This window comes from Paenibacillus sp. DS2015 (genome assembly GCF_050433705.1).
In the GTDB taxonomy this organism is placed as follows: domain Bacteria; phylum Bacillota; class Bacilli; order Paenibacillales; family Paenibacillaceae; genus Paenibacillus_AQ.
This window is the reverse complement of record NZ_JBNPWS010000014.1, coordinates 57672-115342: the sequence shown is the minus strand read 5'-3', so window position 1 is coordinate 115342 and position 57671 is coordinate 57672. Positions and strand designations below refer to the sequence as shown.

Here is a 57671-nt window from a genome sequence, read left to right as displayed (position 1 = left end):
CCCAATCCTATAAGCCAGAATGGCAAAATTACTATATAACCCCCACTTCATGAGTTCAACGGTAGTCCCCTGTAGTGATAATGGGCTCATGAACACGTGCAATAGGTATAAACCCATCATGAAGAATGGACATATTAGAATCAACTTTATAAGCCGGTCAGGAACAGGCCACTGTACCCTACGGCTCTTGTTCAATATCGGATAGACAACAATAAGACACACTACACTGAGGATGAGTAGAATCGGGTATAAATCTATCGCAAAGAAAATACCTGTATAAAGACAACTCGCAACGCCAATGGTTATAACAGCTATATATGATAGGATTAATCCCCGGCTATTCATACCATCATCCCCCTTTCACCTACTCCTCCCATCATTATGACCCTAAATAACTCCCATTTAACCTAGAATGCCTGCTACTACTCATGCAAAAAAAAGAACTAAAGTTAAGTAGGCTGAGTTTATCTTCACGCAACCGCGCAAGTAAACGAACCCTTTTACTTTAGTTTAATCTTTAATCATATTCATTCATGTGAAGATATATTATTGATCGGAAGGTAATAAATCTGCACAAACTCGCTCAAGATACGGTGAAATTTTCAGAAAATCACGAAACTCTGTGTATTCTTTCCACAGCTGTTCACGTTCTCCACTTTCACCTTTGACAGCGCGAATCAATATATTCTTAGGCGTATGCTCCATATCAATAAATTCTAAAAGCTGAGTGCGATACCCCATCAGATCGAGCAATTTAGCACGGACACCATCCGTAGCAAGTGAAGCAAAACGTTCTTTCAATATACCGTGCGATAAAAGCGGGTTCAGAGCAGGATTCTGAACTTGATTGAACAATTCATGCTGACAGCAAGGTACAGACAAAATGACAGACGCATCCCAGCGTACAGCTTTCTCCAATGCCGCATCTGTAGCTGTATCACACGCATGAAGCGTGATGACCATATCCACTTGTTCCAATTCATCATAATCTGCGATATCTCCAACAAGGAATTTCAAGTTATTGTAGGCTAACTTTTGTGCAAGATTGTTACAATGCTCAATGACATCTGCCTTAAGATCCAATCCAACGATGTTCAATTCTCTTCGTTCCTGTATTGCTAGATAGTGGTATACCGCAAATGTTAAATACGATTTGCCACATCCAAAGTCAACAATAGTAAGGGGCCGTCCCTCGGGTAGACTAGGAAGTACATCCTCCACCATCTCTAAGAATCGATTGATCTGTTTGAACTTATCATATTTACGGGCAAGCACTTTACCCTGTTCATTCATTATCCCTAGCTCCACTAAGAAAGGAATAGGCTGCCCTTCTTCAAGTACATACTGTTTCTTGCGGTTATGGGCCAAATCGACTTCACTTTTCGACGCAGACTTTGTAAGAATAGACACTTTAAATTTCTTACTAATTAGGATTTGGTAATCAGCTTCGGGTGTACAAATCATACCTTGACGAAACGTTTGTTCGAAGAGCTCTATCATGGTCCCTTCCGCTTCTTCTGCAGATAGATTCTTATGAACGACCTTATTGCTGTAATAGTAAGCAAATTGGTAATAAAGAGTCTTTTTCAATTCGACGGGCTTGATTAGCACTTTATGGTAAGAGTCATCATCTCGCTTACGAAGCTGGCTCAAAGTTGCTGTAATTAATGAAGATTCCTGAACGATCTGCTGTAACAACCTACGTAATGATTCCAAGAGAGTACATCTCACTTTCTATTCTTTAAATTAACTACTTCGGTACCTTATCATACTCATTCCATATATCCAAACGATAGCCTAATTCAGCTTTAATTGTATTGCCTTCATGCCTTCTACTACCTCTGCTCGTGGTAATCTGCCCAGCTCCAACCGCTGGTCCTCTTCTTGCATCAAACGTTCATAGAAGGAGATCCCCTTAGCCGGATCTATTTCGCCTTGGTCTAGTAGACGATAAAGGACATTCTCAGCCTCTGCATACTTTCCTTGCTTATCTAAATACACAAATAACAGTTGATCCGTGGCCGCGGGTAAACGATATTCCTTTATCCGTTCAAGTAATCGCTCGATCTGTTGGGGTAGATCAAATAATTCTCTATTTGCACCATAATCATCCGCATATAAAAACAAATGTAATGACTTCATGAACCGAGTCATTCCTTCATCACTTTCGCCCATATCCGTATATATTTTTCCTTCTTCCTCTAAGAGTAGAGCTACACCTTGCATTTTATCCGACTCCAGAGTATCTCTAAACCGAAACATGTCTATGAGGTCTTCTTTAGAAAGTGAATTTAGTAGGCGAGAGTTGAACCTGAAATCTTTACCCATCAATTCATCTATTTCCCAAAGGGCTTCTGTAAATTTACGTTCTTGTCTAAGTGCAAATACCTTAGCGACCATTTGAGTCATATCCTCTACTATCCGAAGAATGTAATCTTTACGAAACATATTCTTCCTCCTATGGCTTACTAATTCACATATACCACCTTATATTCTTCTAGATTGTACGCCATACACGTGGGCAAAGCCAGTCATCAACTAAAATTGCCCCATCCTCTTCTATAGCTTCTAAAGAGAATCAGGAAGTATGAGAATGAGTCTAAGTCAATTCCATCTATGTCATTACTCATCCAAAAAACCGAAAGCCTCAGGGCTTCCGGTCTACTTTATAAACTTATGGAACTATAAGTATCCTAAAATTAATAAGTAACACTATACTTTATTCATATCTAAGAGAAACGGTTATCATCCTTCTAAGAAAGTATCCATTTCTTATTGTGAGTATCATTATCCTGCTTACACAGACTTTACTTTCTCTAAGTAGGTCATGATGATTTCAGATAACTCTTCAGGTGTTTCTAACATACTCATGTGTCCAGCGTCAGCAATTATAGCTTGTGTTATATTCGGCTGATCAACTGTGAATACCTTATCTGGAGTGATCACACCATCCTGCTTCCCTGCGACTAAGAGGACTGGAAGCACACTAGCAGATAGAACATCTCTGCGATCTGGACGTTCTCGCATAGCTAAGGCTACTCCTACTGCTCCTTGCGGAGGTGTCTTATATCCAATCTCTTTTGTTCGTTCCAGAAGCTCTGGACTGGATAGATCAGCGAAAAGATTAGGGACTAATCCATCTACATAAGCTGTAATACCGTCATTTTGAATCGTGCTCACCGCAGTCATACGCTTCTCTTTCCCCTCATCACTATCTGGATATGTTGTGGAGTGGATTAACGCGAAACCATCGAGTCGTGAAGCATATCTTTGAGTAAAAGATAACGTGATGTATCCACCTAATGAATGACCCAAAAGTGTGACCTTTGGAATATTCAATTCATCCAATAAGTTCAGGATATCATCAGCCATTTGTTCGATAGTATAAGCACCCATTGGAGCATCTGAACGTCCATGCCCCCGTAAATCGGGTACGATACATCGGTATTTAGCCGATAGTATCGGCACTACTTTTTCCCAGTATTCAGAACTTCCGCAATATCCATGCAAAAGCACAATAGGTTCTCCCTGTCCTTGATCCACATAACAAATGGTATTCCCATCGCAATTTACTTTTTCCATATATATCCTTCTTTCTTTATGAAGAATGAACGACTAAGTTCTGTTCAATCTTTCTAATGATGTACATCGACGGAACTTGTTGTGTAAGACGAAGACCTATACAAAGAGATGCTGATTACTATTATTAATCCAAATGCAACCTTTTGAACCATGCCTCGGACAGTTCATTAGAATGAACCTAGAGCAACCCTCATATTTCTAAATTTTTATTGAATCAATAGAAGCGCTGAGCGAAGAGTAAGACTTCCTTCAATCTATCTATTTAATAAGTTTAAAAGCTTTAGCAATCGATGAAGAGATCTGTTCCGCCATCTTCATCACGAGATAGAGCGATGTCATTTGCAATGTCCAGTAAGGCTTAGGTCCATTTATATTTACCACTGCAGCCACACTATAATGTCCTACGGGTGGCAATGAGAGCCCCACAGATTCTGCTGGAATAAGGGGCTGTTGTGAAACGAGATAAGATCCCACAGTCGTCACTTGCCCCAGACAGGCATCAATAGCAATAATAATATGATCTGAAGGTATTTCCTCGAAACGTGCCTTCAAGTTATCCGCATCACAAGGGAATGGTAGTGTACCCACAACATTGGGAACTCCGTATTCAACCAATTGATTTCCCACAAGTGGACCTAAGGCATCCCCTGTGGACCGATCTGTACCGATACATAAAAAAGTAATTGTCTGTAGCGTATACTGCTCATAAATATGTTCAAAAAAACCAACAAGTTGCTGCTCGTTTATTTTTTGACGCTGGCTTATATCAATTCCTGGGATGAAATGAGTATCTTGCATCGTGATCCCAATCGTCCTCCTTATTGTACGAGTTCAAAAAGTCGACTATTCTTTCTATCATTATTTTTATCATTGATTGTACTCTGAAACCCCTAATTTATGAAAGTACTCAGGAGAGTTTCAAGCGAACATGGTGGATTGTATACTAAAGCATGTTACAATACAGTAAGCAATTTGATGTAGAAAGGATGGATTATATAATGGATTTAAGTCTTAAGACTCCAGAGAATATTGAATACATGATTGAAGAAATAAAAACAAAGCTACGTATGGCTAGTGGAGCAGCCATGCAGTCAAGTGCATTTTCTGTTGAGCAATATGAAGATATTCAGGATATTTATAACCTTGTAAGAACCAGTAACAATTTGAGCATTTCACAAGTTGAAGCACTTGTGACTGAACTTGGTCGCCTACGTCGCCAAGCGTAAGGACATTATAAAGCCTCCTACTCGCCCTGCTCGCTTGCAATAAGCGAAGGGTAAGTAGGAGGCTTTTTTTGTGGTTATAGGAACTATGGGTTTAGGAGCTATACCTAGGGCAGATCTACAAGAATAAATTCTGATATTCCTTCACTACTGCTGCCCTTGATACGCAGATCACACGAACGATGGATTCGCGCTGCATCTCCAGGCTCTAAATGAAACGTGCCATCATCACATCCGATTTCCAAGTGACCTGAAATAAGGTAAAGATGCGTTCTTCGATCTTCCCTCTGCGGAAAGATTATTTCCTTACCTGTCTCAAGATAAGGTAAATAAATCGCAATATCCTGATGGATGTGTAGGGGATCCGTGCTTCCGTTTAAAGCAGAACTACCACGTCCCACTACAACCGGTTGACATTGGTTCATTCTCATTTCTTTGGAAAATGTTCGATACTCCCAAGCTGACTCTAGCTGAGGACTTGTAGGTAGAAACCACATTTGCAGAAAACGTACAGGTTCTGTCGTCGATGGGTTAGTCTCAGAATGATTTACACCGGTTCCGGCACTCAGCACCTGTACAGTACCCGCTTCTAATAAATGCTTATTTCCTAAGTCATCTTCATGTTGTAGTGTCCCTGAAATCACATAGCTTACAATTTCCAAATCATGATGCGGATGTTTCTTGAAGCCTTCTTCAGCGTTCAGTTGATTATCGTTATGTGCCAGCAAACATCCGAAATGTGCATTGCTTGGATCGTCGTAATCTGCAAAGGAAAAGCTGAATTCACTGTGGATCCATCCTCGCTCCGAAGTGTGACGCTCTGCTGATGTTACGACTTTAATCATGTTCATCCACCTCCATGTTTTTCATGAAGCAAACTTACGTCTGCCTACATGAACTAAAGAAATCAACTTGAGTTTAATAGTTAAGGTAAGTTAATCAAATTTGATACTTATTAATTACCCTTCATTTCAAACTTCAATCATTTCCAAACATGAATGTCCATGGATGCCGAATAGTTAAGCATTCAGTTGGAATACCGTGTCTGCATATCCGACTTTCTTTCCTCCATCATTATAAATATCTTTCATATAATGTTGCTTCAGTAGTTCAAGGGTCTTCGCACCTGAATACCCGATCTGTTCAAGAATGCTTTGTATGATAAATGCCCATTCCTCTTCTGATCCATCTAACACTTTGAATGAAATCCCTATCTTTTCTTTCTTGAGTCCGAAACAGTAGACCCCTTTGAATCCTCCCTTAGCGACAATGTTATCATCTTGTAATATTAAGGAATCCACACGTCCTGTTCCACCAACCATCGCTGGATATCGATTCATCGCACGCGTAATGTTACGAACAGCTTCCTGGGTGGACTCATCTTCAATTCGTTCCGGACATGCTAGTTTCATATACGCGGTAGCTAAAGCAGACAACGGGAGCGCAAATACAGGCAATCCACAACCATCTACTCCCAGTGAAATCTGATCTCGTCCTATTCCAGCCAAGTCAGCAAAGGTAGTGATAATTTCCTGCTGTAAAGGATGTTCAACCTCCGCATAGGTTTCTAATGGATAACCCTTCATGGCACTATAAGCAAGTAAGCCTAAATGTTTACCTGCACAATTATGAAATAATTTGCGTTTATCTCCATGAAGACGTAGTACATCTTCCTTACTCTGTTCATCCAAGGGGTAACTGGATGCACAGATCATTTGTGAATCCTGAATCCCAATTTTCCCAAGAAAGCTTTCTAAAATTTCTATATGATAAGGTTCCCCAATGTGCGAAGCTGTCATAATAGCAATTTCCTTGTCACTTAACTTATAGTAATCAACCACGCCACCCCGAATCGCGGGGATGGCTTGAAATGGCTTAGCTGATGATCGCGTAAAGGTTACGAAGTGAGGATCACCAACCGAAGCAATGACCTTACCTTGTTCATCAACGATGCTTATATGTCCACTATGGGCGCACTCCATAACGCCTTCACGGTATTCTTTCACGAGTATGCTTGCCATGATGTGTATTCTCTCCTTCAATTCTTAAGTGAGTATCTGTCCTATATCTCTACAATAACTTATTCAGTATAGTACAAAGATGCTTTCATTTATAGACAGTTAGAGCCAAAAATACAACCATCCAGGTCCACTCTAGAGAGACTCGACTGTTTCATATCCTGCATATGAGTTTAAATACCAAGTAAGCGAGAGAAACAACAACTTTCAAGCAAGCTTAAAAGGAGGTATCATTATATGTGGGGTATCATTATTAGTATAGTAATGGCAATCATTATTGGATTCATTGGTGATGCAATAGTAGGTAAGAATATGCCAGGCGGCATTATCGGTTCCATGATCGCAGGTTTCGTTGGTGCATGGATAGGAGCTTCCCTATTCGGAAACTTCGGACCTCAAATCGCTGGATTCGCAGTCGTTCCAGCAATATTAGGTACAGCCATCTTCATCTTTCTTCTTGGTTTACTTAGCGGAATATTTAGACGTACTACCTAAATATGGATTACATATATCCAAATAAAATTAGAGGAGTGTTGACGTTATGAATGAAACAGAAAAGGATCAATCGGTGCAATGCAGTAGTAATACTTTCCTTAAAGGAGCTCTTATTGGTGGTTTAGTAGGTGCCGTAGCAGCCCTCCTGTTTGCTCCTAAACCTGGGAATGAATTACGCGAAGACTTATGTGATAAATTAGCACTCGCAACGGATAAAACGAAAGAAGTTGCAGGTACCGTCTCTGACAAAACGAAAGAAGTAGCTAGCGTCGTTACTGACAAAGCTACAGAAATTGCGAGAAATATATCTACTAGAACTTCTGATGTAGCTAAGACTGTCGCTGAAAGTACCGGCAATATCGTAGATAGCGTTAGAAGTGCTTCCACTGATGTCGCTCACGACATAAAGGATGAATCTGATAATATCTCTAAGGAGATTAATAAAGATCTGAATCCAAAAGTTTAAAAAAGATGGATTCACGTAAATAGCCAGCTCTCATAGCTGGCTATTTTTGCGCCAATTTCATGACTATTCAATCGGTTTAACCGAAGAAAGAGAGGACATTCTATGACTAAAGTAAACATTTATGAAATCGATGAACACCCCTTCGAACTTAGGCACGAAGTAAAAAAACTTAATTTACGTCTTGATCAAATTGCGGACTCACTTGATAAAGCGGAGTTCAAAGATATTATTGAGAACTACTCCAATCCCAAGAAAAGAATGATTACTAATTTTACTGCTGGACTCTCTCGTGGGTTAGGATTATCTCTCGGAACCTTCGTCGTATTAGGGCTTCTAGGATACATCCTCAGTATATTCGTAGATATGCCTCTCATTGGTAAATATATTAGTGATTTACAAAGTTATATCGATGCTTACAAATAAAATCAGATGTTATACTCTCATTTATGAAGAGGTGTACGAGTAAGTTTCTCTACTCGCACACCTCTTCTAACTTGTAGAACGCGTACACTTACAGATGATTATCCTTATTGGATTTGCCATGAAGCAAATCACCAGTCCAGCCCTTCTTGATCATCCATAGATACATTCCAACTGTGCTGAGTGAAATGAAGAGGCACATTCCAATAAACCCCCAGGACATTTTCATGAATGGGATCCAATCGAAATTCATCCCCCATATGGCCCCAAGCACGGTTGCTGGCATAAAAACTGCCGTAATAATCGTCAAGGTCTTCATGATCTCATTTCCTCTATATGAAGAGACTGCATCGTCGATAGATATTAATGTATCAATCTCATCACTATAATGTTTGAATAATCGGTCTATCCTCTCCAATCTATAGTACAGCTGTTGATAGAACCTATTCACTTCCAACTTATCATGAAATGCTTCATTAGCAGCCACACCTAACTCCTGAAAAGAGATGAACAGATTGTTCCAATACAATAATTCAAATCGAGCGGTTAAAATCTGATCCATTAAATTGCGTCGATTACTCTTTTCCATTAAACGCTCTAATTCGCGCAAGTTAATTTCGAATTGGTCCATCCCTTGATGCAAATAATGAAGAATGGTCCTTGTTAAGACGAACAAACCATCTTTAGCATCCTCACATTGTTGAAACATAGTCATTCGATTGGCTTGATTCATAATTGCCCAGGTATCATCATCTATATTCATCGTAATTAACGTATCCTGATTCACAAAATAATGATATTGTTGATAGCTCCGATCACTGCCGATAGTTGAATTTACGGAATACATCATCGTACCAAAAATCACCGGGTCTACGCCATTAGGAAAACGAACACTTATATAGCTGCCCTTTACTTTAGAAACAGTATCAAGCCATTCCTCCATTCCAGGAATATTCAAACGTAGCTGATCAATCTCCGCTGATGGCGTCCCCCCATCCTCTACCACGAGATCATGCCAATCCCATTTGTTTGCAAAAGAAATCTCGGTAGGATGCCTTCCGCGCTTTCCCCCTTGTTCCATTCATTCCAAACTCCTCTCCATATCAATGATCTTATTCGGATTGAAAAAGGACACGCTGTTTTTCTCTCTAGAGAAATACGAAGCGTGTCCTAAATCGTGTACTTGCATTCATAATCATGTAACTGCTCATAAATCCGTTCCTTTATAAAGATAAATTAGTCATAATTTCTTTCAACTTCTCTGTTGCCCTCTTCTGGATACGCGATACACTCATTTGTGAAACTCCTAGTTTCTGTGCAATAGAGCGTTGGGACTCACCATCTTGGAATGCAAGCAGTAATACCTTTTGTTCCTGTTCTTTAAGCTGGCTAAGCGCCTGTTGTATATCCATACGCTTCTCTACAGAATCATAATCATTCACATCAGAACTAATTAATTCACCTAAAGTGGCACCTGATTCTTCTTGTGAAAGTGGAGAATCTAATGAGACATAATGATAACATTCACGTCCAGCCAATATTTCTACGGTTTCTTCCGCTGTCAGATCTAGAAACTCCGCAATTTCCTGAACGTTAGGAGAGCGTTCCAATTTAACATTTAATTCATCAATAGCACGCTGGACTAAAGCGCCTTTTTCTTTGATTCTTCTAGGAACTTGAATATACCAAGATTTATCCCTAAGATAATTCTTCATATGTCCAATCATACTCTTCATGGCGTATGGCTCAAAGGGAATCCCCAAGCTGATATCGTACTGCTGAAGCAGTCGAATTAATGCCATTTGTCCCACTTGAAATAAATCTTCATATAAATCCGGACGGTTACGAGCAATTTTGCCTGCCGCCATCTTTACCATAGGTTCATATTTTCGGATCAGCACAGTCGCAAGTTCATTATCTTTTGTCTGCTGATATTCCCAGATGAGACCTACTGCCTCGCTCATGGACTCGGGGGGAGTCACATTCTCACTCATGCCGTTTCCTCACTTCTCATGATGCGTTTTGTAAGTACAACTGCTGTACCTTCACCCGCAAGACTTTCTACGCTGACATCGTCCATAAGTGCCTGCATTAGATAAAAACCAAGACCACCCACTTCAACTTCACTGAGTTCTTTATCATGTAAAGTCACACGACTACTCTGTGAATCTACATTGTCAAAGCTCTCCCCCTCATCTTTGACAGTGATCGATAACACATCGGCATTTATTTCAAAGGTTACCTCTACCATCCCATCTGCTTGACCATATGCGTAAAGTACAGAGTTATTACACGCTTCTGAAACGGCTACTTTCATATCTTCAATTTCTTCATATGAAAATCCCATTTTGGAAGCAATTCCATATAAATTTAATCTTACAACATCGACAAAATCAGCACTTGCGGGTAATGTAAGTACAACTTTCTGAGATTGAGCATTCATTTATCTTCCGTTCCTTTCCTATTAGGAATTCTCTCGGGATGCAAAAAACTTAGCTATTCCCGTCATATCAAACAGTTTCTGAATTCGGGCTGGCACATCCTGTACGAGAAATTGAGCATTCATCCCATGTCTAGCTTTAAGAATAGACAATAGAATACCAATACCTGTGCTATCAATATACTTTAAATTCTTCATGTTAATAATTAAATCCTGATCTGGAACTCCAATGAGAGGCTCCATCACTAAACGAAAATCAGGAGCAACAGATAAGTCTAATTCCCCTTCTATAAAAACAGTACACGATCCTTCATTCGTTTCCGTTGTAACATTAAACTTTTCATTTTTGTTTGTATTCATAGACACTCTCTCCTGATAACAATGTTTTTACTACCAATATTCAATAACCCGATCGCTCACGATTGAAACAGTAACTTCGTAATTTCTTAATTATACTATATATTAATCAAGCATGATTCATTCGCGGTTCCGATAAATGATCATCACTAGGATTCGTATACAAAGATAATATCTGCTGTATGCTGCTCATTTTAATAGGTTTACTTATATAATGATTCATACCTGATGCGATGCATTTCTCTTCAATTCCATCCATTACGTTTGCTGTCATGGCAATAATAATGGCTTTCTCTTCTGTTATCGTAGACTCTCGAATCTTAGCCGTCGCCTCTAATCCATCCATGACTGGCATTTGTAAATCCATAAATATGAAATCGTAGCCTTTATGCTTAACAAACATATCCATTGCTTGTTCACCATCTTCTGCCAAGTCAGCGGATAGCCCCATCTTATTTAGCATACTCACCATAAGCTTCTGATTAATTGGATGATCTTCTACTACCAGAACACTGGCTTCTAACTTTTCGGGTCGCGTTGCATGAAGACATGCATTATGATCTAAACAAGCTGCTTGTTCTTCTTCATTCGGTGGACGAACCACGACATTAAATACAAAAGTAGCTCCTTTTTCCTCCATCGATTCAGCTCTGATTTCTCCACCCATGATTTCGACCATAGATCTACATATAGCGAGACCCAACCCTGTTCCACCGTATTTACGTGTCATGGAAGAATCAAGTTGGGAGAACGGTTGAAATAAGCGATCTACCTTGTCAGGAGAAATACCAATACCTGTATCCTTAATTGTAAACTCCAGCGAATACTCGTCCTCAGAGTTTCTCTCAGATACGACTAAATAAACTCCACCCTGGTTCGTAAACTTAATCGCGTTGGCAATTAAATTTATCAATACTTGTCGAAGCCTTGTCATATCACCATAGAGGATCTGGGGTATTTGTTCATCAATGAAATATACCAGTTCGAGATTTTTTCTTCCAGCTTCCACTGTGAACAAACTGAATACTTCCTGTATACAAGCCTGTACATCAAATGGATACTCTTCGAGTTCCATTTTTCCAGACTCTAATTTCGTGAAATCCAGTATATCGTTAATGACAGTCACAAGTGCGTCCGCACTTTTACGAATAATTTCACTGTACTCCTTTTGATCCTCTTGTAAATCTGTTTCCATCAAGAGATCAACCATGCCAATAACCCCATTCATAGGTGTCCGTATCTCATGACTCATCATCGCTAGAAACTCTGTCTTGGCATTGACCGCAATCTCTGCCGTTTCTTTGGCTTTCATAAGTTCTTGATTCATTTTTTCTAATTCTTGTGTTTTTTGTTGAAGTAACATCGATTGATTCTTGTGTTTCTTGTTTGATATATACATCTCCACAAATCCTTCAATTTTAGACTTTAGGATTTGTGGGATGAATGGTTTAACCATATAGTCAATCGCTCCAGCAGAATAGCCGGCAAAGAGATGTTCGGCTTCTTTACTATTTGCAGAAATAAATATAATGGGAATCTCTTTAGTCTTGTCTCTTGCCTTAATTAGTTTTGCCGTTTCAATTCCGTCCATCCCAGGCATCTGTACATCTAATATAATCACAGCGAACTCATCCTTCAAAAGGCATCTCAAGGCTTCTTCTCCTGATGTAGCTTTGATAAGATTATACTGTTCACTCTCGAGTACAGCTTCCAGTGCTAATAAATTCTCCGGTCGATCATCGACTAGTAAAATATTAATCGGTTCTTGAACCCCCATTAGGACCCTCCCCCCTTGTTACTTTATCTTCCGATATATTTTTTCTGACTTATCTAATAGTTCGTAACCATCGCCATATTTCGTAAATTGTATGGATTCCTTCGAACCTAGCACTAGAATACCGAAACGACTCAAACTCTCATGAAATAGACCATGGACGTGATCGCGGAGGATATCGTTGAAGTAAATCATGACATTTCGACAAAGAATAACGTTAAATTCATTAAACGAACGATCCGTCGCCAGATTGTGCTCTGCAAAAATAATATTTTTCTGTAAAAAGGGTTGGAATTTAACAGAGTTATATTTCGCTGTATAGTATTCTGAAAATGAACGAGTTCCGCCCGCTTCGATGTAATTCTTGGTGTATAACTTCATCTTCTCGATCCCAAAGATCCCCTCTTTAGCTTGCTTTAGAGATTGACTATTCATATCTGTTGCATAGATCCGAGCCTTATCGTATAGCCCTTCCTCATGAAGTAGGATCGCCATAGAGTAAACTTCCTCGCCAGTAGAACATCCTGCATGCCAGATACGAATATAAGGGTATGTCCGTAGTATAGGAACCACATGTGTCCGAAAAGCTAAGAATAGTTCCGGGTCTCTAAACATTTCGGTGACGGGAATAGATAAACTATGAATCAAGCGTTCAAAAGTAGTACGATCATGCATGACCCTTTCTTGCAATGAAGATATATTATGAAGTTGGTTGGCATGTATGAAATGCCAGATCCTACGCGTAAGTGAAGGAGTGGCATAATTCTGAAAATCGTGACCATATAATCGATGCATCCCTTGTAGTAAAAGTTCAAGTTCAATAGTCTCGCGTTCAGCATCTACTCTCTGCGATACCTCATCATACTCCGCATCATCCATCGAAGTCATTAACTGTCCCTGCTTCCTCTTGTACCGCCATTGTGAAATAACTAACATTACTATATCATTAACCAAAAAATGCAGTTACGAATACAACCATACTCGCATTAGTGAAAGAAGTTGTTCTGTTCGTATCGGTTTTTTCACATAATCAGAAGCCCCAGCCTCAATACACTTCGATCGATCCTCTTTCATAGCCTTCGCTGTTAATGCAATAATGGGAAGTCTATAGTATTCAGGATTCTGTCTAATCAAAGTCATAGCCTCGTATCCATCCATTTCAGGCATCATCATATCCATGAGCACGAGATCGAAATCTTTACGTTCCTCTAAGATATCTAATGCTTCTCTTCCGTTCTCAGCAAATACCACTTCCATACCATAACTTTCCAACACACTAGACAGTGCAAAGACATTCCGTATATCATCATCAACGAGCAATATCTTTTTATTTTCAAAAAGTTCTTCCTTGTTATGGAGCCTTTGTAGTATCTTTCTTTTCTCTTCTGGTAAGTTAGCCTCTACCCTGTGAAGAAATAATGTCGTCTCATCTAGTAGGCGTTCTGGAGACTTCACATCCTTAATGATAATAGACTCCGCATACTTACGAAGCGTCATTTCTTCCTTAGAATCAAGATCTTTACCCGTATATATAATGATCGGGAGATCAGATAAATCTTCATCATCTCGAATCTGGTCAAGCAGTTCAAATCCAGTCATATCCGTTAACATTAAATCGAGCACCATACAATCATATTTCTGAGTGCGAAGTAACATTAATGCTTCTTTTCCAGACGATGCTGCCCCAATAGATACATCGTCATGATTGATGAACTCTATGATGGCATTACGCTGAATTTCATCATCTTCTACAATAAGTAAGTGCTTCAACGAATTATCTGTATATGATTCAATATGCGAGAATGCTTTATCAAGTGCGCCTTTGGATGAAGGCTTCTTCAAATAGGCAATGGCGCCCATCATCAGCCCTTGCTTCACTTCATCAATGACCGATACGATATGAACAGGAATATGACGTGTTAATGCTGAATTTTTCAAGTCATTTAGAATGGCCCATCCATCGATAACAGGTAATTGAATATCCAGAATAATAGCACTCGGCAAATAAGTCTGAGCCATGGACAGCCCTATATCACCCTTTGTTGCTACCAATGCCTTAAAGCCTCGATCTCTCGCCATATCAAGAAGTATAGATGCAAATTTCACATCATCTTCAATAATAAGCAATGTTTTATCGTTCTCTTGAAGCGAGTGGCGGTCATCTTCGAGCAACTCGTCTAGTTGATCATGGGTAATATGATTAGTATTTCCTGAATAATTTATATCCCTATAACTTGCTCTACTTAAGATGGATTCCGAACTTGATGCAGCGGCCACTTCTGTTCCTGTTAATTCTTCACTTGGAAAATCAACAGGTAAATACAATGTGAAGCAGCTACCTTCTCCCTCAGTGGATTGCAAGTCAATATACCCACCAAGCAGATGAGATAACTCTCTACTGATGGAAAGACCTAACCCCGTACCTCCATATTTACGGCTTGTCGTTCCATCCGCCTGTTGGAATGCTTCGAATATAAGATCTTTTTTATCGAAAGGTATGCCAATCCCCGTATCTGTAACAGACAAAGCAATATATTCTTGGCCTTTCTTCAGATACTCAGGTAGTTGATTAGCATCAGTCATATGAACACTAAAGCTAATGGAGCCTGTATTCGTAAATTTAAAAGCATTGCTAAGTAAGTTCTTAAGAATCTGCTTCAATCTATGTCCATCCGTCAGTACTTCATCAGGTAAATGGTCACCGTACTTCATGTTAAGTGATAACTGTTTCTGATCTGCTAACGGCTTGAAAGTCTGCTTCACGAATTGATCGAGATCTTTCAATCGAATGGTCTCTTTATTAATATCCATTTTCCCTGCATCAATTTTGGACAAATCAAGAATTTCATCAATCATCTTAAGCAAATCTGCGCCTGACATATAAATCGTATGAGCATATTCCACTTGCTTAGCATTTAAATTTCCGCCCTTATTCTCAGACAATAACTGTGAGAGAATAAGGAGACTATTAAGCGGTGTACGCAATTCATGCGACATATTGGCCATAAATTCAGATTTGTACTTCGATGTACCCGCTAACTGAATGGCTTGCTGTTCTAATTGTGAACTTGTTTTCTCAATTTCATAATTTTTCTCTTCTAATTGCTGAACTTGGTCTTCCATCGCTCGTGTCTTCGCAATTAACTCTGTGTTGAATTGTTCTAACTCCTCTTGTTGTCTTTGCAGAAGCACTTCAGATCTTCTAAGCGCATTTGTCTGCTCCTCCAAGTTATCATTAGATTTACGTAGTTCTTCTTGTTGTGTCTGTAACTCTTCAGATTGACATTGTAGTTCCTCTGTCAAGGCTTGTGACTCACGTAACAATTCTTCTACACGTAAGCGACGACTTATATTATTGATGACAATACCTAGACTAGAGGTTAATTGCGAAATTAGTTCACGTTGCAAGGGTGAGAACGACTCAAATGAAGCAAGCTCAACTACACCTAATAGCTCATGCTCGAACAAGATAGGATAGACGACTAAGCTTACAGGAGAGGAACTTCCAAGTCCTGATTCAATAGACATATAATCCACAGGCACTTCATTAATATAAATAGGTTTCTTATCCATGGCACTTTGTCCGATTAAGCCTTCACCTATCTCAACATCCTCCTTGGCAAGCAAGCCCCCTGAGCTCGCATATGTTCCATAAGCCGATAGCCGATTTGGATGATTCGGATCACCCTGGATATAGACGGCACCGTAATGAGCTCCTAACACGGGTGTGAATTCACTAATAAACGTTTGAGATAAATGTTCTAATGAATGAACACCACGCAATAGTTCTGTCACTTGACTCGTATGAGAACCTAGCCAATTCTGATCCTTCTGACGCTGTAAATATTTCATTTCTAATTGTTGTTTTTCCTCAATATCCTCTGCCATTTCTTTAAATACGTGAGCAACCTCACCAATCTCATCCTTCGAGGTGATTTGAATACGGCGAATGGTCTTGATCTTACCTTTACCGAAACTACTAATCATCATGTTAATGACATTAAGTCCTTTAGTAATACTTGGTATAATCCACATGATGATCCCTAATCCAAGTAGAAGTCCGACAACCATAATCGCTGTCGTTATTTGAATGGAACGTGCATAGGCCGCTTTGATATCCGTCATTTCTTGATCTATCATCATATCCTGATATGTAGCTAGCTCATTCAAGCTATCGAGTGCTTCTATCTGAATGGCTAACCCTGATTCATTCCGATACTTTAGCGCTTCTTCTAATTTTCCTGCTTTTAATAATTTAACTTCTTGCTGTTCAAAATCTTCAAATTTACTCCAAGCTGCCTCAACACGTTGTAGCATCTGTTTTTCCTCTATCGTGTCTCCGCTCGCCATAAGCTCGGTCAAATAATTATTCGCATTCGTGATCCTGGTCTCTAATTGTTGTCTATCATTGCTATTATCGATCGATGAATTCGTATTGGTAAGAAGCATATCCACTAACATACGTGAAGCCGTATTGACTTCCCCCCGCATTCCGCTCGAATTACGTACTTTGATATATCTTTCTTGATAGACTTGATCTAACTGTTTGTTCATATAACTTAAACGATCGTAACCAATCATCGTCAGTACCATCATAATGAGCATGAGTGTACCGAACCCGATCAGCAACTTTGTTTTTATTTTCATTCCGGCGTTTCTCCTTCTTTCAACGTTATCCACACCAAGCATTTATCATCATCTCTTTCCTGTTGCAGCTCACTATTGAAAAATGCCTGCCTCATTGATTCTTCGTTCCACTCGTGGTGGCCTTCTAAATGTCCGATCAGGAAGTCCATTTGTGCATCATGCTCTCCTTCAACGATCTCCATCAATCCATCTGTATATAGTGCAATGTGCCCCTCATCTTCATAATATAAGGACTGCGGTTTCATCTCAATCTTATCAAACAACCCTACAGGACAACACACTTCATCCAACATAATAATCCGCCCATTCCCCTGAAAAAAGAGTGCTGGAGGATGCCCTGCATTGACATAATCAATTCGCTTCATTCGTGTATCAACTACTATATATATCGCTGTAAAGTAATATTGCACCAGTTCATTCTCGATATATAACTGATTAAACCTTCTGTTTAATTCTTGAATAACTTTCTCAGGTTCCACATGTGTCGTCACGGTATCCTTCAATACAGATGCAATAAACATACAAAATAGTGACGAGGAAATACCATGTCCCATCATATCAAGTAGAATAATACCATATCGACCATCCCCTAAAGGATACCAAGCATATAAATCTCCCGCTAGTTCGGAAGCAGGCTGATAGAGGGCATGAACTTCAAAGAGTTCCTCTTCCAAAGGAGGGGTTAGAACAGCGTTCTGAACTAGAGCTGCCAATCTAAGCTCTTCCTGTATTCGCTGATCTCTCTCTTTATGCCAATCCTTCTCCTTCTTCAATCGAAGCGCAAGCCGAATTCTAGCCATAATCTCCACTTTATTAATAGGTTTAGTTACATAATCTGTAGCTCCACTGTCCAAAGCTTCAGCTAACTTCTTGGAATCCCCTACTGCCGTTACCATAATAATAGGGATATCCTTAAGATGATCATATTCCTGAATAATCCTACATGCTTCAATACCGTCCATTTCAGGCATCATCATATCCAAAAGAATTAAATCGATATCTACTTTAGTAGTCACAATGTCACCTGGATGAAGACCGATTCCTAATATTTCAAACATCGCTCTTGCAGAGGGAGCCGTATTTGTATTTCGATAATTTTCTTTCTTAAGAATTTCCCGTATTATAATAACATTCGTAGGATTGTCATCCACAATTAAAATTTTCATAAGCCGCTCCTTAGTTTTCATAATCAATAATATTCAAAAACATAGATAAGGAATGGGAACAGATTCCCACTCCTTATCTATGTTTTTAAATAGTAATCACTTTACATGCTATAAGTAACAAATCGAACTGAAATAGATTATGATCTTGTAGCAATAACAAGCACTTTACCGAGATCCAATTCTTTCTCATAGAAATCAGCTTCCGCATTCGTAAATCCTAATGAAGTAATTTTAGCACGAAGCTCGTCTCCGCGCGAACGGAATAAATTGGCTAGGGAATTGAACACTCCTTCTTCTTTAATCCCAATCTCATCAGCATTGGCAGTATCAGCAATACGCTCTGTACGATCATCAGCGTGGGCAAGAACATAAATATGCTCATAAATATATCCTGCACTTTGTAATTGCTTAACCTCTTCAACAGCTTGAACACCATTCTGTACGACTTTTGCATATGATTGTAAGTTTTTTGAATCCATGAGTTTCACTCTCCTTCAATTTGTTATTGTTCTTTTAACCTCTACCCTTCCAATTGAAACTTAAGATGTAGTCAAAAGGAAGATCCATCTTGTCAAAAGAACTCCTCCACGCTTCGAAGCTCATAACATCTTACCGTCGGAATTTCTTCCATACTTCAGCAGCCACATCAACATATTTCACCCAGCTCGGAGCCTGTTTCGTTGCCCCTGTACTCTCATTGATCGTAGCATAGGATTGAACCGTACGTTGTTCCGCTGAACTTGCCGTTGACACTTGTGAACGTTGCGGAGCAGGTGTATGGCGCTTACTGCTCTTCATTCTATCTATAAGTGTCGTAGATACTTGTTTAGCAGCTTGCGTTACCTCGCTTAGTACTTCACCCAGATTCTGTACAGAATCCATTACAGGATCAATTTGTTTCATCTTGGCTTGAACATCTACTGTAATATCATTAGCATGCCGAATCGTTTGTTTAACCTCATAGCTCAATTCATCAATTGTTTTCTGAACCTCTTGTAACGTTTGGGTTGTCTTGTCTAGCGATTGAGTAGCCGCTCGTAATGTCTTAATTAGAAAAATAACGAGTATCGCAAATGCAACGGCTATAAGCGCAACACTAACTTCGATCATTCTTATCTCTCCTTCAAATTTCATAATGTCTGTTGTTAATGATTACCCCTTCATTAAAGGGACGAAACACGCCTACTCTAAGGTCAATTGTCTGTAGTTGAATAACATTACGACATGTTTCATCTCTTCGGTACTCGGTTAATTAGCAACTACAAGGGAGCGACGAACACATCATCGTCAACAGCACTTCTCCCATATGAATATGTAAGTATCGGATAACCTTTACACTTCATTACAAATTTAAGAAAGTAAGGTGAACAATTATGTTAAGATGGTCTGTTATTCTTTTAATCATTGCTGTCATTGCAGGGATCTTTGGTTTCTTCAACATTGTTGCAGCAGCTGCATCATTAGCAAAAATACTTTTCTTCATATTCATCGTCCTATTTATTATTACGCTCTTTACAGGTCGATCTAGGACCCCTTAACGTAGTGAAATCGCATCATTATGTACAGTACATCAGATATAACAAACAGGTTAGAAGTAGACGAAACCCCAGTTGCCTAAGTAGGTTTGAGGCCATTGGGGTTTCGTCTTTTTTGTGTCTTATTATTTACCTAATTTATCTAACAATAATGAGGGAATTAACGAGCTATCTATTTTGAAAGAAAGAATTATGCCGTCCGTGCTGAACTTGAGCTTATCAACCTCCACTACATTAGGTAAATGATCTTTAAGAGAGATACGAATAGTTGATAATGACTCTGGTATGAATGAATTTGGGATATTCACTTTTCTAATGGTCGTTGAACGATGATTTAGAATTAAATTATCCCCTTCAGATTCCATATGAAAGGTTACTGTGGCACCAAAAGGGATTAATCCCCATTTACCATTCAATGCGACATCTACTTCCTGTCCATTAAACTCAAAGTTAACCCCAGTTATATCAACAGATTGTTTATGTTCGTCTAGATATTCAATCATCTTTTTCTTGGCAAGACTATTGAGTTCGTCCCCACTTAGTTCAATCTCCGGGGTACGATTAGCGAGCATCTTGACGACCTTACCTTGCAGGTTAATATTGTCATAACTCATGTCTAAATTTCTATCTGGTGAAATGTACCATATCACTCCAGCTATTAGTATAACTATGAAGATGAACACCATGAGTATCATACGTCTAACTATACGCAAATCATCGTTCTCCTTCCGATACCAATCGTTAATATATTTTAACTGCCTGTCCTCAAATTATAAGGTAAAAACAAGATAATGTCGTGTCTTTATAAATAAAGTATTTATATGTTGGTTCAATTTACCAAACTGTGGTTAAGTCTATATTGTAAAGCAAGCAGCATTACATAGATTATTAGGAGGAATTATTAATGAAAAAGATAGTAGCAGTAACAGCAGCACTAGGGATCATGGCTTCGATGGCGACAGGCGCATTTGCAGCAGAAACAACAACGACTACGGGTAATACATCTCCAGCCATAACTACAACGACTACAGCTGATGGTGTAACTTCAACGGTATACGGTGATAATGATCAGATCGTTAGTACGCCGCTCATCACAGATGATGCTATTACGTTAATAAAAGAGCCAATTCTGTTGCTAAAGAAAACTTACTTCTATAGCACTCCTAATGGTAAAAAAGTGGGTGCACTTTCATCTCAACTAGTAAGTACAACGGGTAATAAAGTAACGGATAAATTTACAGGTACTTGGGTTGAAGTTTATACATGGGTCGGTACATCTTGGATTCTTGTAGACTAATTAATTTAATTAAATGTTAATACTTTGAAAAGGATTGGAATATTCCAATCCTTTTTTCTGTACAACTATATTCAACCCTATATTTTGCGATAAGCAGAGCCTTAAAACCTCACACAGATATTACTCGCACGGGTCATATCTATCTTACAAAGGTAATAAAATCAAGGTTAATAGGTTCTATTCCATCGATTCGAAGCCGCGAGTTAATCTGTCCTCGATGATACTGCCCATGAAGTACGACATGAGTTAAAATATCTCTTATAGAACTCTTAAACTCTAACCCTTTACTATTTGTATATGACTTTAAGTGATCTAGGTCAGTATTTGTTATTTCACTGAGAAGGGTTTTGAATTTTTCTTCATTTTGTTTAATAAGTCTTGCACAGACTGCGATATCACCCTCCAACCAAATAGGTAATTGTGAACTATCCGCTCCCTCTAGTCTAGTAATCCAAACCTGTTCTGCATAAAGAATATGAGCAAATAAGTTTTTCGTTTGCTGGTTCTCATCCTCAACATTTTGCAATGTTTCTAGAATTCGTTGATTAGCCCAATTTAAATGTTCATACATCTTGTGGATTGTTTTCAAAGGTGCGCCTCCTATATGATCTTTTTCATCTCAGAACGGAACCCGTTACTCTTCTTCTCGCTGACTTTCGTCATCTTATAATTACTCACTCTTCGGTTCAATGTGCACCTGAACTTGCATAATATTGTGAACTTTCTTCATTCGTTCCTCAATATCATCGCAAATGTGATGTCCTTCTACAATGGTTAACTTGGCATCTACAACAATGACGACATCAACTAACACATAATTACCATGAACTCTTGCTTTAACATCCTTTATTTCTTCAACGCCAGCTATTCGAGCAATTGTACTCCGCAAGTCCATTAATTGATTCTGATCAAATCCGTCCGTTAGGCTGTATGTAGAATCCTTAAAAATATCCCAAGCCGTCTTACAAATAATGAGACCGACGGCAAATGCAGCTACCCTATCCAGCCACGGCAATCCGAATTGAGCCCCAATAATTCCTATAGCCGCTCCAATGCTTACTAATGAATCTGATAAATTATCTTTAGCTGCAGCCATAAGTGCTTTATTATTAATTTGATTAGCTAGTCTACGATTAAATGCATATACCCCTAACATTCCTGCAGCACTTATAATGGCTACCCCTGCAGACCATAGATTCGGGGGTTCTGATTTAATTCCATTAAATAGTGCCCGGGCTGTCTCGACTATAATCTGTATTCCAACCATTGCCATAATAAATGAAGCAATCAATGCTGCAATAGTCTCCGCACGAAAGTGCCCATATGCATGATCTGAATCGGGTGGTTTCTGGGAAATTCGCAAGCCGATCAAGACGGCAACAGAAGCTACGATATCCGTTAAGTTGTTAAATCCATCTGCCAATAGCGCACTTGAGGCAAATAGGTAGCCACTCACCAATTTAAACACGGACAATAATAAGTAGGACATAATGCTAACCCAGGCTCCACGCTCTCCTTTGCGTATCTCTTCATATACATCCGTCAATGTTTATGCCACCCTTCTATTCAGGAGAATCATAATTACATCATTACCCTATCCTAACAAACGTATCCTAGTATGGGTCTATAGAAACAGTGTTGCGGAAAGTAAAGATTGATTTACCGTACTGCCCCCTTGTAGGGTTATTTAAAAACGTTTAGAATGAGGACAGAACCCCGAAGGGAGAGTCTTACTTATGACCGAAAATAATGAAATAAAAAAAGTGAATTTGGCTGATGCTATTCGGCAAAAATTAGAACAAAAGAAGCAGCAGTCTTTTACAGGTAGAAATGGTGGGTTTCAACCTGATGCTGCCAAAACTTTAAAAACACAAAATAACAAGAAACCAAATAACCAACGTCGCCGTACAGGCGTGTAACTCAATCTGTTCATATCACATAAGAAGAAACGGATGCCGTCCTTTCAAGGGATGGCATCCGTTTCTCGTAAAAATATAAGGATCATTTATTATGTACAGCATATAAATTCTTATATTTCCAAAAAAGCTGCTATCCCATATAACGGGATTAGCAGCTTTTGTATGTGTAGCCTAGTTAGGGGTACACACTTATATCCATTATTATTCAGCTGGATACATTTTCTCACGAAGCGCTTTGACCTCTTCGTTATCCAAGTATTCATCATAACTCATCGAGCGATCAATGATACCATTCGGCGTAATTTCGATAATCCGATTGGCAATCGTTTGAATGAACTGATGGTCATGGGATGTGAATAGAATCGTTCCATCGAAGTCCGTAAGACCATTATTAAGTGCAGTAATCGATTCCAAATCTAAATGGTTCGTGGGTTCATCGAATATAAGAACATTGGCACCATTTAGCATCATCTTAGCTAGCATACAACGTACCTTTTCTCCACCAGAAAGCACACTTGCTTTCTTCAGAGCCTCTTCACCAGCAAACAACATCCGTCCTAAGAATCCACGTAGGAACGTCTCATCTTGATCTTGGGAATACTGACGTAACCAATCCACTAAATTCATCTCTACGCCATCGAAATACTTAGAGTTGTCTATAGGGAAGTAAGCTTGAGTTGTCGTAATGCCCCACGTATATTCACCTGAGTCTGCGGTTTTCTCACCCATCAGAATATCAAACAGTGTGGACTTAGGTAAAGTATTTGGACCTACCAATGCGATCTTATCACCCTTATTGACTACAAAGTTCACGTTATCGAGTACAACTTCGCTATCAAAGGATTTATTAAGTCCGTCAATGGTAAGCAGTTGTTTACCTGCTTCACGTTCTGGCTTAAAGTGTAAGAACGGATATTTACGACTAGATGGACGAATATCATCTAACGTAATTTTATCCAATTGCTTCTTACGAGATGTTGCCTGCTTGGACTTGGATGCATTAGCCGAGAAACGTTGGATAAAGGCTTGAAGTTCTTTGATCTTCTCATCCTTCTTCTTGTTCGAATCACGTGACAAACGCAAAGCAAGCTGACTAGACTCGTACCAGAAATCATAGTTACCTACATATAACTGGATCTTGCCGAAATCAATGTCCGCAATATGCGTACATACTTTGTTCAGGAAGTGACGGTCATGAGATACGACAATAACAGTACCTTCATAATCCATCAAGAAATTCTCTAACCAGCCAATCGATTCAAGATCCAAGTGGTTGGTAGGTTCATCCAGTAGCAAGTTATTAGGACGTCCGAACAATGCTTGTGCTAGCAATACGCGTACCTTCTCGTTACCACTAAGCTCTTCCATCTTCTTATCATGTAGATCACGATAAATACCTAGACCAATCAAGAGTGATGCTGCATCAGGTTCTGCATCCCAACCATTCAGTTCAGCAAATTCACCCTCCAATTCGCCCGCACGAAGTCCATCTTGTTCTGTGAAGTCAGTTTTCGCATATAACGAATCCTTCTCCTTCATAATCTCATATAGACGAATATGTCCCATAATAACAACTTCTAGAACTGGAAATTCATCATACTCGAAGTGGTTCTGCTTTAGAACGGCCATACGTTCTCCCGGTGTCATGTGAACATCGCCTGAGTTAGCCTCAATTTCACCCGAAAGAATTTTAAGGAAAGTTGACTTACCGGCACCGTTGGCTCCAATGAGACCATAACAATTGCCCGGATTAAATTTTATGTTTACATCTTCAAAAAGTGCGCGCTTTCCATAACGGAGTGTCACGCCGCTTGTACTGATCATGAAGTATTACCAGTCCTTTCAAATTATACTTCTCCCATCATACCATAAACGACGCGCCTTTTCGAAGCCAAATCCTTGAATTACAGTTAATTCTCCTTTCTATCCATGAACCCCTCTGGATCATACGATCTATTATGCATTTAGGAAGCCCCTAGTAATGAAGGATTTCTCTTCGTTCAGCGTAGCAGTCTTCCTGCACGACCGTCTTTCATCCCTAATCTACAGGGTCCTTATATTTCCCCATGTATATGACGAGAAATACGATTGTTGCAATAATTACGAGTGGTGGAGCAACAAAAATCGAGAAATCCTCCATAAGTTAATCATCCTTTCTTAGGGGAATTCCCCCGTACATAGTTAGCGTTGAATAAGAATAAGCGCATGATGAGAATCAGCGATGGAATCAGCACAACAAGTCCTAATGCAAAAGCTGTAATTAACGCAATTGCCATGGTCTTATTCGTGAAATTGTTATAGATATTCACATATTTATAGAGCACATATGGAAGATGCGATCGTCCATATCCGAACCAAGCAAACGCAAATTGCAGAATAACCATAATGAAGGATAATCCAAGCTTACGTCTCTTCCATACATGGTAGATAGCAATCAAGAAACATAGTAAGGAAGCGATGAACATCCACGACAGGTTCAACATATTCTGGAAATGCTCTGGGTTCTGCTTATTGATCTGAAAAAAAGCTAACACAGATGCTAAAATAGTAGGCCCACTCCATACTAAGGCATATCCACGCACGACTTCGAAAGCTTCCTGATCTCCACTACGTTGGGCATAGAAAGTTAAGAACATCGCTGAAATATAGAGTACACTAACCAACGCCAGTACAATGACGGACCAAGTGTAAGGATTCGTGAAGAACTCCCTCCAACCAATAACTACTTTTCCATTAACTTCTTGAATAATACCCCCTTCAGATATGGCCAAAATGGTAGATAAAGCAGCGGGAATTAACACGCCCGTTGCCCCATAGAGTCCGACGTAAATTTTATTATTCTCCTTACTACTACCGTATGTATTGAAAGCATAGTAAGCCCCACGAATCGCTAACAGGGTAATCACAAGGCTCCCAGGCACAAGTAGTGCTGTGCCATAATAATAGGCAGAATCAGGGAAGAACCCGATAAGCCCAATATAGAAGAACACTAGAAATACATTTGTTACTTCCCATACTGGAGAAAGGTATCTCTGAATAATGCTGTGAACTCTATTCTCATGCCCCAGAGCAATACTATAGAAGCTGAAGAATCCCGCACCGAAATCAATAGAAGCAACGATCAGATAACCGAACAGAAAGATCCATAGGGCAGTGATCCCCACAATTTCATAACTCATGACTTCTCACCTCCTTCTTCAAGACCAAGTAATCTTAACTCCTCCACAGCATCTTTATTTCGAAAAAGCTTACTAAGTACTTTAATGGCCGAAAGACAAAGGACAAGGTATAACACACTAAACAGAACTAACATCCATCCAACACTCGTCGAGGTTGTTGCTGCCTCTGCTACTTTCATGTACCCCCTCATAATCCAAGGTTGGCGACCCATCTCTGCATACAACCAGCCCATTTCGAGAGCCATTAAAGATAGCGGTCCAAGCGCCATAATGCTTATAAGCATCCAAATGGGATACTTCTTCTTCCCTGGCAAACGTTTGCGAAACATATAAAGAAGCGGAATCACAACAAGTAAGCCACCAATCGTCACCATGATATCGAAATAATAATGAATCGATAACGGCGGCCGCTCATCTTCGGGAAACTCATTGAGGCCAATCACTTCCGTATTCGGTGAATTGCCTGCTAGAATACTTAGAGCATAGGGTATTTTGAGCCCATATCTCACTTCGTTATTCTCATCAAGAACACCACCATAGACCAATGTCGCTTCAGTCTGAGTCGCGAAATGCCACTCCCCTGCAGCAAGCTTCTCAGGCTGATTTTTAGCTAAATATTTACCTGAGAAGTCCCCAATAATGGCTGTACTCATTGCAAATATGAAGGTCGATACAACCGTTAGTTTCAACGCTTTTTTGAAATATACGTGATTTCGCCCTTTCAAAATGCTATAAGCGGCTAATCCGGCAAGCACACCTGCACTCAGCGTGTAGGATGAGGCAAGAACATGTGTTACTTTTGTCGATGAAGCAGGATTGAACATAGCCACGAACGGTTTAATATCCGTCAATATACCCTCTTTATATGTAAACCCTTGAGGTGAGTTCATGAAAGAATTAACAGTCGTAATAAAAACCGCCGAGGCCGAAGAACCTATAGCAACCGGAATGAGCAACAACATGTGAGTGTATTTATTCTTAAATCGATCCCATGTGTATAAATAGATCCCCAGAAAGATCGCCTCAATAAAGAACGCAAAGGTCTCCATAAACAAAGGGAGCGCAATAGCTTGTCCTGCGACACGCATAAAGGTGGGCCAGAGTAGACTAAGCTGTAGCCCAATTGAAGTGCCTGTAACGACTCCAACGGCCACTGTAATCACAAAACCACGTGCCCATCGCCTTGCTAATAACGTGTAGTGTGGATCTTGTGTACGGACTCCTCTCCACTCAGCTAAGGCAATCATTAAAGGCACACCTACACCTAGTGAAGCAAAGATAATATGGACAATTAGGGTCAGACCCGTTAAAATCCGGCTTAACAATACTGGATCTAAGGATGACATCTCTCTCACAACTCCCTTTTCAATGATTGTGTTCTTTCTCTATCCGAAATAATTCATATAGCGTATAAAAGCCTTCACCGTTCCATACAGCATAATAATCGCTATAATAATACAAGCGATAATCAGTCTTTGTTCTTGTTTTTTGAACATTTAGATCAAGAACCTCCTACCTTAAATTCCTACATTTAATCGTTCATAGACAGTTTGGCTTAAATCATCCTAGAATAACCACTTTTTTGAATTTATAAGTCATTAAGAGACGGTTATTTTTGATTTTCTTATAAATGAGGTAAACTAACGAAGACGAGGAGGTTGATCAACCTTATGAAGATCACGTTTATAGAACCAACACCAAGCCCTAATTCCATGAAACTCCATTTGGATGAAACGACAGAGGCGGGTATACGAAAAACCTACACTTTAGATAATGAACGTTCAGCTCCGTCTTGGATTAGAGAGATGCTTCATATCCCAGGCATAAAGAGTGTGTTTCACACTGCCGATTTCATAGCTTTAGAACGTAAGGGAAGCGCGGACTGGTCTACCATTCTTGGTGAAGTACAAGAGCGTTTCGGACAGGAGGGTCTGACCGATGCTTGGTCTGAATCATCTGAGGATTTGGGACAACACTATGGTGAGGCTGAAGTATTCGTACAGTATTTCCGTGGGATTCCCATGCAGATTCGCGTAAAAGCAGGTGCCCGTGAAGAACGGATTGCCCTCTCCCAGCGGTTCACTGAAGCCATTACTGAGGTCGCAATCGCAACAATGATCAAAGAACGCAAATTGTCTGAATATGGCGTTCGTTACGGAGAACTAGAGGAAATTGCACGTGAGGTAGAACAAGAACTAGAAGCTGCATATCCTCCAGAACGTCTACAACAAGTCATTCAACAAGCGATCGCTCACGGAGTAAGCAATGAGGAATTCACAGAGAAACGGGGCGAGCTTTCTGATGAGGAGCTAAGTGTCGCTCTCGAGAATAGCGATTGGCGCATTCGTTATGCCGCGATGGATAGAATGACTCCGACTGAAGATCGAATTCCGTATATCCACACAGCCCTTAGAGATGCCAAAATGCAAATGCGTCGTCTAGCTGTTGTCTATTTAGGTGATTTGAAAACACCTGAAGCTATGGAGCTTTTATACGTTGCACTTAAGGATAGTTCAGCCGGTGTACGCCGTACAGCGGGAGATACATTATCCGATATTGGTGATCCAGCAGCTACTCTTTACATGACCGAGACACTCAAGGATAGCAGTAAGCTCGTTCGCTGGCGAGCTGCCCGTTTTCTTTATGACTTAGGTACGGAGGATGCACGTGAAGCTCTTGAGGTTGCCGTAGGAGATCCAGAATTTGAAGTGAGTCTACAGGCAAGAATGGCTCTTGAACGTATTGAATCAGGTGAGCAGGCTGCCGGAACAATATGGCAGCAAATGGCTAAACGCACGAATACTTAAATTAATATAACAATAAGAAGGGCGGTGCCACTTGGTTTGTGGACACCGCCCTTCTTATGTTTTCCGAAAAAGCTTATCTATTGAACAGCTTACTTCCAAGTCACAGTCACTTTTAAATCACCAGTATTCTCAAAATCGCTATAATTATATGATATCCCATCGATATTTAGCTTGTATAATCCCTGCAATACTTCCATCAATTTATCTTTGTTACCTCGGAAGCGGAATACAATGGAATGATCTCCCTCACTAATGGCTTTCTTCACTTTCTTGTTCAGTGCAGCCGAAGTGCTGACAATCTCTCCTGATTCATATAAATTATAATTTAGTTCCTTCACCAACTTCGTATAAAAGGCTTTCTTACTTCCACCCTGTTTAACGAGCGCCGATAGCGTATCTCTATACAACGTTGTTGCGGCTGGATAAGGTTTAGTCCATGTATGGTCTTTACGCATCTGGTCATCATTCCGTAAGTAATAACCAATGGCTACCTTGTTCTTCTGGTCAGGAACGGGGTCATCCCAAGTTGTATCGAGATGATACCATTTACCAGACACCAACACTAAATTCCAAGCATGCAGCTGCCTGCTACTTCCCGATTTAACCGTACCTTCTACGATCATATTTTTGATCCCAGCTTCTTTCAACATTTTATAGGTTAAAAGGGAATAGCCCTGACATACCGTACTTCCTGTACTAAGTCCATCATATGCAGTGTATTTGCGTAAGGTTATATCATATTTCAGGTTTAGTACGACCCAGTCATGAATGGCTTTTACTTTCTCATGATCATTCATTCCAGGAACGATCATCTTCTTCAGTACACTCTGCACCTTCTTCGTGACAAATGCGGTCTCCTGAGCGGTTTCTCGGTAACTAAGTTGAACCTTCACATCCGCTGAGTTCTTACCCCCTTGATAAGAATAGCCGTAGCTTTCAATCGTATAGTTTATGTAAGGATCACTCTGCATCGCCTGATCCAATGCTTGCTTTAATTGCGTCTTTAGCGATTGCGTCTTACCTTTATACACAAATTCTAACACGTCTTTACGTTCATTCATCGCTGCTAATAGGATTACCTGAATATCGTCCACGGTACGTACCACCTCAAATTTGGAAGTAGCATAAACCCTTTCCCAATCCGTGGCAGGCGGAACGACTCCGACCATCAAGGTTCCAATCAACATTATTTTCAAGAATCTGTAGGAACTTCTACTCATCGAATACCTGCCCTTCTGTATACCAGGAATTTATAATCATTATGGATTCAAATAACGGTAACACCTAAATATATGCTTATTCTATCATTTATACACCATTTCTTTTCATTTGTGTGTGGCCATAACAAAACCGCGCTTCCTCATCATACCAATAGAGGGAGCGCGGCTTCAAGGTTTCTATGAAATTATTGACGGAATGAGGCCAATTTCTCATTTATTTCACGAGTCTGTCCGTATATTTCTTGATAAAGGTTGAACAATTGTTCATACGTAGCTACAGCTTCTGGGTTTGGTATATAGGATTTCGCAGTCGACAAGAAGGCCGTTGCACAAGCTTGTAGTGATGGGAACCATCCACAACCATAAGCCGCTAACATCGCCGCTCCCATTGCTGGTCCTTGTTCACTCTCAAGCTTCAAGATTGTAGCATTAAACACATCTGCTTGCATTTGCAACCAGACTTCATTCTTAGAGCCTCCACCGATCGAGATGACCTCGGATACCTGCTTACCCGATGCACGTAAAATATCAATGGATTCCTTCAATGAGAACGTAATCCCTTCCATAACAGAACGGCAGAAATGTGAACGTGTATGACTGGCATCCATTCCAATAAAGCTACCTCGAATGGTTGCATCAGGATGTGGTGTACGTTCTCCCACGATGTACGGAGTGAATAACAGTCCACCGCTACCGGCAGATATCTTTTCAACTCCCGCGAGCATTTGATCGAACGACAGGTCTGCAGCAAAGGTTTCCTTGAACCACTGCAAGCTATACCCCGCGGCTAGCGTAACGCCCATAATATAGAATGCATCTTTTTCCCCATGGTTAAAGAAATGCACCTTACCTTCGAAGTCCAAGTCCTTACGTTCCTCATAAGACAGAATGACGCCTGATGTTCCGATACTACACATCGTCTGGCCTTCGGACAGAATGCCTGTACCAATAGCCCCACATGCGTTGTCTGCTCCACCTGCAAATATTCGTGTAGAAGGAAGTAGACCTGACTTCTCAGCTATTTCTGGTAGTAGTGTACCTACTTGATCAAATGATTCGACTAGCTTAGGACAGAGTGATATAGGCAATTGGAATGCCGTTGCAATCTCTTCACTCCACTGCTTCTTAGCCACATCGAGTAGCAATGTACCTGCAGCATCAGAATAATCCATGGCATAATCACCTGTTAAGCGATATCTAACATAATCCTTTGGCAATAGGAAGAGTGCTGCTTGCTTCAGAATTTCAGGTTCATGTTCCTGTACCCAAAGGATTTTGGGAAGTGTAAAGCCTTCCAAAGCCCGATTTCGCGCAATATCAAGCAATCGACTACCCAGCGTTTTCTCAATTTTACGACACTGTGCCGTAGTACGTGTGTCATTCCATAGAATCGCATTACGTAGAGCCTTACCGGATTCATCCACTAATACTAATCCATGCATTTGTCCAGAGAAGCTGATGCCTTCAACTTCTGAAGCTTCCACGTTAGATTTATTCATTAATTTATGAAGTGAGATAATCGTCTTCTCTACCCATTCTTCTGGATTCTGCTCACTATAACCCGGCTTCGGCTGAAGCAGTGGATAAGCTTCCGATACTTCATAGACCACTTGGCCTTCTTGGTTTACAAGTACGGACTTTACTGCACTGGTACCCAGATCAATTCCTATAACGTAACTCATAATAACCCTCCCTTGTTCGTGTATAAGGTATAATATATAGAAAAGCCGCCGCCTTCCCGTGGGAAAGGAGCAGCGGCCTTAAGGTAACCATTATGAAAGACTACTCAATAGCGTAAATGTATTGGTTAAGTGTCGCTCTTAGGTGCTCTTGGCGACCTGATTGATTCTTACGAGGGTTCTCATTGTTCAACGCATATTCAGCCAATGATGACAATGTAGCTTTGCCTGATACAACATCAGCGCCGATCCCTTCACTAAAGCTGATATAACGTTTCTCAATGAAATCTTCAAAGACACGATCTTCGATTAACTTAGCTGCAACTTTAAGTCCTTTTGCATAAGTATCCATACCTGCAATGTGACCCAAGAACAAGTCTTCAGCTTCGAAAGAAGCACGACGTACTTTAGCATCAAAGTTCACGCCACCACGACCGATACCACCGTTTTTAAGAACTTCGTACATTGTAAGTGTTGCATCATAGACATCTGTAGGGAATTCATCTGTATCCCAACCAAGCAACATATCGCCTTGGTTAGCATCCAAAGATCCTAACATATTGTTGATACGGGCCACACGAATCTCATGATCGAATGTATGTCCTGCAAGTGTCGCATGGTTAGCTTCAAGGTTCAATTTGAAGTGTTTATCTAATTTGTATTTTTGCAAGAAAGCAATTGTTGTTGCTGCATCATAATCATATTGATGTTTCGTTGGTTCTTTCGGTTTAGGCTCGATCAAGAATTGAGCTTCAAAACCAATTTCTTTCGCATAATCTACAGCAAGTTGGAACATACGAGCTAGGTTATCTTGCTCAAGTTGTAGATCTGTATTAAGTAGTGTTTCGTAACCTTCACGACCACCCCAGAATACATAGTTCTCAGCGCCAAGGCGTTTACCAACTTCGATACCTTTTTTAATCTGAGCAGCCGCATGAGCGTACACATCAGCATTACAAGTAGAAGCTGCACCATGAACATAACGAGGGTTCGTGAACATGTTCGCCGTATTCCAAAGCAATTTCTTGCCTGTTTCTTTCATTTTTTCTTCAATAAGTCCAACGATAACATCTAGGTTGCTATGAAATTCTTTTAAGCTGTTACCTTCTGGAGCGATATCTACATCGTGGAAACAGAAGAATGGCAGACTCATTTTTTCCATGAATTCAAAAGCTGCCTCAACACGAATCTTTGCAAGATCCATGTCACTATATTTATCCCAAGAACGAACTGCAGTGTTAGCACCGAACTGATCAGAGCCTCCAGCAGTTAACGTATGCCAGTAAGCCATACCGAAACGGAAATGCTCTTCCATTGTTTTGCCAGCTACTACTTCTTCCGGGTTGTAAAATTTGAATGAATAAGGATTAGTTGATTTGCTACCTTCATAAGCAATTTTTCCTACATTTTCAAAATGGGCCATGTAATCATGTCCTCCTTTTAATTTATAAAGTAATCGTTTACACCGTTATCCTATCATATCTGTTATACTTTGTCTATTGGTTAAACTAAGTTGTTTGTTCTATATCGTAGCTACTAAAGGATGTGTGAATTTTATATGAAAATCACGGGTGATCAAGCTCTAGTCAAAAAAATTAATAAGTCGATTGTGCTCGATACGATTCGTCAACATAACCCTCTATCTAGAGTGCGAGTATCCGAAATAACGGGTCTTAATAAGGCTACGGTGTCCAATCTCGTGCTTGAATTAATCGATAACCACTTAGTACAAGAGATTGGTCCAGGCCAGTCTAGCGGCGGACGCAAACCGACAATGCTACTCTTTAACCGTGGTGCTGGACATGCCATAGGTATAGAACTCAGCGTCACTCATCTGAATGGTATCTTAACGGACCTAGAAGACCACATTATTGCAGAACAGAGCTTCGCCCTAAGTCATCATGATCTTCCCTATGTGCTAGAGAGAATGAAAGAACTCATTCTTTCTTTAATACGATTAGCACCTGAATCCCCACACGGCATTGTAGGCATTGGCGTCGGTGTCCCAGGTATGGTCGCGGAAGATGGAACGGTGTTGTTTGCACCAAACTTGGAATGGGAGAATGTCCCTCTCAAGTCACTACTTGAAGAAACCTTCGGTATCCATGTGACCATTGACAATGAAGCTAACGCTGGTGCCCAAGGGGAACTACATTACGGCGCAGGCGTGGATGTACAACATTTAATTTATATCAGTGCAGGTATGGGGATTGGCTCAGGTATTATTTTCACTGGCGAGCTATATAAAGGCTCCTCTGGGTATGCGGGTGAAACAGGTCATATGACGATTGAAGCTGATGGTCGCATCTGTTCCTGTGGAAATCGTGGTTGCTGGGAGTTATATGCTTCAGAGCTAACTTATCTAGATCCATCCAGGAAATTACCAGCTCAATCTACTAGAGAACTGATCCAATATGCACAAGAACACGAGAAAAGCACACTTGCGCTGTATGAAGAAATTGGACGCTATTTAGGCATTGGAATAACGAATATTGTAAATAGTTTCAATCCTGAACGGGTCATCATTGGGGGGCCCCTATCAGCAGCTAAGCAGTGGCTTGAGCCCTCCATTCAAGCCATTGTCGCAGAACGAACCTTACCTTATCACAGGCAGCAGCTACAGATTCAATTCTCATCTCTTGGTAGTCGCTCAGCTATGATTGGAGCTTCATATGCTGCCGTATCTCAGTTTTTGGGGCGTATTCGGGTTTCTCAATAGAATTAGAATGAATCAAACATTTGGAAATCGACGTAAATTCGTCGCATTTTGCCCTCTTTATTCCTGTCATTTGAGGTTGATTTCGCTATAATAGTATTATCGAATATGACATTAATCATTGCATGCACATGATATCTATTCCAGAAATCGGTATTAATGAATCCGCAATAAAGAAATGGAGAGAAGATCCGTGACTTACGTTGATACATCCAATATTTCGGCGCAAATGTTCGTGACCGTGTTATTATTCTTAGTCGTAATTGCTCCTTTATTCAGCCTCGGGGTATTGCGTTTGTTTCAAGCTAAGCGTAAATCCGGGTTAATGCTTATTGGTTCAGGTATAGGAGCTTACGTAGTATTCCAGATCATCATGTTAATATTCTATTGATATCACATAAGGCTATCATCACATCAGCGAAACAACTCAAGTCGCATATTTATTAATGAGGCTTCGTAACACGAAGAGGCCGTAACTTCTTGTAGATAGAAGTTACGGCCTCTTCGTGTTTATATTTTCTGGGTATAAGCTATTAGGCCTCTTATAAAGGTTGTTCAAAAAAGTCATCTTTTGATCACGCATTTATATTATGTTTCTTATGCTTCTGGATCCAAGGCTTTCTTGAATTGTGTCATATTCATTCCCACAATACGGTGCTCCCCGATAACAGTTACCGGAACTGCTCTAAGCCCCATATCCCATACTTGCTGAGCAAATTCATCATTTTCTTCAATGTTGCGCTCTTCGAACTGAATTCCTTTGTCTCCTAGATACCCTTTCACTTGTTTGCAGTGAGGGCAATTTGAGCTTGTATATACAATAACGTTATCCATGTTAAAAGTCTCCTCTTCAAAGATATTATTTAATTCATTGCATTAATTATAATCTAAATTAAATACAATAAACAAAGGTCGAAATCGTTAAACTTCGTTTATTGTAAAGCATAAAATCGGCCCTGTTACAACGCAACCTTATTATGCTCTAAGCTCTCTAAATACTTCTCACAATCCATGGCAGCCATACATCCACTACCTGCGGCAGTGATCGCTTGTTTATAGCGCGTATCTTGAACGTCACCACAAGCAAATACACCAGGGATATTCGTCTCTGTAGTACCCGGTTGTACAACAATATACCCATTCTCATCCGTTGTAATGCGCCCACCTAGAAATCCTGTATTCGGGTGGTGACCAATGGCTACAAACACGCCACTTGCCTCAATATATTCCTCTTCACCAGACTCATTATTAAACACTTTGAGTCCTTTTACGCCACTTGCACCAGCCACGACTTCTTGCGGGGCGCGGTTCAATGCCCACTCAATCTTACTATTGGCACGAGCGCGATCCTGCATAATCTTGGATGCACGTAATTCATCACGACGATGAACTAACGTAACTTTTGTAGCGAACCGTGTTAGGAAGTTGGCTTCTTCTAGTGCCGAGTCTCCCCCACCTATGACCACAATCTCTTTCCCACGGAAGAAGAATCCGTCACATGTGGCACATGTACTTACGCCACGTCCAATGTTTTCCTGCTCACCAGCAATCCCTAAATACTTCGCTGTTGCCCCTGTTGAAAGAATCAGCGTATCCGTCACTAGCTCACCCAAACCTTCTACATTCAGCTTGAATGGGCGATTCTCCATATCTACACTATTTACCCAACCAGTACGGAATTCTGCACCAAAGCGCTCCGCTTGTTTACGCATTTGATCCATAAGTTCAGGGCCCATGATACCATCAGGGAAACCCGGGAAGTTCTCAATTTCAGTCGTTGTAGTCAATTGCCCACCTGGTTGCGGACCTTCAATGACGAGTGGATTCATATTTGCACGCGCTAAGTAAATAGCTGCTGTAAGACCTGCTGGACCTGTTCCAACAATAATAGATTTGTACATGTTAGTTCCTCCTATTTTCCATGGATCTCTAAAGTATGATAGAACCTTAATTAAAATGATTATTATATAAAAGCTATTATGATCCATAACAGGGAAGCTGTCAATAACATAGTATACATTCATGCAACTAAATTGTGAACAATTTAATAAAAATCATCTAAGGAGTCGCAGTCCATTCAGAATAACCAGGATTGTACTTCCTTCATGACCAATGACACCAAAGGGTAGTGGGATATTCGTAACAAAGTTACTTGTTATCAGCAGCAGGATCACACTGATCGCGAACACTATATTCTGCTTAATGATTCTCTGTGCTCGTCTAGCAAGTGTTATTGTACTCGCAATCTCTTCAATATTATCGTTCATAAGAACGACATCCGCCACCTCTAATGCTGTACCACTTCCGTTCATACCCATCCCTATACCAACCGTTGCTGTAGCTAGTGCTGGTGCATCATTGATCCCATCTCCTACCATGACCACATGACCGTATTTCTCCCGCATTTGTTTGACATGATTCACCTTATCCTCTGGTAATAAATCGGCATAGATATCATCTACACCCATCTGCTCTCCGATTACTCGAGCTGTATCTATATGGTCTCCAGTCAGCATCGCTACACGAATGCCTAAAGCTTGCAAAGATTTCACTGCTCTTACCGCCTGCGGCCTAATCAAATCCTTCAGAGCTACCATGCCTACTATCCGGTCCTCATCCATGATAACTGAGACAGTCTTCCCTTCTGACATAAGGCGATTCCGATGGTCGACCCATTCTGATTGCATCGATGATCCGTCCATGATATTACTCTTGCCTATTCTCCACTTCTTACCTTCTACCTCAGCTTCAATCCCCCATCCCGTCAACGCCTGAGCCGAATCAGCGAGCTTCAATGTCACTCCCTCTTCCTCTGCTCTTCGCAGAATGGCCTTAGCCAGCGGATGTTCAGACAATTGCTCCACAGAAGCACAAATCGATAGTAATTCATGTCGGTCATACCCATCGCAAGCGATAAAATCCGTCACCTGTGGTGTCCCCATCGTAAGTGTTCCTGTCTTGTCAAAAGCCACTACGGAAGTTAGCGCCATATTCTCCACATGGGCTCCACCTTTAAAAAGAATCCCTCTACGTGCCCGATTGGATATTGCAGACAACATAGCTGGCATTATGGAAGAGACTAATGCACAGGGAGATGCCACAACGAGGAACACCATTGCCTTATAGAAGGAATTCCCCCAAGTCCAGCCTAACACCAACGGAGCGAGCCCAATCACTACTACGGTTACAAGAACTACAATACGTGCATAGATCGATTCAAATCGTTTGATAAAACGCTGTGAATCGGGGACTTCACTCTCTGCTTCCTCCACTAACCTAATAATTTTGGCAAAAACAGTATCTTCGGCAGTCTTTGTTACTTCAACATATAACACACCTTCGCCATTCAGCGTACCTGCGAACACTTCATCACCCGTTGTTTTGTCTACTGGATGTGCTTCACCTGTAATGGACGCCTGATTTATAGCTGAATACCCTCGCTGAATTTGACCATCTGCTGAGATTAACTCACCTGGCTTCACAAGAAATAAATCTCCAACTTGAAGCTGACCAATAGGTACCTCTGTCATTGTGCCATTCTCAATCAGAATGGCCGTCTCTGGTTTCAGTGCCATTAGCGAAGAAATATCCTTCTTACTCCGTTCCATGGTATAACTCTCCAAAGCACCACTTAAGGCAAATATAAAGATTAATAACGCACCTTCATTCCAATATCCTATCGTTGCTGCCCCCATGGCTGCTGCAATCATCAGTAAATTCACATCCAGATCATGCTCTTGTATGAGAGTCTGAACACCTTCCTTAGCCTTAACCCATCCTCCCAACGTATAGGCGATCACATAGATGAGAACCGACAGGATATCAGACCACGGTCCTACTGACCATGCGATCAGCGTAAGCGCCCCACTACTCAAAGCAGCGAGCATTTCTGTATTGCGAAGCATACCCCGTAAATCGAATTTTCTCTGATTCCGAGGATTAGGTTGTTTGATCATTTTGCGACTGGCAGTACTCACCATCGTTGAAGCCTTGTATTCATTTTGCATGATTAGACACCCTCCTTATTGATAATGAGATCCATTATTACTCCCCTAAAAATGGCACAAGCTGCTCCGAGTGACCCGGAGCAGCTTGTTTAAATGAGAATGATACTCATTTCTTGCATCTATGCAATTATCTTTCCTTGAAGCAACTTATGCTTTCATTATATGCTGACCTTGCCTCAAAGTAAATGATCTATGTACTAATTAATACAAAATAAACCGTACAATGATGTACATCATTAAGCTCCTCGCAGAATAATTAGTTAATTATTGACAATTTAGGTAACATTAAATAATATATATATATATCTATCAGATGTATTGGAGGACATAAATTGAAAAGAAATAACAATACTTTATATGCCATTTTAGGTATTTTAACAAAAGGTTCACAGTCGGGTTATGACATACGGAAGCAATTCAACGAGTCTCTCCGATATTTCTGGAGCGAAAGTTATGGGCAAATTTATCCTATGTTGAAGGAGATTGTTCGGCATGGCTATGCAGAACCACTTGACGCAAATGATCCGAGGAAAAAGATAATCTATCAGCTTACAGCAAAAGGACAAGCCGCTTTCTTAAGTTGGCTTACTGAACCAGTCAGTCCAATGAACTATCGGGATGAACTACTATTAAGGATATCCTTCGCAACACCCCATGAAGATCAAATCATCCTTTCTTTGTTAGAAAGAGAAATTTCCGAATTAGAGTTTTCATTGACTTCTCTTCAATCACAAGAACACAATCTGAGGGAAAAATATCAGCAAGAGCATTATCCAACTTGGTTTCTCACATTAAGGTACGGCGTGGTCTCAACAGAAGCCCGAATAGAATGGTGTAAGGAAGCTCTACACTCGCTAGAAGCAAGAAAGGGGAATCTTCATGACCCTTTCTAATATTTGTGAAATCAATGGTGCGAAACTTCATGTATCCAATCAAGGACAAGGAGATACTGTGCTTCTGCTTCATGGGGGATATTCTAATCTAACCATATGGGACGAACACGTAGAAGATATATCACAGCAATATCACGTTATACGTTATGATCAGAGGGGATACGGGCATAGTTCAGAACCTACTTCTCCATTTTCCTATTATGAGGATATTAAAGGTGTCTTGGACTATTATGGGGTTTCCAACACCCATATTGTAGCCTCTTCTTTTGGTGGGGCTGCTGCTATAGATTTCACTCTAGCCTATCCCCAATATGTAAATAAGTTGATCCTTGTTGCGCCGTCTATCCACGGTATGAAGTATCCTTTTCGGATGAGATGGGAAGGAATCGGGGATTATTTAAGAGTGCAGAGAATCGGCATCGAAAAGGCTGTCGATATTCTCCTCAATAGAAAGTTTTGGAGTTACATGATTCCAAAAGCAGCGGATCGCCAACAGCTATTTAGAGAAATGTATATCAACAATTCAGGTTTTTACAATAGCAAGCCGTCTTTGCAACAGCCACTTAGCCCATATGCTATTCATCGTCTTAAAGAAATTATCAAACCAATGTTAATTATAGATGCTGAGAATGATCATCCATTTAACAAAAAAGCGTGCAAGATTTTACAAGAGGAAGTACAATCAGCTTCTCAGGTTACTATACAAAATAGTGGTCATTATCCGCATTTGGAACACCCTTTCGAATTTACTTCCATCTTGTTAAAGTACTTGAAATAGTGGCAGTCTAAGCCTTTATTGTCGTCAAACAATCATCAACATGGGTAATATACAAAGAGCAAATAAAATAAGCCAAGAAGTCTCAAAGAAGACTCCTTCGCTCATCTCCGGTAAATCTATTGTCTAAATCAAGTCCCTACAGTCCATGATGACTTTGCAATTCAGCAACACTCTCTGTTAACTCCCACTGTGCCGCGCTTAAACGAACACTTGGTAGTTCCTTCACATTACAGCTGACTTCATCCATTCCAAGCTGATACATAGCCGGTAAATCAGTAGCGTTTAAATTACCTACCATGCGAATCTTAATGAATGGCTTTATTCTGCGTACATTGCGCAGTGTTTCCATCTCTAACAAACTGCCGGATATGCTTATCTGAACAGTGGAATCTACATTAGGATCAATTATTCGTTCCTTCCACTCCAATACTAATAGATTCGTATAACGTGCCAGAGTAACCACTGTTTCTGGACATATATTCTCAGTCACAAATACACCCACTCGGTATTTCACTTGACGATGCATATGACATAAAGTTTGTTCTGCCACTTGATCGATGAAATCAATACTTGCTGCAAATTGTTCCCCGCTTATTGGATTCGGTACTACAAGATCTAACGTATAGTCTTCTCCCTGTTGTTCACAGCGTAATATAGCCCTAAAAAGTGCCTCTAACTGAATATCCTGGAGGCTATTCAAAGAATAAGGCTCTATTTCACTGTCTGAAGGCGAACGTAAACTGACCGTCATCGGGGCACCGTCTAATTCATACAATAGGGAACTCCACTGCTCTTGGAATAGACCTAACAACCGCTGATGCATTGACTTAGAGATCTGCTCATCTCTCGATACAAGACAAGTTGGTAATAACTCTCTCACATCATCTGTGAGAAGTAAGTCCGTGCAGCGTACTATTCCCAGTCCAACAGCCCCTAGCATCTTACCTAGCTGAGCAGCCTGTGGTGTTACTCCATTAGCAAATACTCGCAAATGTCTCACTTCATCACTCCATTGGAGCAAGCGTTCCGGTGCTGTAGGTACAGTAGGATCACCTGGTACAATGGATACCTTAGACTGCTGTAGATGTACTGCTTGTCGTAAAACTTCGCCAATATAGACGGCATCTGTACACAACAGCGCCTCTTCGCGTGATAATGCGCCTAACTCGACCCATTCTACAAGCGAGACTACTTCAGGAAGGGTACACGCTCGATCTTCTCGTTCATCATGTGTCCGATATAAACTGCCCTTCCTATAGGGGGATGATTGATTCTGTCCTAGATAGCGTTCATCTGCTTCCGCAGCAGCTTGCTCTGAATATACCTCAGTTAAGAACGCTTTCATCTCAATAGACTTGAACAAATCCTCCGAATTGCAGCAGTCGTGGTTACACCGTTCACGCTTCATTTCAGCTGTCCACCCTCTTTTCCCATCAAACTTTTGTTCGCTCTACTTAAGATTATTAAGCCCGATAGCAAAATATACAGAGCGTTCCATTGAATTTAACAAAAAATACACCTTTTCTCTCCACTCGGAGCAAAAAGGTGTAAATATGAACGGAGTAAACGTATTGAAGGATAGAATAAACTTATTGCTGGCTATTCTGAATGGCTTGCTCAAGATCATCCAAGATATCGGTAATGGATTCCGTTCCAATCGACAAGCGTATCATTTCTGGACGGACACCTGCAGCTACCTGTTCTTGTTCAGTTAACTGTGCGTGTGTCGTGCTGGCAGGGTGAATAATGAGTGACTTAGAGTCCCCTACATTAGCTAAGTGTGAGAATAACTTAACACTTTCAATCAGTTTGCGACCTGCAGCTGTTCCACCCTTAATTCCAAAAGTTAGAATAGCTCCTTTTCCTTTTGGCAAATACTTCTGTGCTAAATCATAGGAAGGATGGCTAGGTAGACCTGCGTAACTAACCCACTCTACTTGGTCATGATTCTCTAAATATTGAGCTACGTTCAGTGCATTCTCACTATGACGTTCCATACGTAAGTGAAGCGTTTCTAGCCCTTGCAACAGTAACCAAGAGTTGAATGGTGAGATAGAAGCTCCTAGATCGCGGAGCAATTGTACACGAGCTTTGATAATATAAGCGATAGGTCCTACTGCATCTGTATATACGACACCGTTGTAACTCGGGTCTGGTTCCGTAAGTCCAGGAAATCTACCACTAGCTTTCCAATCAAATTTACCTGCGTCGACAATTACGCCACCAATAGACGTTCCATGCCCACCAATGAATTTCGTCGCTGAATGAACAACAATATCAGCTCCATATTCAATAGGACGAAGCAAATATGGACTTGGAAACGTGTTGTCTACAATAAGAGGAAGACCATACTCATGGGCAATTTTGGCGACAGCCTCAACATCAAGTACGCTACCTTGAGGATTACCAATCGTTTCTGCATAAAGAGCCTTTGTCTTATCCGTAATAGCTGCGCGGAAATTCTCAGGATTATTAGAATCAACGAAGTGAACTTTAATGCCGAGTTTCGAGAAGGTCGAAGAGAAAAGATTATATGTACCACCATATAGACTTGCAGAAGATACAATCTCATCTCCTGCTCCAGCTATATTCAGTATTGAGAATGTAATAGCTGCTTGACCTGAAGCTGTGGCAAGTGCGCCAGCTCCCCCTTCTAATGCTGCAATGCGTTGTTCAAATACATCCGTAGTAGGATTCATGATTCTTGTATAGATGTTACCAAATTCCTGCAGGCCGAATAGATTCGCTGCATGTTCACTATCGCGAAACCCATAGGAGGTTGTCTGATATAGGGGCACTGCTCTTGCAAAAGTGGTAGGATCAATCTCTTGCCCTGCGTGTACGGCTAACGTCTCAAATGATAACTTCTTTTCCTCTGACATGAATAATTCCTCCCTTATAATTTCTCATATTCTCTCATACTTCTATCACTTTGGAAAGGTTGAATTTGGAATTAATCCAACTATTTTTATATGCATAATTACATTTGGATATGGCAGTGATTTTTTTATACAAAAAGCAGCCATCTATCGGCTGCTTTTCCTCGAATTAAGCTATACATATGGAGCTATAAACCCTTTACCTTTTATCCCATTCACGTCTTAGAAAGTTTGCCGAATCCATAACTCGATCCTTCGTTACACCTTCAAGCGAAATCTGGATATGAGGTTTGTATTTCTTCAATAATTCTATAAAAATAGGATAATTCAGAAGCCCTTCCCCTGCCACCATGTCCTGTTTGCTACCATCCTCGTTAAATACGAGATCTTTAGCATGGATCATGATCATATGGGGATATAACGTGTCAAATACCTGCCGTAGGAAAGTCTCCTGATCATCGATATGATGTACTTTAAGTAGATTACACGGATCAAACAACATCCCAAGATTAGAAGAGGGAACTTCCTGAAACAATCGTTGCATATGCTCTGTCGTATGCAACGTATGGACAGCCACAGGCTCAATGGCGACATTCACTCCCCATTTCTCACCTTCTTCCACTAGCTCCTCTACACTTTCGCGTAGTACTTGCCAGCCTTTCTCCTCAAAATCTTCTGGATGAGTCTGCTTATAGGTAGCCCAGCTCCCAGTTTCAGTAGCCACCATGCTACAACCGAAGTCACGCGCATATCGAATATGTTCTTTGAAGCGGTTCAGTTCAATCCGTCGCTCTTCGGCATCAGGATTCACAGGATTTATATAGCAGCCTAGAACAGCAATTTTAACGCCCTGTCTGCTGAACTGTTCTCCGACTTCATTCGCTAAGCCTGGGCTCAGCTTCCCACTAGACGAATCGATATCTGATAGAGCTTTAGCTAACGCAAGTTGAACGGAAGTAAATCCGTGTTCCGCTACAGTCTTAGCTAAATCTGCACAAGGTTGTTTACCAAAGATATGAGCAAGTATACCGAGCTTCATCTTATAACCTCCTTCAACATCACCATACCCCATCTATTATCCGATCAGGATTAATCCATCTATGCACATGCACTAACTAAAACTAGAATTCAATTCGTGTTAGCGTGCCATCCATCCGCCATCCACACATATGACATGGCCATTTAAGTAATCAGAAGCAGCAGATGCTAAGAATACGGCTGGCCCCTTCAAGTCCTCAGGAGTCCCCCAACGCGAAGCCGGAATTCGTGCCAGAATATCATTGGATCGCCCCTCATCAGCGCGGAGAGCCGATGTATTGTCTGTGGCCATATATCCTGGTGCAATCGCATTAATCTGAATCCCTTTGGAAGCCCATTCGTTAGCGAATGATTTCGTAATACCGGCAACTGCATGCTTACTAGCGGTATAACCTGGCACATTAATACCACCCTGATAGGTCAACATAGAAGCTATATTAATGATCTTACCGCTACCGCGTTCTATCATATGTTTCCCAGCTAATTGACAGAGAAAGAAAACACTATTTAAATTCAAATTAATGACATCATGCCAATCTTTTGCAGGATGATCCGCTGCTGGAACTCGGCGAATGATTCCTGCATTATTGATCAGAATGTCCACTTTCCCTGCTAATTCTAGCGCCTTCTTAAATACATTCTCCAATTGATCTTCTTGACTTAGATCAGCCTGAATCTGGTAAGCTTTACGTCCGAGCTTCTCAACGGCTTGTACTGTTCCATTACTATCTGAAGAAGATACAGAGATAATATCTGCTCCTGCTTCGGCAAGTCCAATCGCCATTCCTTGTCCGAGCCCGCTTCCTCCCCCGGTTACCAAAGCTACTTTCCCACTTAAATCAAATATGCTCATCATGCTTAACCCCCACCGATTTATGATCTATTGTAATCCCGGAACGTTTGAACACTTCCACCGTTTCTTCTGAAATTGCACGATTCGTTATGATCGCATCCATTTCAGAACAGTTAGCAAACGTACGCAGAGCAAATTGCCCAAACTTATTATGATCTACAACACCATATACTTGCCGGGCTGTCTGAATCAGCGCCTTTTTAAAAGGCACTAAATCACCTGTATAAATCGATAACCCGAATTCGGGATGAATCGCCGTCGCTGATATAAAAGCCTTGTGAATATTTAACTCCGTAATCGTCCGTACAGCCTCTTGACTGACTAACACATTGCGAATACGAGATCCACCAGGAACAACAAGTAGAATTCTGTCCTTCTTCGTCAATTCATGAATAATAAATAAATCATTTGTAATGATGGTCAATGGCTGATTCTCTAGCAACTTAGCCATCTCAAGCGTGGTGCTCCCCCCATCTAAGGCGATAATATCTCCACGATTGATGTACTGAAGGGCACGTTTAGCAACCTCTACCTTTTCTAGGTTATGTTTATCGGTAACCCCTTTATTAGAGAGAATACCATACTGGTCATTCTGAGCTAACATCGCCCCACCATGAATTCTCACCAGCAGTCCCATACCTTCTAATTTAGCGAGATCCTCGCGCACGGTTTTACCCGTGACTTGAAGGAGATCACTTAATTCTCCCACGGTGACCTCTTGACTCGTAATCAGGGCCTCCATAATTGCTTCATGTCGTTTCAAAGGATTCATAATACGCTCGTCGCCTTCTATATAGAATGAACTTGTCATCCTGTTCAATTAGTTATCACTTCGTCTTAATTCTAGGCCGTGATCCTATTAACGTAATTCTTTCATCGCTACTGCATCCATATCATTGAACGTTTGATTCTCTCCAGCCATTCCCCAAATAAATGTATAGTTACTCGTACCCACACCACTGTGAATGGACCAGCTTGGAGAAATGATAGCCTGTTCGTTACGCACAACTAGGTGACGTGTCTCATCCGGTTCACCCATCATATGGAATACGACACCGTCTTCCGGTAGATTGAAGTACAAGTAAATTTCAGAGCGGCGATTATGTGTATGACTAGGCATTGTATTCCACATATTTCCTGGCTCTAATTCTGTCATACCCATAACAAGCTGACAACTCTGAATTCCTTCAGCATGAATGTATTTATAAATAGTTCTTTCATTTGATGAAGTAATATTTCCTAAATGATTCGGCGTAGCCTCAGCTTGAGTTGATTTCGTAGTCGGATATGATTGATGTGCAGGTGAGGAATTGAAGTAGAAGCGTGCAGATGCTGACCCACTATTGCTTTTAAATACAACTTCCTTCACACCAAGTCCAATATAAAGACACTCTTTAGCATCCACTTCATAAACTTCTCCATCCACAACTACCGTGCCTTTATTACCTACATTAATAATCCCAATTTCACGACGTTCAAGGAAATAATCTGTACCGATATCCTTCAAATTAACCTCAAGTTTAATATCCTTTGTCTCAGGCACTGCTGAACCCACGATAAAGCGATCCACATGTGTGTACACGGTTACAAGTTCATCTGCTGTAAATAACGTTTTTATCAAAAACTCTTCCCGTAAACGATCCGTATTAAACACTTTCACATCATTAGGGTGAGATACATAACGGTTCTCCATTCTTACTCAAATCCTCTCATTGTGTGTTATAGTTTTTTGGAATTATTCGTTCATATAAGTTCATTTTAGTTCATTTGGTATCGTTTGTGTACCCTTATTTATTAAATCTTTAATTTTATTTCAAAAAAACCGATATTCACATCCCCCTTCGAGGTTATAAATACCGGCTTATCTCAGTTATTGTTGAACATTAAAAAGTTATTTAGTAATTACTTTGAGATTGTTCTCCTTGAGCGATCACCACTCCACACTCGTGTTCAAAAACCTAATTGTGATGATAGCTTTTATCTATTTTCTAGTCTCAACCTATTGTTCTTCACAACATTCTGATACCAGTAAAGATATCCTACTCCCCTATCACTGCTGTTAACTGATAGTTACTGTGTTCAGAGGTATTCAATTGTAAAGTATATTGACCTGTTTCTGAATCCTGCTCACCTATAAGTGATCCGTCGGTAAGCATCAACTGATTGTAGGAACGAAGGGTACATTTGCCACCATATTCAGAGGTAATTCCTACACCTACTAACTGGGCTTCTTTCCAATCCATATCGATTGTAAATCCGCCACGTGCTTTCACTCCTGTGACATACCCACTTTGGCTCCATTCCTCTGGAAGAGCGGGAAGCAAATGAATCTCACCCAAATGACTTTGTATCAACATTTCAATCATCCCTGCAGCTCCACCAAAGTTACCATCAATTTGGAATGGAGGATGGTCATCGAATAAGTTAGGATGTGTCGATCGCGCAAGTAAGGTATGCACAAAATGATAGGCTGATTTGCTATCTAGAAGACGTGCATAAAGATTAATGAGCCAAGCGCAGCTCCAACCGGTGTGCCCACCGCCATTCTGGATACGCCGTTCTAGCGAAACAGAGGCTGCCTCTAGAAGCTCTGGTGTTTCATAACGATTGATCTCTCGACCTGGATATACCCCATACAAATGTGACACGTGCCGGTGCCCTGGCTCATGCTCTTCGAAATCTAGATACCATTCTTGAAGCTGACCATGTTGACCAATCTTGAAAGGATATAACCGATCTTTAGCTACTAATATTTCTCTACCTAACTCTTCATCTATCCCTAATACCGCTATGGCATCTAAACAATGTGTGAACAGCTCACGGATCAGTGTCATGTCCATCGTACTTGCCATGGATACACTACATGGCTCACCTTCCGGTGTTCGGAATCGATTCTCTGGAGAGGTGGATGGATTAGTAACTAAATATCCTTCATAGCCTTCTACCAGCCAATCTAGACAGAATAGAGCGGCTCCCTTCATCGCAGGATAAGCTTTCTCTGCCAAAAAGAAGTGATCTTGAGTGAATACGTAGTGCTCCCACAGATGAGAAGTTAACCATACCCCACCCATCGGCCAGAATGCCCAACTAGCGTCACCACCTGTAGGAGCCGTTTGTCTCCATATATCCACATTGTGATGCGTAGTCCAACCCCGTGCTTGATACTGAATATTAGCAGTCCTGGAGCCTGCATGTCTTAAATCCTCAATCATATCGAATAATGGCTCATGGCATTCACTAAGATTACCAATCTCAGCTAACCAGTAGTTCATTTCGGTATTAATATTTGTTGTATAATCACTATGCCATGGAGGCTCGATTTGGTTATTCCATATTCCTTGTAAATTAGCAGGCTGTGTGCCTGGACGTGAACTAGCCATTAATAAATACCGTCCATATTGGAAGTACAACGCCTCTAACTCAGGATCGTGGGATCCTTCTTGATATGCCTTCAACCTCCGATCCGTTGGAAGACTACGATTGACACTTGTTCCTAAATATAGATCAACACGTCCAAATAGTTGTTCATGGTCTTTCACATGGTCGCATTTTAACAACTCATGCCCTTTAGAAGAAGCAACTCCTAGTAATGCGGTACATATTTCTCCCAGGTTCTTACCCGATGTACCTGGCATCACATCATATTTCTCAAAGTCAGTGGCTGCTGTTAGATAGAACAATACACTCTGTGCATCTCTAATTCTCAACGCGTTATTCTCAAAGTTTACACTTCCGCCTTCGACTACCGCATGCACATGAAGCTCGAAGCTAATCCCTAGCCCTTCTTCATAAAGTATCGATTGGGGATGGTCCCCTAAATAGTTAGACTCGATATGACTAGGACAACGCCCCGTAAGTATCAATGACTGCTCTCCAGCATGACTAATTCCTGGGTGATGCGGACTTTCAAGCCGTGCAGTTACATTGATCTTACCCGAGCCCTGAGCTCTAAAAGCTACGCTCATGACTCCATCAACGGCACTGATGAATGTTTCCCTTGTAAAGTTTGTCATCCCACTGCTAAAGGATGTAGAAGCAATACCCGTATTCAGATCTAAATCACGACTATAATTGTACACGTTTACAAGATCTTCCTGTTCCACAATCATATAACCCATCGGTTGGTACGCTTCAACATCCTTACCCAACATATTTGTGTTAATGAGCTGTTCTGCTTCTGTATACTTCCCCTCTTCAATCAAACTTCTTACTTTATCCAAATAACGGGCGCTGTTGTATTGTGCCGTATCTCGAGGGAATCCAGCCCACAACGTATCTTCATTCAATTGAAATTCTTCTCGCTCGATCCCACCATACATCATCGCACCTAACCGGCCATTCCCTAGTGGAAGGGCCTCCTCCCATTTGGAGGCAGGTTCCAGATACGACATTTTCCATTGCTGATTTCTTTGCTTCGTCATAAACTTAAGACTCCTATCTATCTTTCTTTCATATATTAATATATTAAATCTATCATACCCTAACGAAGAGGACGTTTGAATACTTCATGAAATATCCTTATTTACTCTTATAATATAGAAAGAGAGTCCTAGATTTCGGGACTCCCCTGTCAAAATCATTCAAACTTAGAACTCCCTACTATTTACCAGTCCATAATTTAACTCTGTCTTTAAGATAACCCGTATATTCCTCTTCCATCTTCACAGCACCCGCCTTGTCAAGCTCAGCTAGCATGCCATCAAAAACTTTATCGAAGTCGGTTGTTTTTGCAAGAATAGCTTCTGGAATCCGTTTACGAATAATATCTTGTGTTTTTTGGTAAAGAACGCTGTATTCCGTATCACTTGGCACCGACATGTTATATGCTGCTCCCCATACCTTTACCGGGAACTCGTCTTCACCGGGGAAAAGATCCTTCCAAGTCGTAGCATTGTATGCTTTCAAAGATTCTTTCTCAACATCAGAGTAGGAAGCAATAATTTGCTCTGGGAAATTTGTTGTGTAATAGCTACCTGTTGAATCCTTCACTCCGTCACCATAGTGACCACTGAAGACGAAATAAAGACCAATACCACTTTCCTTCGTAAAGGCTATATTGTCATTCGTCTTACGATCTTGAATCTCTTTTGGAATTGTGCGCATCCCATTCTCAATCGTATAATGCTTGCCTTCTAATCCCCAGTTTCTCAAGACTTGGCCTTCTTCGGAAGCCATCCAATCTAGGAATTTGATCGCTCTTACAGGATCTTTACAGGACTTTGTGATCCCAATTCCATAACCATCAAATCCCGTAGACTGCATCGAATGATCCACGATATCCTTAGATATCGTTACTGGGAAGTGAGCGTAAGTATACTCATCTTTACCTAGTGCTTTCAATGCATTCTCCGCGTTCCCATATTCCCACTCTTGACTAATCAAACCAAGAACACGTCCACTAGCAATTTTTGCTTGATATTGATCATCCTTTTGAATGAATGAATCTTTGTCTAGAAGACCTTCATTATACATATGATTCAACCAACGGAAGTACTCCTTCTCTTCGGGACGCTTATAGTGCAATTTAGCTTCATACGTCTCTGGGTTGATATAGAATTCACCATCATCTGGAAGTCCTGTCGCTACAAATGCAGGATTCGTTACCGTAATCATGATCTTCCAATCATCGGCGTTTAGTGTTAATGGAATCGTCTTGGAGCCATCTGTTTCTGGATATTTAGCTACATATGTCTTTAAAGCGTTTTCGTAATCCTCTAAAGTACGAATCTCTGGGTACCCAAGCTCTTTGAGTACTCTGTGCTGAATTTCAAATCCTCCAGTAGCATCAAAGTTCTGTTGATCTACTGATCCGTTCGTAGGGATCGTATATATCGCCTCATCAGTCGTACTATATTTAAGTCGGTTCAAGTTCTGACTATATAATTTCTTCAAGTTAGGAGCATGTTCTTCGATTAAGTCCGTCATATCGATCAGAGCACCAGCATCAACTAATTTAGATACGTTACTTTTAGGAAAAACCATATCCGGATAATCACCACTGGCAGCCATCAATGAAATTTTATCATCTCCACCGTTACCCACATCGTATTGGGCATTGATGGTAACGCCAGTCTTCTTAATAATCTCTTGGCCTACATCATCTTTCATGTTATTCCAGTTCGGGCTAGCATCCCCTCCAAAGAAGGTAAACGTAATTGGCGTGATATCATTCGTCTCTTCCTTAGCAACCGTAGTAGAAGTTGCCTCCTTAGCCGGTTTAGCAGTCTTACTATTCGTGCTCGTCTCATTGTTACCACAAGCAGATACTAGAAGTGCACTTGCTACGAGAAGCATCGCGAATGTCTTTGGTGTTTTCCGTTTCATAATATGTAATCCCCCTTAGATAAGATGAAATAAAACTAGATTATATATATGACAGGCATGCCTGGATATACCGAATATAAACCGTTTTCGTAATTTGTTATTTTTAGTCATGTAAGTGCTTTCATTGCGATTCTAAGTGATTTCTATTGTTTATGTCAAGAGATATTTCAAATTTCAAATATAATAAAAAAAGAACCCTAAATGGTGAACTAGGGTTCTCTCGCTAAGGCTGTATTCGAAAAGCTATTATGAGGCTATTACTTACGAAAGTCTGTTATTTACCAGACCAAAGCTCTACTCTTTTCTTAATATATTCAGTGTATTCTTGTTCCATCTTCACTGCGCCCGCTTTATCCAATTCTGCCAACATACCATCGTAAACAGCATCAAATTTTTCTGGCGTTGCTAGGACAGCTTCTGGAATACGTTTACGGATAATATCCTGTGTTTTTTGGAATTTAACAGCATAATCTGAACCCTCTTCAACCGTAATATCAAATGCAGCTCCCCATGGTTTAACTGGGAATTCATCATCAGCTGGCCATAGATCCTTCCAAGTTGTAGCATTATAGGCTTTCAATGATTCCTTCTCAGGCTCAGAATAAGCAGCTACAAGTTGTTCAGGGAAGTTCGTAGTGTAATAGTTACCGGATGGATCTTTCACACCGTCTCCGTAGTGGCCAGAAATATTAGAATATAAGCCAATACCTGAAGATTTAGTGAAGTTAGCATTATCATTCGACTTCTGGTCTAACACATCTGCTGGAATGACACGTTTGCCATCTTCAACATTATAGTGTTTACCTTCAATACCCCAGTTTAGAAGAACTTGACCTTCATCGGATGCTAGATAATCAAGGAATTTGATCGCACGAACTGGATCTTCACAGTTCTCAGTGATACCTACGCCCCAACCAGCCATGAATCCTGTACTTTGGAAACCATGATCTTTGTATTCGCTAGAAATGGTTACCGGAAAATGCGCATATGATCTTTCTGGTTTTCCAGCGCTTTTCAGTGCATTCTCAGCATCTGAATAACCCCACTCTTGGTCAATCAGACCCAGCACACGGCCACTAGCAATTTTGGATTTGTATTGATCGCTTTTTTGAACGAATGAATCTTTATCAAGTAGACCCACATTGTACATATGATTCAACCAACGGAAGTATTCCTTCTCTTCAGGACGCTTATAATGTAGTTGTGCTTCAAACGTCTCAGGGTTGATGAAATATTCTCCGTCATCAGGTGCACCCGTTGTGTAGAATGCAGGATTCGTTACTGTAATCATAATTCTCCAGTCATCTGCGTCTAGCGTCAAAGGAATCGTAGGTTGACCATCGATCGTTGGATACTTGTCCACATAGGCTTGTAGAACATTCTCATAATCTTGTAGTGTCTTCACTTCTGGATATCCAAGCTCTTTTAGTACTTCATGCTGAATCTCAAATCCACCTGTGGAATCGAAATATTGTTGATCTACTGCCGCGTTAGACGGGACAACGTAAATGGCTTTGTCTTCTAAACTATAGGGCAAGCGATCCATATATTCACTATAAACCTTTTTCAGGTTGGGAGCATGTTCTTCTATTAGATCAGTAAGATCTATCATTCCGCCAGCATCTACGAGCTTAGCAACATCACTTTTAGCAAAGATCATATCTGGATAGTCACCACTTGCTGCCATCAATGAGATTTTATCTTTTCCGGCACCCGAAACAGCAAATTCGGCATTTAACGTAACGCCTGTTTTAGCAGTAATCTCTTTACCCACGTCATCTTGCATTTTGTTCCAGTTCGGACTGGCATCTGCTCCAAAAAAGCTGAGCGTAATCGGACTAAGGTCTGCTTGACCTTCTTGTGCTGCTGGTGTTGTTGTTCCGGCATCTTCTGACTTAGTAGTGTTGTTATTGCCACAAGCTGTTACTAGCATTGCACTAACTAGCAATAACATCGCAAACGTTTTCGGTGTCCGTCCCTTCATACTGTAAATCCCCCTTATTGTTTAATCTCAAGACATATATTGTATAACAGGTATTCCTGTTTATACCGAATTTCAACTTGCTGAATGCGTCTCACACACCCTAAGAAAAGTATATGACATAGTGACGGCCAATAAATAAAGCGCTTTCTTAACACGGATTAAGAATTTCTCAGATTTTCTATATTCAGATATCTAAACCGTTTTCGAAAATATATCAAAAAAAAATGTTTATGGAAGTGCTTTCATAACTGAATATTATAGGAATCCTCATCTGCTGTCAAGGAATATTTTAACGGAATTCCAACTTCTTTTTTTGTCCTCAATTAGTCTCTCTAAGTAAAAAAAAGAGATCTGTTGTTAGTAGATCCCTCCCTTGTATTCCATCTATTTGGTAGTAGCTTCGCCACTCCATAACTCTACTCTAGCCTTAACCAATTCCGTATATTTCTTCTCCATCTCTACTGCTCCTGCTTTGTCTAATTCTACCAACATTGCATCGTAAACAGCATCAAATTTCTCAGGAGTCGTCAGTACAGCCTCAGGAATTCGTTTGCGAATAATATCTTGTGTCTTTTGGTATGAGACAGCGTAGCTAGAACCTTCTTCTATAGACAGATTATAGGCTGCACCCCATGGCTTAACAGGGAAATCTTTTTCTGTTGGAAATAAGTCTTTCCAAGTTGTAGCATTGTAGGCCTTAAGCGTTTCTTTCTCCGGCTCAGAATAACTTGCTACAATTTGTTCAGGGAAATTTGCTGTATAGTAGTTATCCGATGGATCTTTCACGCCGTCACCGTAATGAGCTGACATGGTCGTATACAATCCAATACCTGTTGTCTTAGTAAAGTTAGAAGCATCATTGTTCTTCTTATCAAGTACGTCAGCAGGAATAACGCGTTTGCCGTCAACTACATTATAATGTTTACCTTCAATACCCCAATTCAGCAGAACTTGCCCTTCATCAGATGCTAGGTAATCAAGAAATTTAATCGCACGAACTGGATCTTTCGTTGCAGTAGTAATACCTATCCCCCAACCTGACATGAAACCTGTATCTACAAATGTATGGTCTTGATATTCTTCAGAAAGCGTTACAGGGAAATGTGCATAAGACTTTTCAGGTCTACCCGAAGATTTCAGAGCATTCTCTGCATCTGAATACCCCCATTCTTGGTCAATCAGACCGAGAACACGTCCACTAGCAATTTTAGATTTATATTGATCGCTTTTTTGCACGAATGTATCTTTATCAAGTAGACCCACATTATACATATGGTTCAACCAACGGAAGTACTCTTTCTCTTCTGGACGTTTGTAGTGCAGCTTAGCATCAAATGTATCAGGATCAATGAAATACTCACCATCATCTGAAGCACCCGTTGCTACGAAAGCTGGATTAGTCACAGTGATCATAATTCTCCAATCATCTGCATCCAAAGTTAAAGGGATCGTAGGTTGACCATCGATGGTAGGGTGCTTGTCAACATATGCTTGTAGAACATCCTCATAATCCTGCAGTGTCTTTACTTCTGGATATCCAAGCTCCTTCAATACTTCATGTTGAATTTCAAATCCACCCGTCGCGTCGAAGCTTGTGTTATCAACAGCCGCTGTGGAAGGAAGAACATAGATGGCTTGATCTTCATTACTGTACTTCAATCGATCCATATAGTCGCCATATACTTTTTTGAGATTAGGACCATACTGCTCAATCAAATCTGTTAAATCCATCATAGCGCCAGCGTCTACAAGTTTAGAAAGATCACCTTTAGCATAAATCAGATCAGGATATTCGCCACTTGCTGCCATGAGTGAGATCTTATCTTGACCGCCACCCTGTACTGCATACTCAGCATTTAAAGTAACGCCCGTCTTCGCAATAATTTCTTTACCTACCTCGTCTTGCATTTTGTTCCAGTTCGGACTTGCATCAGCACCAAAATAACTAAATGTAATTGGTGTTGTTGTATCTCCTGTATCTATAATTTCTGCGTTATTGGAATTACTACTACCACAAGCTGACACAGCGATCATTGAAGCAAGCATCACTGGAATGACAGCATATTTTTTCTTTTTATTCGGCATAAAATGTAAACCCTCCCTGACATATGTCTAATTCTCTTTATATGCTATTACAGGTCACCCTGCATAAGCTTCTAAATTTCAACTAATCTACGTTTCTATCTATCTATCTCTACTTTTCTATCTCTAATTAACATTTATTCAGATGACAACTAAGCTTTTACGGCACCCAATGTCATTCCACCTACAAAGTACTTCTGTAAGAATGGGTACACCACTAGGATTGGAACTGTTACGACGATTGTAATGGCCATTTTAATGGATTCTGGTGAAATTTGAGCCATTTGTTTCGCCATATCATTCGCATTAGTCATTGCGCCACCTTGCTGTGTACTATCCAATACCTTTTTCAATTCGAATTGTAGTGTAGTCCACATCGGGTTATTCCCATTATACAAGTACGTATCGAACCAAGCGTTCCATTGTCCAACTGCAATAAATAAGGCAATTGTTGCAAGTACCGGTTTACATAGCGGCAGAATGATGCGCCAATAGATCGTGAAGTCATTTGCACCATCAAGCTTAGCTGACTCTTGCAGGGCATACGGTAGCCCATCAATAAATGAACGTACGATGAAGACGTTAAACGCACTCACGAGTCCAGGGAGTACATACACCCAGAACGTACCGATAAGCTTCAAGTCACGCATTAGAATGTATACAGGAATCAATCCACCTGAGAAGTACATCGTTAATGCAAGAAATGTAGATACAAATTTTCTTCCGCTGAAGTCGGGACGACTAAGTGTATAAGCAATCATCGATGCACTTAGTACACCAAAAAGCGTACCTACCACGGTTCGTAAAATCGATATTTGCAAACCTTGAAGCAGTGACTCGTAAGCAAAGATTGTTCTGTAATTCTCAAGCGTAAATTCACGAGGCCAGAGGTAGATTCCACCACGAACCGTGTCCATAGAATCATTTAAAGAAATGGCAAGTACGTTCAAGAATGGATACAACGTAACAACGAGAACCATAAACATGAATACTATATTAAAAATATCGAAAGCCTTTTCGGATTTAGTTGCATTAAAAGCTTTATTACTCATTTCACTTCCCCCTTCCTACATGATGCTTTCTTTCGTAACCTTCTTGAAGATTCCATTAGCTGTAAAGAGTAAGATTACACTAACTATTGAGTTAAATACACCGATGGCGGTTCCGTAGGAGAACCTCCCCATATTGAGACCATAATTGAGCGCATATAAATCGAGTACCTCAGAGTAGTCCGTCACCAGACTGTTACCCAGCAAGAATTGTTTCTCAAATCCAATACTGATCAAGTGACCGATCGACATAATCAGGAGTACTGAAATGGTTGAACGAATTCCGGGCAATGTGATATGCCACATTTGTTTGAATCTGTTGGCACCATCGACTCTAGAAGCTTCATAGAGCTCCATGTCAATCCCTGTAATAGCTGCTAGGTAGATAATGGTATTCCAACCTGTTTCTTTCCATATATCTGAAGCGGTTACAATGTACCAGAACAAGTTCCCTTTGGCCATGAACTGAATAGGCTGGTCAATGATGTGAAGATTAACGAGAATGTCATTGATAATACCACCATCAGTAGACAATAGCTTCGTAATGATCCCTGCAACTACGACCCATGATACAAAGTGAGGCAAGTAAGATACGGTCTGTATGACCCGCTTGAACATCATGCCACGAAGCTCATTTAGTAGAACCGCAAATATAATAGGAATCACAAACCCAAGCACCAAGCCCATCAAGCTCATGGCTAATGTGTTCCTCATTACGAGATAAAAGCGTTCATCACTAAATAATTGAATGAAATTATCAAAACCTACCCATTTCTGTTCAGTGAATGAACGAGCGGGTTTGTAATTTTGGAAAGCCATTGTCCAGCCCCAAAGAGGTAAATAG

Annotated in this window: 54 protein-coding genes (2 of these 54 cut by a window edge); 12 read left to right on the top strand and 42 right to left on the bottom strand. The window is 40.6% G+C overall.

What is annotated here, in order from left to right:
- The 5 genes from J2T13_RS13940 to yyaC form a co-directional block, all read right to left on the bottom strand.
- Positions 1 to 345: the 5' end (the start) of an O-antigen ligase family protein gene (locus tag J2T13_RS13940; protein ID WP_429372211.1), read on the bottom strand. It extends 1788 nt beyond the left edge of the window; 345 of the gene's 2133 nt are visible here — the first part of the coding sequence; its start codon is at positions 343 to 345; its stop codon lies beyond the left edge, outside the window.
- Positions 346 to 546: 201 nt separating this feature from the next.
- Positions 547 to 1716: a class I SAM-dependent methyltransferase gene (locus J2T13_RS13935; RefSeq protein WP_429372209.1), complete on the bottom strand. Its 1170-nt coding sequence runs from the start codon at positions 1714 to 1716 to the stop codon at positions 547 to 549.
- Positions 1717 to 1797: 81 nt separating this feature from the next.
- Positions 1798 to 2448, bottom strand: coding sequence for a DUF6483 family protein (locus J2T13_RS13930; protein WP_429372207.1), 651 nt, complete (start codon positions 2446 to 2448; stop codon positions 1798 to 1800).
- Between the two features lie 348 nt (positions 2449 to 2796).
- The gene (locus tag J2T13_RS13925; RefSeq protein WP_429372206.1) at positions 2797 to 3582 is read right to left on the bottom strand and encodes an alpha/beta fold hydrolase; all 786 of its coding nucleotides are present in this window, start codon (positions 3580 to 3582) and stop codon (positions 2797 to 2799) included.
- A 258-nt stretch (positions 3583 to 3840) separates the two neighbouring features.
- Positions 3841 to 4380 (bottom strand): spore protease YyaC, encoded by a 540-nt coding sequence (gene yyaC / locus J2T13_RS13920; protein WP_429372204.1) that lies wholly within the window; start codon positions 4378 to 4380, stop codon positions 3841 to 3843.
- A gap of 200 nt (positions 4381 to 4580) precedes the next feature.
- Here yyaC and J2T13_RS13915 point away from each other — a divergent pair, with 200 nt between their 5' ends.
- Entirely contained in the window at positions 4581 to 4808 is a 228-nt protein-coding gene (locus J2T13_RS13915; RefSeq protein ID WP_429372202.1) for a DUF1128 domain-containing protein, read from the top strand.
- 104 nt (positions 4809 to 4912) lie between these two features.
- On the opposite strand, the gene J2T13_RS13910 is transcribed toward J2T13_RS13915, so the two are convergent.
- Both J2T13_RS13910 and J2T13_RS13905 read right to left on the bottom strand, forming a co-directional pair.
- The gene (locus J2T13_RS13910) at positions 4913 to 5650 is read right to left on the bottom strand and encodes a pirin family protein (protein ID WP_429372200.1); all 738 of its coding nucleotides are present in this window, start codon (positions 5648 to 5650) and stop codon (positions 4913 to 4915) included.
- Positions 5651 to 5824: 174 nt separating this feature from the next.
- Complete coding sequence (locus tag J2T13_RS13905; protein ID WP_429372198.1) at positions 5825 to 6826, bottom strand: asparaginase; 1002 nt, start codon at positions 6824 to 6826, stop codon at positions 5825 to 5827.
- A 234-nt stretch (positions 6827 to 7060) separates the two neighbouring features.
- Between J2T13_RS13905 and J2T13_RS13900 the strand changes: the two genes are divergently transcribed.
- The 3 genes from J2T13_RS13900 to J2T13_RS13890 all read left to right on the top strand — a co-directional run bounded on the left by J2T13_RS13900 (position 7061) and on the right by J2T13_RS13890 (position 8207).
- Positions 7061 to 7318, top strand: coding sequence for a GlsB/YeaQ/YmgE family stress response membrane protein (locus J2T13_RS13900; protein ID WP_429372196.1), 258 nt, complete (start codon positions 7061 to 7063; stop codon positions 7316 to 7318).
- A gap of 46 nt (positions 7319 to 7364) precedes the next feature.
- Entirely contained in the window at positions 7365 to 7784 is a 420-nt protein-coding gene (locus J2T13_RS13895) for a YtxH domain-containing protein (RefSeq protein WP_429372194.1), read from the top strand.
- Between the two features lie 102 nt (positions 7785 to 7886).
- Positions 7887 to 8207 carry a DUF5665 domain-containing protein gene (locus tag J2T13_RS13890; RefSeq protein WP_429372192.1) on the top strand — a complete coding sequence of 107 codons (321 nt, stop codon included), beginning with the start codon at positions 7887 to 7889 and terminating at the stop codon, positions 8205 to 8207.
- 88 nt (positions 8208 to 8295) lie between these two features.
- On the opposite strand, the gene J2T13_RS13885 is transcribed toward J2T13_RS13890, so the two are convergent.
- The 10 genes from J2T13_RS13885 to J2T13_RS13840 form a co-directional block, all read right to left on the bottom strand.
- The gene (locus J2T13_RS13885) at positions 8296 to 9285 is read right to left on the bottom strand and encodes a magnesium transporter CorA family protein (protein WP_429372190.1); all 990 of its coding nucleotides are present in this window, start codon (positions 9283 to 9285) and stop codon (positions 8296 to 8298) included.
- 142 nt (positions 9286 to 9427) lie between these two features.
- Positions 9428 to 10198 carry a sigma-70 family RNA polymerase sigma factor gene (locus J2T13_RS13880; RefSeq protein ID WP_429372188.1) on the bottom strand — a complete coding sequence of 257 codons (771 nt, stop codon included), beginning with the start codon at positions 10196 to 10198 and terminating at the stop codon, positions 9428 to 9430.
- Positions 10195 to 10647, bottom strand: a complete 453-nt coding sequence (gene rsbW / locus J2T13_RS13875) for an anti-sigma B factor RsbW (RefSeq protein ID WP_429372187.1) — start codon at positions 10645 to 10647, stop codon at positions 10195 to 10197. Before rsbW ends, J2T13_RS13880 begins: the two co-directional genes overlap by 4 nt.
- Positions 10648 to 10668: 21 nt before the next feature.
- On the bottom strand, positions 10669 to 11004 hold the full coding sequence (locus J2T13_RS13870; RefSeq protein ID WP_429372185.1) for an STAS domain-containing protein: 336 nt from the start codon (positions 11002 to 11004) through the stop codon (positions 10669 to 10671).
- 106 nt (positions 11005 to 11110) lie between these two features.
- Positions 11111 to 12778, bottom strand: coding sequence for a response regulator (locus J2T13_RS13865; RefSeq protein ID WP_429372183.1), 1668 nt, complete (start codon positions 12776 to 12778; stop codon positions 11111 to 11113).
- A gap of 18 nt (positions 12779 to 12796) precedes the next feature.
- A complete protein-coding gene (locus J2T13_RS13860) occupies positions 12797 to 13663 on the bottom strand; it encodes a CheR family methyltransferase (RefSeq protein ID WP_429372181.1) in 867 nt (288 codons plus the stop codon).
- Positions 13664 to 13738: 75 nt separating this feature from the next.
- Positions 13739 to 17422, bottom strand: coding sequence for a response regulator (locus J2T13_RS13855; RefSeq protein WP_429372179.1), 3684 nt, complete (start codon positions 17420 to 17422; stop codon positions 13739 to 13741).
- Positions 17419 to 18588, bottom strand: coding sequence for a PP2C family protein-serine/threonine phosphatase (locus J2T13_RS13850; protein WP_429372177.1), 1170 nt, complete (start codon positions 18586 to 18588; stop codon positions 17419 to 17421). Before J2T13_RS13850 ends, J2T13_RS13855 begins: the two co-directional genes overlap by 4 nt.
- Before the next feature lie 137 nt (positions 18589 to 18725).
- Positions 18726 to 19067 (bottom strand): general stress protein, encoded by a 342-nt coding sequence (locus J2T13_RS13845; RefSeq protein ID WP_429372175.1) that lies wholly within the window; start codon positions 19065 to 19067, stop codon positions 18726 to 18728.
- 130 nt (positions 19068 to 19197) lie between these two features.
- Positions 19198 to 19698: a DUF948 domain-containing protein gene (locus J2T13_RS13840; protein ID WP_429372173.1), complete on the bottom strand. Its 501-nt coding sequence runs from the start codon at positions 19696 to 19698 to the stop codon at positions 19198 to 19200.
- Between the two features lie 263 nt (positions 19699 to 19961).
- Here J2T13_RS13840 and J2T13_RS13835 point away from each other — a divergent pair, with 263 nt between their 5' ends.
- Positions 19962 to 20126, top strand: a complete 165-nt coding sequence (locus tag J2T13_RS13835; protein ID WP_429372171.1) for a DUF1328 domain-containing protein — start codon at positions 19962 to 19964, stop codon at positions 20124 to 20126.
- A gap of 122 nt (positions 20127 to 20248) precedes the next feature.
- On the opposite strand, the gene J2T13_RS13830 is transcribed toward J2T13_RS13835, so the two are convergent.
- Positions 20249 to 20737, bottom strand: coding sequence for a hypothetical protein (locus J2T13_RS13830; protein WP_429372169.1), 489 nt, complete (start codon positions 20735 to 20737; stop codon positions 20249 to 20251).
- A 290-nt stretch (positions 20738 to 21027) separates the two neighbouring features.
- On the opposite strand from J2T13_RS13830, the gene J2T13_RS13825 reads away from it, so the two are divergent.
- On the top strand, positions 21028 to 21420 hold the full coding sequence (locus J2T13_RS13825; protein ID WP_429372167.1) for a hypothetical protein: 393 nt from the start codon (positions 21028 to 21030) through the stop codon (positions 21418 to 21420).
- A 139-nt stretch (positions 21421 to 21559) separates the two neighbouring features.
- Here the strand turns inward: J2T13_RS13825 and J2T13_RS13820 are convergent, their stop codons facing one another.
- Entirely contained in the window at positions 21560 to 22009 is a 450-nt protein-coding gene (locus J2T13_RS13820) for a DinB family protein (RefSeq protein WP_429372165.1), read from the bottom strand.
- An 81-nt stretch (positions 22010 to 22090) separates the two neighbouring features.
- Positions 22091 to 22966 carry a cation diffusion facilitator family transporter gene (locus J2T13_RS13815; RefSeq protein ID WP_429372163.1) on the bottom strand — a complete coding sequence of 292 codons (876 nt, stop codon included), beginning with the start codon at positions 22964 to 22966 and terminating at the stop codon, positions 22091 to 22093.
- Between the two features lie 190 nt (positions 22967 to 23156).
- On the opposite strand from J2T13_RS13815, the gene J2T13_RS13810 reads away from it, so the two are divergent.
- The gene (locus J2T13_RS13810; RefSeq protein WP_429372161.1) at positions 23157 to 23339 is read left to right on the top strand and encodes a hypothetical protein; all 183 of its coding nucleotides are present in this window, start codon (positions 23157 to 23159) and stop codon (positions 23337 to 23339) included.
- Positions 23340 to 23540: 201 nt separating this feature from the next.
- On the opposite strand, the gene J2T13_RS13805 is transcribed toward J2T13_RS13810, so the two are convergent.
- From J2T13_RS13805 to J2T13_RS13790, 4 genes are all read right to left on the bottom strand, one after another.
- Positions 23541 to 25163 (bottom strand): ABC-F family ATP-binding cassette domain-containing protein, encoded by a 1623-nt coding sequence (locus J2T13_RS13805; protein WP_429372159.1) that lies wholly within the window; start codon positions 25161 to 25163, stop codon positions 23541 to 23543.
- A gap of 214 nt (positions 25164 to 25377) precedes the next feature.
- A complete protein-coding gene (gene cydS, locus J2T13_RS13800; RefSeq protein WP_429372157.1) occupies positions 25378 to 25479 on the bottom strand; it encodes a cytochrome bd oxidase small subunit CydS in 102 nt (33 codons plus the stop codon).
- A 7-nt stretch (positions 25480 to 25486) separates the two neighbouring features.
- The gene (locus tag J2T13_RS13795) at positions 25487 to 26518 is read right to left on the bottom strand and encodes a cytochrome d ubiquinol oxidase subunit II (RefSeq protein ID WP_429372155.1); all 1032 of its coding nucleotides are present in this window, start codon (positions 26516 to 26518) and stop codon (positions 25487 to 25489) included.
- On the bottom strand, positions 26515 to 27864 hold the full coding sequence (locus J2T13_RS13790) for a cytochrome ubiquinol oxidase subunit I (protein WP_429372153.1): 1350 nt from the start codon (positions 27862 to 27864) through the stop codon (positions 26515 to 26517). The genes J2T13_RS13795 and J2T13_RS13790 overlap by 4 nt, the downstream gene beginning before the upstream one ends.
- 324 nt (positions 27865 to 28188) lie before the next feature.
- Between J2T13_RS13790 and J2T13_RS13785 the strand changes: the two genes are divergently transcribed.
- On the top strand, positions 28189 to 29325 hold the full coding sequence (locus tag J2T13_RS13785; RefSeq protein WP_429372151.1) for a virulence factor: 1137 nt from the start codon (positions 28189 to 28191) through the stop codon (positions 29323 to 29325).
- Between the two features lie 89 nt (positions 29326 to 29414).
- Here the strand turns inward: J2T13_RS13785 and J2T13_RS13780 are convergent, their stop codons facing one another.
- The 3 genes from J2T13_RS13780 to xylA all read right to left on the bottom strand — a co-directional run bounded on the left by J2T13_RS13780 (position 29415) and on the right by xylA (position 33647).
- Positions 29415 to 30545, bottom strand: coding sequence for a transglutaminase domain-containing protein (locus J2T13_RS13780; protein WP_429372149.1), 1131 nt, complete (start codon positions 30543 to 30545; stop codon positions 29415 to 29417).
- Between the two features lie 185 nt (positions 30546 to 30730).
- Positions 30731 to 32227, bottom strand: coding sequence for a xylulokinase (xylB, locus tag J2T13_RS13775; protein ID WP_429372147.1), 1497 nt, complete (start codon positions 32225 to 32227; stop codon positions 30731 to 30733).
- A 100-nt stretch (positions 32228 to 32327) separates the two neighbouring features.
- Positions 32328 to 33647 (bottom strand): xylose isomerase, encoded by a 1320-nt coding sequence (xylA, locus tag J2T13_RS13770; protein ID WP_429372145.1) that lies wholly within the window; start codon positions 33645 to 33647, stop codon positions 32328 to 32330.
- A 135-nt stretch (positions 33648 to 33782) separates the two neighbouring features.
- On the opposite strand from xylA, the gene J2T13_RS13765 reads away from it, so the two are divergent.
- Together J2T13_RS13765 and J2T13_RS13760 are read left to right on the top strand one after the other, a co-directional pair.
- Complete coding sequence (locus tag J2T13_RS13765) at positions 33783 to 34943, top strand: ROK family protein (protein ID WP_429372143.1); 1161 nt, start codon at positions 33783 to 33785, stop codon at positions 34941 to 34943.
- Between the two features lie 190 nt (positions 34944 to 35133).
- Positions 35134 to 35331 (top strand): hypothetical protein, encoded by a 198-nt coding sequence (locus tag J2T13_RS13760; protein ID WP_429372265.1) that lies wholly within the window; start codon positions 35134 to 35136, stop codon positions 35329 to 35331.
- 206 nt (positions 35332 to 35537) lie between these two features.
- Here J2T13_RS13760 and J2T13_RS13755 read toward each other — a convergent pair whose 3' ends face one another.
- The 3 genes from J2T13_RS13755 to J2T13_RS13745 all read right to left on the bottom strand — a co-directional run bounded on the left by J2T13_RS13755 (position 35538) and on the right by J2T13_RS13745 (position 38920).
- Positions 35538 to 35774, bottom strand: a complete 237-nt coding sequence (locus tag J2T13_RS13755; protein ID WP_429372141.1) for a glutaredoxin family protein — start codon at positions 35772 to 35774, stop codon at positions 35538 to 35540.
- 125 nt (positions 35775 to 35899) lie between these two features.
- Positions 35900 to 36841, bottom strand: coding sequence for a thioredoxin-disulfide reductase (gene trxB / locus J2T13_RS13750; RefSeq protein WP_429372139.1), 942 nt, complete (start codon positions 36839 to 36841; stop codon positions 35900 to 35902).
- A 153-nt stretch (positions 36842 to 36994) separates the two neighbouring features.
- Complete coding sequence (locus tag J2T13_RS13745) at positions 36995 to 38920, bottom strand: heavy metal translocating P-type ATPase (RefSeq protein WP_429372263.1); 1926 nt, start codon at positions 38918 to 38920, stop codon at positions 36995 to 36997.
- A gap of 359 nt (positions 38921 to 39279) precedes the next feature.
- Between J2T13_RS13745 and J2T13_RS13740 the strand changes: the two genes are divergently transcribed.
- Positions 39280 to 39840: a PadR family transcriptional regulator gene (locus tag J2T13_RS13740; protein WP_429372137.1), complete on the top strand. Its 561-nt coding sequence runs from the start codon at positions 39280 to 39282 to the stop codon at positions 39838 to 39840.
- Positions 39827 to 40618 carry an alpha/beta fold hydrolase gene (locus J2T13_RS13735; protein ID WP_429372135.1) on the top strand — a complete coding sequence of 264 codons (792 nt, stop codon included), beginning with the start codon at positions 39827 to 39829 and terminating at the stop codon, positions 40616 to 40618. Before J2T13_RS13740 ends, J2T13_RS13735 begins: the two co-directional genes overlap by 14 nt.
- A gap of 136 nt (positions 40619 to 40754) precedes the next feature.
- On the opposite strand, the gene J2T13_RS13730 is transcribed toward J2T13_RS13735, so the two are convergent.
- The 12 genes from J2T13_RS13730 to J2T13_RS13675 all read right to left on the bottom strand — a co-directional run.
- On the bottom strand, positions 40755 to 42026 hold the full coding sequence (locus J2T13_RS13730; RefSeq protein ID WP_429372133.1) for a hypothetical protein: 1272 nt from the start codon (positions 42024 to 42026) through the stop codon (positions 40755 to 40757).
- A gap of 181 nt (positions 42027 to 42207) precedes the next feature.
- A complete protein-coding gene (locus J2T13_RS13725) occupies positions 42208 to 43500 on the bottom strand; it encodes a homocysteine synthase (protein WP_429372131.1) in 1293 nt (430 codons plus the stop codon).
- A 196-nt stretch (positions 43501 to 43696) separates the two neighbouring features.
- Positions 43697 to 44536, bottom strand: a complete 840-nt coding sequence (locus J2T13_RS13720) for a sugar phosphate isomerase/epimerase family protein (protein ID WP_429372129.1) — start codon at positions 44534 to 44536, stop codon at positions 43697 to 43699.
- Between the two features lie 99 nt (positions 44537 to 44635).
- Complete coding sequence (kduD, locus tag J2T13_RS13715; protein WP_429372261.1) at positions 44636 to 45388, bottom strand: 2-dehydro-3-deoxy-D-gluconate 5-dehydrogenase KduD; 753 nt, start codon at positions 45386 to 45388, stop codon at positions 44636 to 44638.
- On the bottom strand, positions 45375 to 46160 hold the full coding sequence (locus J2T13_RS13710; RefSeq protein WP_429372259.1) for a DeoR/GlpR family DNA-binding transcription regulator: 786 nt from the start codon (positions 46158 to 46160) through the stop codon (positions 45375 to 45377). Before J2T13_RS13710 ends, kduD begins: the two co-directional genes overlap by 14 nt.
- A gap of 87 nt (positions 46161 to 46247) precedes the next feature.
- On the bottom strand, positions 46248 to 47081 hold the full coding sequence (gene kduI, locus J2T13_RS13705; protein ID WP_429372127.1) for a 5-dehydro-4-deoxy-D-glucuronate isomerase: 834 nt from the start codon (positions 47079 to 47081) through the stop codon (positions 46248 to 46250).
- 346 nt (positions 47082 to 47427) lie between these two features.
- On the bottom strand, positions 47428 to 49809 hold the full coding sequence (locus J2T13_RS13700; protein ID WP_429372125.1) for a glycoside hydrolase family 95 protein: 2382 nt from the start codon (positions 49807 to 49809) through the stop codon (positions 47428 to 47430).
- 178 nt (positions 49810 to 49987) lie between these two features.
- A complete protein-coding gene (locus J2T13_RS13695) occupies positions 49988 to 51712 on the bottom strand; it encodes an ABC transporter substrate-binding protein (protein ID WP_429372123.1) in 1725 nt (574 codons plus the stop codon).
- Between the two features lie 274 nt (positions 51713 to 51986).
- Complete coding sequence (locus J2T13_RS13690; RefSeq protein ID WP_429372121.1) at positions 51987 to 53696, bottom strand: ABC transporter substrate-binding protein; 1710 nt, start codon at positions 53694 to 53696, stop codon at positions 51987 to 51989.
- Positions 53697 to 54080: 384 nt separating this feature from the next.
- Positions 54081 to 55781, bottom strand: coding sequence for an ABC transporter substrate-binding protein (locus J2T13_RS13685; protein WP_429372119.1), 1701 nt, complete (start codon positions 55779 to 55781; stop codon positions 54081 to 54083).
- A 149-nt stretch (positions 55782 to 55930) separates the two neighbouring features.
- Positions 55931 to 56830: a carbohydrate ABC transporter permease gene (locus J2T13_RS13680; protein WP_429372117.1), complete on the bottom strand. Its 900-nt coding sequence runs from the start codon at positions 56828 to 56830 to the stop codon at positions 55931 to 55933.
- 15 nt (positions 56831 to 56845) lie between these two features.
- Positions 56846 to 57671, bottom strand: partial view of an ABC transporter permease gene (locus J2T13_RS13675; protein ID WP_429372115.1) — the 3' portion only. 155 nt of this gene lie beyond the right edge of the window; only the last 826 of its 981 coding nucleotides appear in the window; the start codon falls outside the window, past its right edge; the stop codon is at positions 56846 to 56848.

Coding starts and splice junctions, on each gene's coding strand:
- J2T13_RS13930 (WP_429372207.1), bottom strand. CDS start 2,448: ATGTTTCGTAAAGATTACATTCTTCGGATAGTAGAGGATATGACTCAA.
- J2T13_RS13925 (WP_429372206.1), bottom strand. CDS start 3,582: ATGGAAAAAGTAAATTGCGATGGGAATACCATTTGTTATGTGGATCAA.
- yyaC (WP_429372204.1), bottom strand. CDS start 4,380: ATGCAAGATACTCATTTCATCCCAGGAATTGATATAAGCCAGCGTCAA.
- J2T13_RS13915 (WP_429372202.1), top strand. CDS start 4,581: ATGGATTTAAGTCTTAAGACTCCAGAGAATATTGAATACATGATTGAA.
- J2T13_RS13910 (WP_429372200.1), bottom strand. CDS start 5,650: ATGATTAAAGTCGTAACATCAGCAGAGCGTCACACTTCGGAGCGAGGA.
- J2T13_RS13905 (WP_429372198.1), bottom strand. CDS start 6,826: ATGGCAAGCATACTCGTGAAAGAATACCGTGAAGGCGTTATGGAGTGC.
- J2T13_RS13900 (WP_429372196.1), top strand. CDS start 7,061: ATGTGGGGTATCATTATTAGTATAGTAATGGCAATCATTATTGGATTC.
- J2T13_RS13895 (WP_429372194.1), top strand. CDS start 7,365: ATGAATGAAACAGAAAAGGATCAATCGGTGCAATGCAGTAGTAATACT.
- J2T13_RS13890 (WP_429372192.1), top strand. CDS start 7,887: ATGACTAAAGTAAACATTTATGAAATCGATGAACACCCCTTCGAACTT.
- J2T13_RS13885 (WP_429372190.1), bottom strand. CDS start 9,285: ATGGAACAAGGGGGAAAGCGCGGAAGGCATCCTACCGAGATTTCTTTT.
- J2T13_RS13880 (WP_429372188.1), bottom strand. CDS start 10,198: ATGAGTGAGAATGTGACTCCCCCCGAGTCCATGAGCGAGGCAGTAGGT.
- rsbW (WP_429372187.1), bottom strand. CDS start 10,647: ATGAATGCTCAATCTCAGAAAGTTGTACTTACATTACCCGCAAGTGCT.
- J2T13_RS13870 (WP_429372185.1), bottom strand. CDS start 11,004: ATGAATACAAACAAAAATGAAAAGTTTAATGTTACAACGGAAACGAAT.
- J2T13_RS13865 (WP_429372183.1), bottom strand. CDS start 12,778: ATGGGGGTTCAAGAACCGATTAATATTTTACTAGTCGATGATCGACCG.
- J2T13_RS13860 (WP_429372181.1), bottom strand. CDS start 13,663: ATGACTTCGATGGATGATGCGGAGTATGATGAGGTATCGCAGAGAGTA.
- J2T13_RS13855 (WP_429372179.1), bottom strand. CDS start 17,422: ATGAAAATAAAAACAAAGTTGCTGATCGGGTTCGGTACACTCATGCTC.
- J2T13_RS13850 (WP_429372177.1), bottom strand. CDS start 18,588: ATGAAAATTTTAATTGTGGATGACAATCCTACGAATGTTATTATAATA.
- J2T13_RS13845 (WP_429372175.1), bottom strand. CDS start 19,067: ATGGATTCAAAAAACTTACAATCATATGCAAAAGTCGTACAGAATGGT.
- J2T13_RS13840 (WP_429372173.1), bottom strand. CDS start 19,698: ATGATCGAAGTTAGTGTTGCGCTTATAGCCGTTGCATTTGCGATACTC.
- J2T13_RS13835 (WP_429372171.1), top strand. CDS start 19,962: ATGTTAAGATGGTCTGTTATTCTTTTAATCATTGCTGTCATTGCAGGG.
- J2T13_RS13830 (WP_429372169.1), bottom strand. CDS start 20,737: ATGAGTTATGACAATATTAACCTGCAAGGTAAGGTCGTCAAGATGCTC.
- J2T13_RS13825 (WP_429372167.1), top strand. CDS start 21,028: ATGAAAAAGATAGTAGCAGTAACAGCAGCACTAGGGATCATGGCTTCG.
- J2T13_RS13810 (WP_429372161.1), top strand. CDS start 23,157: ATGACCGAAAATAATGAAATAAAAAAAGTGAATTTGGCTGATGCTATT.
- J2T13_RS13805 (WP_429372159.1), bottom strand. CDS start 25,163: ATGATCAGTACAAGCGGCGTGACACTCCGTTATGGAAAGCGCGCACTT.
- cydS (WP_429372157.1), bottom strand. CDS start 25,479: ATGGAGGATTTCTCGATTTTTGTTGCTCCACCACTCGTAATTATTGCA.
- J2T13_RS13795 (WP_429372155.1), bottom strand. CDS start 26,518: ATGAGTTATGAAATTGTGGGGATCACTGCCCTATGGATCTTTCTGTTC.
- J2T13_RS13790 (WP_429372153.1), bottom strand. CDS start 27,864: ATGTCATCCTTAGATCCAGTATTGTTAAGCCGGATTTTAACGGGTCTG.
- J2T13_RS13785 (WP_429372151.1), top strand. CDS start 28,189: ATGAAGATCACGTTTATAGAACCAACACCAAGCCCTAATTCCATGAAA.
- J2T13_RS13780 (WP_429372149.1), bottom strand. CDS start 30,545: ATGAGTAGAAGTTCCTACAGATTCTTGAAAATAATGTTGATTGGAACC.
- xylB (WP_429372147.1), bottom strand. CDS start 32,227: ATGAGTTACGTTATAGGAATTGATCTGGGTACCAGTGCAGTAAAGTCC.
- xylA (WP_429372145.1), bottom strand. CDS start 33,647: ATGGCCCATTTTGAAAATGTAGGAAAAATTGCTTATGAAGGTAGCAAA.
- J2T13_RS13765 (WP_429372143.1), top strand. CDS start 33,783: ATGAAAATCACGGGTGATCAAGCTCTAGTCAAAAAAATTAATAAGTCG.
- J2T13_RS13755 (WP_429372141.1), bottom strand. CDS start 35,774: ATGGATAACGTTATTGTATATACAAGCTCAAATTGCCCTCACTGCAAA.
- trxB (WP_429372139.1), bottom strand. CDS start 36,841: ATGTACAAATCTATTATTGTTGGAACAGGTCCAGCAGGTCTTACAGCA.
- J2T13_RS13745 (WP_429372263.1), bottom strand. CDS start 38,920: ATGGTGAGTACTGCCAGTCGCAAAATGATCAAACAACCTAATCCTCGG.
- J2T13_RS13735 (WP_429372135.1), top strand. CDS start 39,827: ATGACCCTTTCTAATATTTGTGAAATCAATGGTGCGAAACTTCATGTA.
- J2T13_RS13730 (WP_429372133.1), bottom strand. CDS start 42,026: ATGAAGCGTGAACGGTGTAACCACGACTGCTGCAATTCGGAGGATTTG.
- J2T13_RS13725 (WP_429372131.1), bottom strand. CDS start 43,500: ATGTCAGAGGAAAAGAAGTTATCATTTGAGACGTTAGCCGTACACGCA.
- J2T13_RS13720 (WP_429372129.1), bottom strand. CDS start 44,536: ATGAAGCTCGGTATACTTGCTCATATCTTTGGTAAACAACCTTGTGCA.
- kduD (WP_429372261.1), bottom strand. CDS start 45,388: ATGAGCATATTTGATTTAAGTGGGAAAGTAGCTTTGGTAACCGGGGGA.
- J2T13_RS13710 (WP_429372259.1), bottom strand. CDS start 46,160: ATGAATCCTTTGAAACGACATGAAGCAATTATGGAGGCCCTGATTACG.
- kduI (WP_429372127.1), bottom strand. CDS start 47,081: ATGGAGAACCGTTATGTATCTCACCCTAATGATGTGAAAGTGTTTAAT.
- J2T13_RS13700 (WP_429372125.1), bottom strand. CDS start 49,809: ATGACGAAGCAAAGAAATCAGCAATGGAAAATGTCGTATCTGGAACCT.
- J2T13_RS13695 (WP_429372123.1), bottom strand. CDS start 51,712: ATGAAACGGAAAACACCAAAGACATTCGCGATGCTTCTCGTAGCAAGT.
- J2T13_RS13690 (WP_429372121.1), bottom strand. CDS start 53,696: ATGAAGGGACGGACACCGAAAACGTTTGCGATGTTATTGCTAGTTAGT.
- J2T13_RS13685 (WP_429372119.1), bottom strand. CDS start 55,781: ATGCCGAATAAAAAGAAAAAATATGCTGTCATTCCAGTGATGCTTGCT.
- J2T13_RS13680 (WP_429372117.1), bottom strand. CDS start 56,830: ATGAGTAATAAAGCTTTTAATGCAACTAAATCCGAAAAGGCTTTCGAT.